Origin of the sequence: Leptospira weilii serovar Ranarum str. ICFT (genome assembly GCF_000332415.1) — a bacterium.
Taxonomy (GTDB): Bacteria; Spirochaetota; Leptospiria; order Leptospirales; family Leptospiraceae; genus Leptospira; species Leptospira weilii_A.
This window is the reverse complement of sequence record NZ_AOHC02000038.1, coordinates 57,672-113,963: the sequence shown is the minus strand read 5'-3', so window position 1 is coordinate 113,963 and position 56,292 is coordinate 57,672. Positions and strand designations below refer to the sequence as shown.

The following is a 56,292-nucleotide window of genomic DNA, read 5'->3' as shown; positions in this document are numbered from 1 at the left end:
CGATAAGGGAAAGTTCATACGTCGCCTTTAAGTCGGGTTGATCGAAACACGGAAACATTCGGTGCGCTTCGAAAGGTTCGAAGTCCGTATGAAGATATTCGGAACCGTCGGAAGGATCTTGGAACTGATGAAATCCGGAACCGCTGTGATTGTAGTCGTTCGTATAACGAATTTCGATTTCATTCTTTCCGTGTTTTAAGGAATCGCCGGGAATATCCAAGGAAGAATCGGTTTTCGTATAATCGGAAAATTCTTTTCCGTTTAACAAAAACACTTCGATCTTCTTCGTTACGAAATCGATTTTAAGTTTTCCTGTTCCGTTCCCCGTATAAAAAAATAGGATTTTGGTTTCTCCGCGATACGTGGAAGATCCCGCCTTAAGATCCAGACGAATTTCATAACCGACTTGATTGACCAGTTCCGCCCTTTTGACGGCCTCTGTTTGCGTAAGTATGTTGGGAGCGTCCATTGGTTCCTTCTTTTATATTCGAAAATAAGAATATTAAAATATATAGTTTGTCTCTAAACTCGCGCTAAATGATATCCTTCAACTCCATCTTTCGAAGACGGGGAGCGATCGCTCCCACAAAGGCGACGGTCAAAAGAGTTAAGGCCCCGCCCGCAACGATGGATCTTCGGATTCCGAGCCACTCCGCGGTAACGCCGGACTCGAATTCTCCGATCTCGTTCGAAGAACCGATAAAAATATGATTCACTGCGGAAACTCTTCCTCTCATGTGATCGGGCGTGTGCATCTGGACGATGGTGTGACGGATCACGACGCTGACCATATCGAACGCACCCGCAGCCGCAAGACAAAGAAACGAAATCCTATAATCTTTTGAAAATCCGAAAAGTATGATACAAATTCCGAAGCCGAACACACAAGAAAGAAGAATCCAACCCGAATGTTTTTTAGGAGGTCGTGCGGCGATCAAAAGAGCGCAAAGGACCGCGCCGATTCCCTGCGCCGAACGAAGTATTCCGAAAATTTCGGGACTTTGCCCCAGTATTTTTTCGGTAAAAGAAGGAAGGAGCGCGACGGCTCCGCCGAAAAGTACCGCAAACAAATCCAAGGAAATCGCGCCTAGAATGATTTGGTGCGAGGAAACAAATTTCCAACCTCCGCTTAAACTTTCCCAGATACTTTCGTTCGATTCCGGTTTTGACGGAACCGGTTTTCCTTTTACGAATAACATCAAAATCAAACCGAAACTCATCAGGAGAAGATCGATCGAATACGCGAAATAAAGACCGGCGACGATCAACATTCCGCCCGTAAGAGGTCCTAGGACTAAGGAAGTCTGCCAGGCGATTCCGCTCCAAGTCGCCGCGTTCGGAAATGTTTCCTTGTCCACGAGCTGAGTTTGAAACGCCGCGGTCGCCGGATTTAAAAAACCTCTCGCGATCCCGGAAAGAAAAATCACGCAGTAAATCGGATATACGCCGAAATTTCGGAGGATCCAACTCATATTAGGAATTACTAATACGAGTAAGAGTAGGGAGCAGATCGATAAAAGACCGAGAGCCGAAGCGATGATTTTTTTTCTCGGGAACGAATCGATGATAAGACCGGAGAACAAAGCCATCGCGATGGAAGGAATCGCTTCCGTAAGTCCGATAAAACCCACGTGCAGGTTGCTTCCTGTGAGATGATACATCTGCCAGCCTACGACTGTGGTTTGAATGCTGATGGAAAGAGTCACCATAAACTTACCGAAAAGAAAGGAACGATAGTCGGCGATTTTCAGGGCTTGGAAGGGATCGTGTTTTGTTCGTGTTGAAGTCATTTTAATGTTGGATTGGGTTCTTGATAAAATACATTCCGAGAGCGGCGACCATCATCCCGTGATGAAGAATGTGATCGGAGATCAATTGAGGAATGTTTTGGATGGGCGTTTCAAAAATTTCGATTTGTTCGCTGTCGTCCAGATCTTGATCGTGAAGTTTACGAACGTTTCTCGCAACGAAGGTATGACACCAGTTGTTTAAGATCGCCGGATTTCCAGTGACCTTTCCTAAGTATTCCCAATCTTGCGACGTGTAACCCGTCTCTTCCACGAGTTCGGCCTGCGCGGATTCAAGAAGAGTTTTTTTCTCTGCGATTCCTCCCGGAATCTCCAAACTGAAACGATGAACTCCGTGTCTGTATTGATCGATGAGAAGAATTTTATTTTCCGGAGTGATCGCGATTACGTTCACCCAATCCAAGGATTCCAGATGAAAAAAATCTTTGGAAACGCGTTTGTCGGGAGAAGTGGTATGCCAGGATACGAGTTTGAAAATCGGAGTGGCGATTAAATCTTTTCGATGACTCTTGGACCAAAGATTCGAGTGGGGATCGTATTTTTCAGGATGAAATGGTTTCATTGTATCTTCCTTTGAATGAAAGGAGCGGGTCGTTCGTTTTGGTCGGAATTCCGACAAAATTTCCGATGGTAGGAAAGGGTTTCATTCTCATCTCCATGGTTTCAAAATAGGTTTTTTTCTCCAAGAGAGAATCCTATCACCTCGACATCCTAAAACGTATTCACTGAACCGAAAGCTCAGACGTTCTAAAACGTATCACCTAACTTGCAAGTTCTGCAAAATGTGGGAACTCCCACTGAGATTTCGGACGATCGCGAAACGATAACTTACGGGTTGATTCCGGGTGTACAGGATTGACAGAATCTTTCCCGCTCCGATTATGTCACGTGACTTATGAAACTCAGTCCTGAACAGGAAAAAGCGGTCCGACACGAAGACGGGCCGATTCTCATCTTTGCCGGCGCCGGTTCCGGAAAAACCCGGGTCATCTCCAATCGAATCGTACATCTGATCGAAACTGCGGGAGTTTCCGCGGGAAAAATCGTAGCCCTTTCTTTTACCAATAAGAGCGCGAGGGAAATGGAAGAACGCGTTCGAAAAATGATTCCGAGGCAAAAGCTCAAAGGAATCGTCCTCTCGACGTTTCACTCGTTGGGTTTAAACATACTCAAAAAACATATCGGACTTTTGGGATACAAACATCCCTTCCTATTGATGAATCAAAACGACCAGGAAGGATTCTTAACTACATTATTAATCGCTAATAAAGTGGAGTTAAAAAAAGCGAAGGTTTCCGAAGTCCTCGGAAAAATTTCCCGCATCAAAAACTCGGGTCCCGCATACAGGGAATATCTGGATTCTTCCCTTGTGGAGTCGGACCAAATCGCCAATCTCGTCTTCGACGGTTATCAAACATCCCTCAAAGAACAGAACTCGCTCGACTTTGACGATCTCATCCTTTTACCCGGAATTTTGCTGCGAGACTTTCCGGAAGTTCGGGAAGAATATCATAAAAAGTTTCAGTACTTCATGGTCGACGAGTTTCAAGACACGAACCAAACTCAATATGTATTTTTAAGGGCGCTCATGGGAGAGAATCGAAATCTCTGCGTGGTTGGAGACGACGACCAATCCATCTACGCTTTCCGAGGATCGGATCTCGGTCTGATTTTAAACTTCGAGAAGGATTTTCCCGAAGCCAACGTTGTGCGTCTATTGGAGAATTACAGATCCACATCGGTGATCATCCAAGGCGCCAATTCTCTGATCAAAAACAATTTATCCCGAAGGTCCAAGGAATTGTTCTCTTCCATTTCCGGAGGAAGGAAGATCCGTTACTTGGAAAGAATGGACGAAAAGGACGAGGCGGCCTACGTCGTGGATTGTATCCGGGAAGAAATCATTAAGGACGCCAGGGTCGGAAGTCAGATCGCGATTTTATTCAGGACCAATTTTCAAACCCGACCTTTCGAGGAGGAACTCCGAAGCCGATCCGTTCCTTATAAACTCGTGGGAGGATATAACTTCTTCGATCGAAAGGAAATTCGGGATATGATTTCGTATATTAGGCTTATTGCAAATACGAGAGACGACGCGTCGTTACTCCGAGTTTTGAATTATCCCAAACGAGGAATCGGACCCGGAAGTATTTCGCTCATTCACGAAAAGGCTTCCGAGATGAAAGAATCCTTATACGAAATTTTATTTCGAGTCTGCGAGTCTCCCGATTTCATACCGAGCCTACAAAAAAAAATTCAATCCGAAGTTTACAATTTCGTAAACCTCATCGAAAGGACAAAAAAGAAATTTTCCACGGCGCCTAAGATGTATTATGCGTTCCGGGAATTTATCCAGGAAGTGGGAATCGAAAAAGAGATTTTACTCGAAGAAAAAGACGAAAAGGTCGCCAAGGCCCGAACCTTCAATCTTTCCGAACTTGTCAACATGATGTCTTATTTCGAGGAGAATCACGATTCCGCCGAAAAACCTACGTTATTCGACTTTATCAATCGACTGAATTTACTCATGGAAGACGAGAATCCTTCCGATGAGGATAAGGAAGACAATCGGGTGCAACTCCTTACGATCCATCAATCGAAGGGTTTGGAGTTCGAGTCGGTTTATGTCGCGGGTATGGAAGAGGGAATTCTTCCCAACTCCAGAGTCTTGACGGAAGAATCTTCGGTGGACGAGGAGAGACGTTTGCTCTACGTGGCTATGACCCGTGCAAGGAAGCATTTATGCTTGACAGGGGCCGCAAATCGACGCAAATTTGGGGAGCAAATGGCTACCCAAGCCTCCCGATTTCTTACGGAAATCGATCCGGAGACTATGGACTGGGTTTCCAATGATGAGGTTCGTCAGCAGGAGACGGAAGACTTCTTCGCCGAACTTGAAAAATTGAAAACAGGATCGTAGACAATGACGTTCAATACAAAAATAATCACCTTAACGACAACAATTTTCCTCCTTTTATCCGCCTGCACAAGCGGTCAAAAATCCCTGGATTCCGCTCTTTCTCAAGAGTCCGCAATTCGTTCTAAAATTCAAACGATCGATTCTCAACTTTCATCCTCTCAGTCGGATGAAAAAAAACGTTCGTCCTTGCTCATGGAAAAGGCGAAGTTACTGATTCAAATCGAATCTTACAAGGAAGCGACCGTCGTTTTAAAGGAAATCCAAAATTCTAAAGAAGGAAAAGGTCTGGAGCACTTGGACCATTATCTTGGGACCGCGTATTTGGGAATCAACGACACGGAAAACGCGATCGTTCATTTTAGAAAGTCCGAGTCCGTCGATAAAAATTACGAGTCCACAACTCGTAGAAAGATGTACGCAAAGGCTCTTTATCAAGAGGAAAAATACGGCCTCGCGCTCGGCATTTTAGGACGCGCATCCAGAGAAAAGGATTTTGAAAAAGACATTCTCTTTTATGAAACCGTTACCAATAGTTTTATGCGGATCAAGGAATTCAAAAGATGTCAGATGGTTTTGGAAGAGGGACTTCAGAAATTTCCGGAAAGTCCGGTTCTGAAAGAAATCCAAGAACAACTCTCTCAGGTTCTCCCCAGATAACTTCCCACAATCGAACATTCGATCGATGGCGCCGAGTCAGACAAAAGCTCGGCGTTTTTGCTTCCGGCGATCTCGTTCGTTTTTTCGGGTCCTTTTTCGTTTTTTTAAAAGAAAATCGAAGAACCAAAATCATACTGATTCTTTTTCTTTCGGCGGTTTCGATTCACGCGATCGTTGTGGAATCCGTCGGTTATTACGTACGAACCCGTCTTTTGGACCTTCGAGGTTTAAAGGAACTTTCCAGAAATTTTATCAACAAAGAACTCGGTCGCGCCGTAACTCTGGGAGTTGTGGATTACGATTTTCCGAACTCGGTCGTGTTCGAAGACTTTCGGATTTCTTCCGACGAGGATTTCGCGCTCAATCATATTCTTTTTCGAACCAATAAGATCCAGTTTCGCCTCGGAGGTTTGTGGAAGGGACAACCTTTCGTTCGTGGGATCGTCGTAAAAGATTCTTCGATCAATATCGATCTGCAGGATCAAATTGCGGGAGAACTCATCGGTTATATTCAAAAGATCAATATTCCCGAAATCCGTTTGATGAATACTACGGTTACGGTTTCGCAAGGCGGGGAAGAGATTCTGAGCGCGTTGAAAGGAATCGACATTATCATCACCAAACGGCCCGAAGGTGTTATCGTCGCGGTCGGAGATTCCTTATTTCCTTTTCCGTATTCCAGATTTATCCAGGGAACTTTCGAAACCAAGTTCGATTCGAACGAATCTAAAAGTAGTTTCCGTTTTCAGAATGTAAAAGCGGAGAAGGTTCGCGGGATCTATTCCTTGTTCGGAAAAATCGCTCCTTCTTCCGGAAAGATTTCCGGAGAATACGAAATCGTTTTGAACGGAAAAAAAGTTTTCGTAAAAGGAAAAAATCAATTCACGAACGTGTCCGGAAAAATCCTTCAAGACCTGCCCTTGGGTCTGAAAATTCCGGATCTGAAAGACGCGGATCTTGTTCACGAGATGGATTTGACGTTAGACGAAACCGGAGAAAAACAGATTCATATCTTTACAAAAGAGGGCAATCTGTTTCGTCTAACGTACGGCCTGAATCCGAAAAAACTCGCAACCTGGGAAATTTTTGCGGATTGGAAGAATATTCAAGAATTAAAATCTATTTTTCAATTGCCGGGGGATCTGGAAACTCTCGAAGGTCGGTTGAACCTGAAAGGAAAATGGGAAGAATCCGGAAATTACGGGGATTGGATCAAAAGTAACGTTTCCCTGAATCTTCTGGGTTTTCATTGGAAGGATCCTTTTTTAGATCTCCGACTGGAAGAGGCGGATTTTAAGGTTCTTCCGGGAAATCTTTTGGAGTTCGACGCAAAAGGAAGTCTGTTTCAAGAATCGATTACAACCCGGATTACCGGTAAAACCGGTTGGAAAAAATCTCCTCGGGCCAACGGAGCCTTTTTTTATCCCTTATACAACGATTGGAAATGGGATCTCGAATTGGATCGAGTTTCGGTGAAGGATTTTCTGCCGGTTTATCATTCTTGGAAGAATTGGATTCGAACCGATATCAAAACCCGGCAGGAAAAATTGGTTCCCGAAATTCGTTGGACCAGAACTCCATTTTACAAATATCTAATGGAGTATTTTACGTTTACCGTTCAATGGAAATTGAAGTCCTTTCGACTTAAGGAAAAAGATCTGGGAAGATTCGCTCTGAGCGGAAAGGTGGTTCCTTTTTTTTCAAGACTGGATCTGAAAGGATTCCGAGATGAAAATCCATTCGTGGAAGCGTTTGCAAACTTTACCTTCGGCCAGGACAATCCGTATTTTGATTTGAGACTTAAGATTACCGAAATGCCTTGGGAAGAACCTGCGAACGGTTTCTGCGGATCTTGGATCGTTCCAGAAACGGTTACCTCGGATACTACGATTCGTTTTTTCGGGGACGACTTTTTAGCGCTCCATAATTCTTTGAACGTTTTGCATAACGTGAGTTTTAATCGTTCCCGTTTTCAGGATAAAAGATCTCTTCCTTTAAATCTTAGGGAACCTTTTGATTTCGGATACGAACACAACCTTTTACCGACCCTGTCCTATTACAGAAACGTCTTTTGGAAAAACGAAACGGCGGATTTAAAAGGTTATGGGGCCGTGGAAGGCAACCGAGTAAGAATCAGCGCCAACGGAAAGTTGAACGATACCTATATCAGTAGAAAATTTAAGGAGGAGGCCGGGGAATGCAAACTGGAATCAATCGGAGACAGATAATTCTGATTACGACCGGAGTTCTTTTGGCGATTCTGTCGGCGTTCGGCATTTATCTTTTTATTTTCAAAAATCCTAATATACCCGTCGGTAAAAGCGCCGAATCGAAAACCGATTTGATCGGAACCTGGAGGGTTTCGCCGATCGTTCCTGCGATTCAAATCCGATTTATCAGCGATAGGGAAGCGGTTCTTTTGGAAGAACGTTCCGAAACCAAGTTGTATCTTATGGAAGACGGCGAAGGTCTTCAGCTTAGAAGAAGAGGGGAGGAAACTCCCAGCGGTTATTTTTTGTTTCGCGAGTTGAAAGTCGATACTTGGCAAGGGCTTTGGGGCGACGATCTTGTGGTTTTAAAAAGAATTTCTTCGGATTAAAATTTGATTTTTTAAGAGGAATTGGTATGGATTTAAAATTTACGGTGCGGACTAAAATTCAAAAACCGTTGGAAGAGGTTTTCCAAGCCGTCTACGATCCCAAACATTTGAGCGGTTATTTTACGACCGGGGGCGCGAGCGGTCCTTTGACGGCGGGAGCCGAGGTAATTTGGAAATTCGCCGACTTCCCTTCCGAAAATGACGAAGGAGTTCGCGTATTCGTAAAGGAAGTGATCCCGAATTCAAAAATCGTTTTGGAATGGGACGCGCACGAAGGAAGTTACGAGGGTGAAAACGAACTGCTTGCGACCGGAGGTTACAAAACTCGCACGGAGATACTTTTTGAAACCTTGGACTCGAACAATACTCTTTTGAAAATCACCGAATCGGGTTGGAAAGAATCCCAGGCTGCGTTAGACGGTTCTTACATGAATTGCCAAGGTTGGATGAATATGAGCTGCTGTCTCAAAGCGTATTTAGAATACGGGATCAACTTGAGAAAGGGATTTTTTTAGATTGGTTGTGTTCGTTTTAAACCTATATTAACGTTATTTTAAGGATTTTATTTTTGCGTTTCTTAAAATATAATACTATTGAAATATACTAAAACTCTAAATTTATATCTGCTGTTCCGGGTTTCCGGATTCCTGTCCCGTTTTTTTCGCAATTCCTTTGATCAGCTTCGTGATTTCTCTCGAAGCGTGTCTGGATGAGTTTTCGCTGCCTAAGGCTTCTTTCACTTTACGAACGTCTTCGATCGTTTGGGTGCGGTATTTTTTGTTATCCAAAAGTGAAATCGATTCCTCCACGATATGCGGCGGAGTGCATTCCGCCTGAACGAGTTCTCTGCAGATTTCCTTGCCGGAAAGAATGTTCACAAGTCCGATATGAGGAGTCCGGATAAAAAGAGAACCGATCACGTAAGTGAACATGCTGACTTTGTAAAGTATCACCATGGGTTTTTCGAAATAAGCCACTTCCAAGGTGGCGGTTCCGGACGTAACCAAAACCAGATCTGCGGCTTCGATTGCACGAAGAGATCGATCGAACAAATATTCGATTTTTAGATTGGGATATTTCGTTTTTACGAGTTCGATCCGTTCGAGGATGTAAACTTCTTCTTTTTGATTGATGTTCGGTAAAAGAAAGCGGATTTTCTTTTTCTCCGTTTCATAATGATCGGAAAGTCGGCCTGCGGTTTCCAAAAGATCGCTTAAGATTCTTCTAATTTCTCCGCTCCTGGAACCGGGCATAAGCGTAATCGTGGAATGAAAATGAGTTTTGTCTTCCGGGTCGGGAATGAGAGTTTCCTTTCGGATTTTTTCCCTCAAACGAACCGCAAGAGGATGACCCACAAACTCGCAGGGGACTCCGTAACGATCATAGATTTCTTTTTCAAAAGGGAAAAGCACGAGCATTAAATCGACGTTATCTCGGATCGTATAAATCCGATCGAACTTCCAGGCCCAGAGTTGAGGAGAAACATAAAAGACCACGGTGATTCCAAGTTTTTTAAGTTCTTTGGCAAGACGAAGATTAAAACCGGGATAGTCGATTAGGATCGCGTGAGTGCAATTTCTTTCGACGGCGACGTCGATCAATCTTCCGATCAAGGATTTTAAAAATCTATACTTGAAAAGAATCGCGGAAAAACCGATGATCGAAAGTTCTTCCATGGATTCGATCGAAGTAAAACCTTCTTCGATCATTCTTTCTCCGCCGACTCCGAACGTTTCCAGATCGGAAAAGTTTTTTCCCAGTTCTCGGATCAATTCCCCGCCCAAAAGGTCGCCCGAATGTTCGCCTGCCAACATCAGGATTTTCGGATCGTCCTTTTTGTTCGAAACAACGGGAGCGCGTTTGGGTTGGCTACCGGATTTTTTTGATTGTAGAGTTGATTTTCGTAAGGTTGCCATTGCCGATACTCAAGATGTGGATTTTTAGTTTTTCCGCAAGGTTAATAAATTCTTTTGGATGTACGATGATCGTCTCTCCGGTGCGAAGAGCCAAGGTCGTGCAGTTGTTTTCATACATCGTTTTCAGAGTGTTTTCTCCGACCGTGGGAAGATCGAAACGGTGATCCTGATGTAGTTTAGAACTTTTGCATACGGTTGCTTTGCCTTTTTTGGCGTAAGAACCTCCCCGTTGAATCGCAAGATCCGTGCCCTCCACGGCTTCCACCGCAAGAACGGATTTATCCAGAACGACCACAGTTTGACCGATGTCCAGTCCCGCCATCTTTTCCGCGTATTCCATACCGAAAGCCACGTCTTCCAGTTCTTTTTTGTTCAAGGTTTTTTTGGTAAACCTTCCTTCTGGAAGAAATAGGGATTGTAGATAGGTTTTTTGGGAGATGATCTCGATTTTTTCTTTTGCAAATTCGTCCGAAACCGTTTTGAAAATCGAATAATCGTGTTTGTTGATCATTCTGGCGAGAAGAACGATCGCTTTCAGATCGAATTTCAAATTTTTGAATATGATTTCTTTTTTTACCTTTCCGAGCAGAAGAAGCCGATCTATATTATGTTTTTTGCATAACTTTATGAGAGCTCCGATTTTGACGATATGAATCGGAAGGTTGCGGTCTCCGTAGTTACCCGCATGAAAATCGGATTCGATGATGGAAAGAAAAATAGGATCTTCGCCCGCGGAGAGAGCCTCTTTCATTCCGATATGGGGCAGTTCTCCCGCTCCGGCAAGAATTCCTAATCTTCCCAAAGGAAAACCTTATTCCGAGGAAGAACCGGAAGGCGTCGCAGATCCGGAGGATTCTCCGGAGGGAGCGCTTTTTTTGTAGTCGGTCACGTAAAAACCGGTTCCTTTGAAGATGATTCCGGAACCGTTGGAGATCATTCTTTCCACGTCTCCTTTTTTACCGCAAAGATGACAATCTTTGACGGGTTCGTCCTTCATGGAATGGAATTGTTCGAACGTTTGTCCGCAGGCTTTGCATTTATAGTCGTATGTCGGCATGGATTTTCTCTATTCGTATATTCTAATTTACTATTTCTTATGGAACGAATTTGAACTGAAAAACGCTCAAACTCGAGTCCGAATTTTCTCTCGCCATCGGAAGGCAAAGTTTCCATCGTATTCCCGAATTAGTATCGATCGTTTCCAGGGAATCGATTCCGGATAAAACGTTTTTTTCGGAAACGATCAGACCGCCCTGAAATCCGGAACCGCCGTTTTGAATACGGATGCGAAATCTTTTTTTGGCAAAATTGTCTCCGGTGATGTATCGATTCCGGTTGATGGAAATACTTTCCTTGTCCATTTCGATCTCGAAGGCCTTATACAAATCGCCGGGAGAACCGGCTAACAAAGTAAAGACGGGAATCGTTTCGTCTCCTCCTAAAAAGGACGCGTAAAATTCCAAATCCCGAAACGGTTCTTCCACCGAACGACAAACGGAATCGTACTTGTTTTTGGAAGAATGTAGAACGATTCCCGTATCGCCGTCGAGAGCGATTTTTTCAGTCGGATGGTATTCTCCCTGAAATCCGTTCGGCGCGGAAATTTCTTTCCAGGATTCAAAATCCCAAACCGGAGATCTGTCCAACGCACGGAAATATTCTTCCATCGTCTGTGAGATCGAAAGATCGGAAGAAACGTTTTTTAAAAAACCGGAAAAGATCCAACCCACGTTTCCGTTTTTTAAATCCAATACTTGATTCCAGTTTCCTTTTTTACCCGCGATGGTTTCGGTTCGTAAATCTCGATCGAGTATGAACACGGTTTCCCCGCCTGTAAATTGAAAGGCGATCGGGTTTTCGGTTCCGGGCCCGGTTCTTACGTTTAAATTTTTCCCTTCGATCTCCGCCTTACCGCCGTTAAACGGAGAGTCCTCTCTTCCCGAAAAGTATTCGAGCAGTTTGGAAAGTTTGGATCTTCCGTTTTCATCCAGCTCGCGTGCGGAGCCCGCCGAAAGCGATTTGAGCAGAGCTTGGTTGTATTCGTTATAAAGAGGAAGAGGATTGGATGAAATTAATTTCAAAAGATATCTGGAAAGAATGTCCTGCGTTTCGTATTCCGCGGCTAGGGTCAGCTTTTTACAAAGCGCTCTCGTTTTGAGAAAGGAGCCGTCCGGTAAAAAGGAAAAAAATCTGTCTTCGAACGTGAAGATCGTTCTTCCTCCGACTTCTCTTTTAAAAAATTTGAGCCCGGATTTTTCGGCAAACTTGGAGACGACCTTTTCTTTTTTTTCGGAGGTTAAGGCTAAAAGTCCGAAGTTGTATTCCGCCAGAGACATGGACGCGTAAGAATAATCTTCCAAGTCGGGATCTTTTTTTCCCAGAACTTCTAAAACCACGTCTTCCCAATTTCCTTTGGAGAAATTTTTATAAACGGAATCGGTTTTGCGAGTTAGGATTTTCCAAACCAGAAAACCGAGTAGAATAGAGGCGAAAAAAAGGCCGAGGGCTACAAAAAAACTCTTTCTCAAGTTTTACCCCGGCCTCCGGTCAATCTAAGTGCGGAAGAAGTTTGTCCCGATCCACTTGAAAACGTTCGAGTAATGCGTTTTTAGCAAGATGGTAACGCAGCAGATCGATGTTGAAATTCACTCTTGCTTGTGTCAGTCGGAGCTGGTCTTGAACGTGTGTGTCTAACGCGTTCTTTACCGAAACCGCATCCGCTCTTCCCTGACGGAAACTTCTTAAAACTCCGTTGTAGTAGTTTTGAGTTTCCCTTTCGGTGGTGATGTTGTTCTTATAAATTCTGTGACTGGCTTCGAGGGCTTCGATGCGGGTTTTTACGTCGTCCCTCACTTCGTTTTTGAGTTCTTCCTCTTTCAGTGTCGCCTGACGCATACCGATATTTGCGTCCCGAACGCCTGCGTAAATCCCCTTGTCGGCGAGAGGGTAAACAAAATTCATTTGCCCGGTCCATTCTTTATACTTCGTGGTTGTGATCCCTTGGTTGGAATCGGAATAGTTATCCTGAGGGGAAATGACGTTCTGTGACTGACTGGCGCCGGTGCCGGAAAGCGTCAGAGTGGGAAGACGATCGTTGTTTGCATTTTTCAACGCCGCTTCGGCGATTTCCTTTTGTTTGAGAGCGTTTAAAAAGTCGGCTCTGTGTTTATAAGCATATTCTAAATCTTTTGTATAGTCCGGCTTTTCGACCAGTTCTTCCAAAAGATTGGTTTCTTCGGAAAGGGAAGTTCCGTCCGGAATCTTAAGAGAACGTACTAGTTTACGTTTCGATTCTTCCTTTTGAACTTGGGCGGTTTCCAATTGGTTTTGGGCCTGAGCCAAAAGAGCGTTCCACTGGTTGACTTCGAAACTTTCGGAAAGTCCGAGACCTTGTTTACGAGCGGTAAGATTGCGGATGTTCTTCGTGTTTTCCACGAGTTGTGTGTATGTTTTGACGGCTTGCGTTTTGATGGAATAGTCCCAGAAGTCAACGAGTGAATCTACGATAACCGCTGAAATTTGCTGAGAAACTTGGTTTTTCATCATTTCCGCTTGGGATTCTAAAATTTTAACTTCGTTTCTTCCCTTATAACCGAATGAATTTTTGAGCAAGTCTTGGCTGATGGTCGCTCTTACAAATCCCGTATAAAGAGGAGGAATTCCCAAAGCGGAAAATCCGGACGGAGTTGTCGCCGGGTTTTCGAACGCGTTCGAGTCGAATCTTCTATTTCCGGCTTCCACTTTGAAGTAGGTTCCGGTGGTTTGGAAAATCTTTTCGATCCCACCTTTGATGGTATCGTCTGAGATTTTCGTTCCTGTGAAAAAGTTCGCTTGGTTAAAAGGAAGAATGGACTGGCTGGATTTTCCGTCCGCTACCAATCTCCAAGAATACTTGGAATCGTTTTTTAAAAAGTTCGTATCCGATTTTGCGAGTTCGTAACGAAGATTTTGCAGGTTGTAATTGCTCTCTAACGCGCGTTTGACGGTTTCCTCGGTGGTCAATTTAAGAACGGCGGAACCGTCCGCAAAAAGAGCCGTAAACGGAAGAAGAACGAAACTGCTCAAAAGAATTCCGACGCCCGTTCTTTTTAGAATCCACAGTTTAGAATTTTTGTTTTGAATGTTCATTCCGTTCTCCTTCTTGGCTTTTGAACTTGAGATACAAATACAGTAGGCCCCTGATTAACCCAGAGCCTTCTTCATTTTTTCTCCGACTTCCGCGATGGACTGGCAAACTTGAATGCCCGCTTCCTGCATCGCTTTCATCTTAGAAGTGGCGGTTCCGAGACCACCGCTGATGATCGCTCCCGCGTGACCCATTCTTTTGCCCGGAGGCGCCGTTTGACCAGCGATAAAACCCACGACCGGCTTTTTTACGTAATTCTTGATGTATTCCGCGGCTTCTTCCTCGGAAGTTCCGCCGATTTCTCCAATCATCACGATTCCTTTGGTCTCAGGATCTTCGTTTAACAATTTGATCGCTTCCGTGTGATTCATTCCGGGAACCGGATCTCCTCCGATTCCGATACAAGTGGATTGTCCCAGACCTTGTTTCGTAATCTGAGCCACGGATTCATACGTCAGGGTTCCGGAACGGGAAACGATTCCCACGGAGCCGGGGCTGTGGATAAAACCGGGCATGATCCCGAGTTTTTGTTTGGCCCGAGGAGTGATCACTCCGGGGCAGTTCGGTCCCACGAGTTTTGTTTTAGAATTTCGTAATACACTGTAAACCTTCAGCATATCGTGTGTGGGAATTCCTTCCGTGATACAAATCACGAGAGGGAGTTCTGCGAAAATTCCTTCGATGATCGCGTCCGCCGCAAATGCGGGGGGAACGAAAATGACGGCGGCGTTTACGCCTTCGTTTTTTATGGAATCGTGGATTGTGTTGAATACGGGAACCTTATCTTCCCACTTGCTTCCGCCTTTTCCGGGAGTGACCCCGGCGACAACTTTCGTGCCGTAAGCCAGCATCTGTGTCGCGTGAAAAGAACCTTCCTTACCGGTGATTCCCTGAACTACGACTTTTGTATTTTCGTCTACTAATACTGCCATGTGTGTTCTCTCTTACCCAATCAGTTTGGCAATGGTGTTTGCCGCTTCGCGGAGGTCGTCGACTCCGGTAATTTTCAGTCCGCTTTTATTGAGGACTTCTCTTCCAAGTTCCGAGTTGGTTCCTTGGAGACGAACCACGAGTGGAACCTTGAGATCGACCGCTTTAGCCGCTTCGATGATTCCTTCCGCGACCATATCACAACGAACGATTCCGCCGAAGATGTTTACGAAGATTCCTTTTACATGCGGATCACCTAGGATGATTTTAAATCCGTTGGTTACTGTGGTTTTGCTGGCCCCACCTCCCACGTCGAGGAAGTTGGCAGGCTCGGCGCCTGCGAGTTTTACGATGTCCATAGTTGCCATCGCGAGCCCCGCGCCGTTTACCATACAACCGATGTTTCCGTCTAACTTCACGTAGTTGAGGTTGAACTCAGAGGCTTGTACTTCGAGAGGATCTTCTTCGGAGATGTCGCGAAAAGCGGCGTTGTCCGCGTGGCGGAAGAGGGCGTTTTCGTCCAGGTCCATCTTACAGTCGCCCGCGATGATTTCATTTTGTTTGGTAAGGATGAGAGGATTGATTTCCAAAAGGGAAGCGTCTTCTTGGATGTAGGCGTTGTAGATCGCAGACAGAAGGTTCTGGAAAGACTTGTGGGATTCGGCGGGAAGTCCGAGTTCGAATGCAAGTTGTCTGGCTTGGTTGACTTGGAGTCCGATTCCCGGATCGATCGCGATTTTCAGGATTTTTTCCGGATGAGTTTCCGCGACTTCTTCGATTTCCATCCCACCTTCCGTGGAAGCCATAACGATGGTTTTGCGGATGGAACGATCGAGTAGAATGCTTAAATAGTATTCCTTTGCGATATCGATTCCCTGTTCCAGATACACTTTCAGGACTTTTTTTCCTTCGGGTCCGGTTTGGGGAGTGATGAGTTGCATGCCGAGGATTTTGTCTACGGCTGCGATTGCGTCTTCTTTGGTTTTGGTTACTTTAACACCGCCGCCTTTTCCACGTCCGCCGGCGTGAATCTGAGCTTTTACTACTACGACAGAACCGCCGGTTTTGGAGGTAACTTCGTCATGGGCTTTGGATGCGTTTTCTTTTTTATCGATAACGACTCCAAAAGGTACGTTGGCTTTGTGCCTTCTCAGGATTTCTTTTGCCTGATACTCGTGAATTTTCATGAATTAACCTTCATTGAACTTAGTTCAGTGCTTTTTAGGAGGTACAAGTTTTCTCAAAATTTATAATGTTTTCGGTAGGAACTTTGGTGTCAGTAAAAAATTGAAAAGACGGGCGCTTCGAGTGACGAGAGGTTAGATGGATAGGGGTTGTTCAGATTTTTCCGATTGAATCGGGGTGACACGGAAAAGATCCGTCGGTCGTTGCATTCAAAAATTTCTAGGAGTTCCTAGATTTTACGAATCCCGCAAAGTTTTGCTCATAACTGTAAAAGGTAGCGCGGGAACGTGCAAAAGGATCGTTTGATCGTCGCGGCAGGGGATCGAAGCGAAAATACTGCAATGCGACATGCATTCAAAAAAAATTTACGATAACAACACTACTCCATGTTGCTTTGCAGATTGAAGCGAAGAGCCCGGTCCGACTCTCTCGCTTATAAGCGAGAGAGTCGGAGCCGCCCATAACATCTCACCGCTCGCCACTAAAATCTGCCGGCTAATATTTGATTTTCAGAGCGCGACTTGGAAAAAATACTGGCAATCGATGGAAAAAGACGCCGTCTCCCTACAAGACGCCCTGGAACACGGGCTTACCGCAGAAGAGTTTCAGAAAATTCAAGAAATCTTGGGAAGAATTCCGAACTCCACCGAACTCGGAATTTTTTCGGCGATGTGGTCGGAACATTGTTCTTATAAAAACTCGATTCTAAAATTAAAAACTCTTCCGACATCCTCGGATAAACTGCTCGCCAAAGCGGGTGAAGAGAATGCGGGCGCGATGGACATCGGCGACGGGCTGGCCGTGGTTTTCAAAATCGAAAGTCACAATCACCCGACGGCGGTTGAACCTTACCAAGGAGCCGCGACCGGTGTCGGTGGAATTATGAGAGATATTTTTACGATGGGCGCCCGTCCGATCGTATCGCTGAACTCTCTCCGATTTGGAAATCCGGACGAACCCAGAAATAAATATCTTCTTTCTCGCGCGGTAAAAGGAATCGGCGACTACGGAAACTCGCTCGGGATCGCGGTGTCGGGCGGTGAACTTTTTATCGATGAATGTTTTTCTAAAAATCCTCTCGTGAACGCGATGACCGTCGGAATTGTTCGGCACGATCAGATGGCGAGCGCGACCACGGGCGGCCAGATCGGAAACGCGGTTTATATCGTCGGAGCTACGACCGGAAGAGACGGAATTCACGGGGCTTCCTTTGCGTCCAAAGATCTTTCTAAAGAATCCGAATCCAAACGTTCCGCCGTGCAAGTGGGCGATCCGTTTATGGAAAAACTTCTCATGGAAGCGAGTCTCGAAGCGATTCAAAAAGGGCTTTTGATCGGAATTCAAGACATGGGAGCGGCGGGAATTTCTTGTGCGACTTCCGAGATGAGCGCCAAAGGCAAAACGGGAATGAAGATCAATCTGGATCTCGTTCCGTTTCGCGAAACGGGAATGAACGCTTACGAAGCGATGCTTTCGGAATCTCAGGAAAGAATGCTCGTCGTTCCGAAAAAAGGAAAAGAATCCGAACTCGTATCTATATTCGAAAAATGGAATCTAAATGCCGTGAAAATCGGAGAGATCACCGGAGACGGTATGATCGAGATTTATAGGGACGGAAAACTCAAAGCGAAAATTCCCGCCGAATCGCTCGTGTTAGGCGGGGGCGCCCCGCGTTACGAAAGAGAAACGAAACGTCCTTCTTATTTGGATGCGGTAAAAACTTGGAAGGCGGATTCGATTGCGGATATCGGTTCCGGCAAGAATACAACCGAAGTTCTCATTAAAATTCTTTCTTCTTGGAATGTATGTTCCCGAAAACCGATCACGGAACAATACGATAGCGAAGTCGGCCTTGTGAAACTCATCGGCCCCGGATTGGACGGAGGATTGTCCTCGATCCCCGATACGGAAAAGGCGCTTGCGACCGCAACCGATTGTAATTCCAGATATACTTATTTGGATCCGTATAAAGGAGCGGAGTTTGCCGTCTGCGAATCGGCTCGAAACGTATACGTAACGGGTGCGACTCCTTACGGAGTGACGAACAATCTCAATTTCGCAAATCCTTATATTCCGGAAAACTATTACATGTTTTCGGAATGTATTCGCGGGATGGGGGACGCTTGCCGTTTTCTCGAACTTCCCGTGACCGGAGGGAACGTATCTTTTTACAACGAATCTCCCGAAGGACCGATTTTTCCGACGCCTACGATCGGAATGGTGGGGATTTTACAGGATAAGAAAAAACTTCTTTCTAACTTTCCGAAAGAAGAAGGAATTGAACTCGCGGTTCTCGGAAATTTTCGTCCTTCTTTAGGAGGAAGCGAATACTTGAAAAAAATCCACGGCCAAGTCAACGGAACCATACCGGAACTCGATATCCAAGAAGAATTAGAACTTTGTAAACTGATTCTTTCTTTGAACGAAAAAGGAATCTTAAAATCCGCGAGAGACCTTTCCCTCGGAGGAATCGGGATCGCTCTTTCCAAAACGGTTCTTTTTTCAGGACTCGGAATTGCGGCGGACTTAAGCTCGCTCAAACAAAATCGTTTGGATCTGACTCTTTTTGGAGAATCGTCCACTACAGTTTTAGTCGGATTCAACCCCGCTTTGAAAGAAGAAATTCGTAAACAAACGGAAGCGCAGGGACTTAAGTTTTATTCCGTAGGAAAAACGACTACCACCGGAGTTTTGGAAATCAAGGACTTCGGAGTGAACGTTTCGTTTTCCGAGTTGAGCGAACCTTATGAGAAAGGTTTAGAGGCGATCTTCGCTTTATAAAAAAAGGAACAGAAGAATGAGTTTTCCAGTATTAAAGAAACGTATTGCGATCCATAACCAACACTTGGATCTTAAGACAGATCCGTCGGAATTACGACAATCTTCTGTGAAAAGGTCCGCCCCACCCTTGATTTTGGGTGGTGGGCGAAACTCAATTTCGCTCTCTATGAGTCGCGAAATAGGCGGCGGGAAGACTCGGAGGTTTTTCTTTATCAGAAAATCATACTTTTTGCAAGTAAAAAGTATGATTCTTGTCGGAACACTTGAAAAATTCGCGTTTTTGATCCTTTTTATTCCAAAAACCTTTCAACTTGTAGGTAAGGTTATGATTGCGATCGGGTGGCTTTTTTTTGCTTCGATTTTTTGGATCGATTGTAAAAAGACTGCGGAAGAAATTTTAGGAGAAGCCAAGGCAAGTCCTTCCTCCGTTCTCCTCTTGGATCTTGGAATGCAGAAATTGTCTTCGATCCCCGAAGGAATATGCAGTTTTCCTAATTTGACAAAGTTGGATCTTAGGCTCAATAGTTTGACTTCTCTTCCCGAATCCGTCGGAGAATGTAAGAATCTGGAACAGCTGAATCTTTTCGGAAACGATCTTACGACGTTTCCCGCATCTTTTTCTAAATTAAAGAATTTGAAAGTGTTGCTCGCGGGAAACAACGACCTTACCGTTCTTCCTTCCGAGCTTTTGTTTTTACCTCGGATCAAAACTCTCTATTTGGATCAAAACAAGATCACACTTACGGAAACGGACGTGGAAATTCTCGCTTCTCTTTCCGAATTGGAAGAATTGGATCTGAATCTAAACACGGGTATCAAAACATTACCTTCCAATTATGGGAAGTTAAAGAGTCTGGCTCGTTTAAAAAAATTGAATATTAAAAAAACATCATTGAAAGGCGAGGACGCCGAAAAATTACAAGCGATTCTTCCGAATACAAAAATCGACTATTGATACGACTATGAGCGAAACCCAAAAAGAAAATCCGTATTCTTCCACAGTAATTCTTCCTAAGACAGACTTTCCGATGAAAGCCGATCTTGCCAAAAGAGAACCGGCTCAAATTCGATCCTGGAAAGACGGTCAGATCTTTCGGAAGATGCGAGAAAACCGAAAGGGAAAGAAAGAATTCATTCTTCACGACGGCCCTCCGTATGCGAACGGAAATTTTCACTTGGGTCACTCTCTCAATAAAATCTTAAAAGACACGATCGTTAAGTCCAAGGCGCTCGCCGGTTTTTATACGGACATGATTCCGGGTTGGGACTGTCACGGACTGCCGATCGAAGTTCAGGTTTTGAAGAATTTAGGAAAAAAAGCCCGCGAAACCGGACCCGAAGAACTCAGACAACTCTGTAGAAATTACGCGGAAGAATTTGTCGGGAAACAAAGCGAGGATCTAAGTCGTTTTCTATGTTTCTGGGAAGAAGGACGAATCTACAAAACGATGTCTCCCGATTTCGAGGCGAGAATCGTAGAAGTATTCGGCGAACTTTTTCAAAAAGGTTACGTGTATCGAGGTAAAAAACCGGTTTATTGGTCGATCGACTTAGCAACCGCACACGCCGAGGCCGAAATCGAATACTATCCGCACGTTTCCCCTTCGATCTACGTGAAGTTTCCCGTTGTCGGAGAACAAAATCGTTTTTGTCTGATCTGGACGACCACACCCTGGACTCTTCCCGCAAATCTCGCGATTTGCTTTAACAAGAAAATTGAATATTCCATTTTTAAAACGGAATCCGGAGACGAGCTCATTCTTGCGGACGGTCTCGCGGAGAATGTTACCAATACGACGGGTGTGTCGCTTAACAAAGTGAAGCCGATTTCCTCGGACGAGTTGGCGGTTCTTAAATTTCAACATCCTTTTATCGATCGTGTTTCCGTTCCTTTGTTTGGGGATCACGTAACTCTCGAAGCGGGAACCGGATGTGTTCACACGGCTCCGGGACACGGACAAGACGACTACAGGGTCGGATTGGCGGCGGGTCTCGAACCGTTCTCACCCGTGGATGATTACGGAAAATACACGGACGAATTTCCATTGATGCAAGGGAAAAAAGTTTTTGATGCAAATCCGGAGATCATTCAGCTCTTGAAAGACAAGGGTTTACTTTTGTATCACAGCGAGTTTGAACATTCTTATCCTCATAGTTGGAGAAGTAAAAAACCTCTGATTTTCCGCGCGACTCCACAATGGTTTTTTAAAATGGATTTTAACGAATTGCGTGAAAAATCCTTATCTGCGATCGACGGGGTTCAATGGATTCCTTCTTGGGGAATTACAAGAATTCGTTCCATGGTGGAAACGAGACCGGATTGGTGTTTATCTCGTCAGAGAAACTGGGGAGTTCCGATTCCCGCTTTTACCTGCGAATCCTGCGGCCAAACTCATATCGATAGCGCTTCGATTCAATTTTTTACGAAGATGGTTCGTGAAAAAGGAATCGAAATCTGGTATTCCGAAAAAGCAAAGGATCTTCTTCCGCCTAACGTTCGATGCGATCAGTGCGGGTGCGATTCTTTCAAAAAAGGAAACGATATTCTCGACGTATGGTTTGACTCCGGAGTTTCCAACTTTGCGGTGTTAGACGAAAGAAACGGAGAACCTCCTGCGGATTTGTATCTCGAAGGATCGGACCAACACAGGGGTTGGTTTCAATCCTCTCTTTGGCCTTCTATGGCTCTGAGAGGAATTCCACCTTACAAAGCGGTGTTGACACACGGTTATGTTTTGGATGAAAAAGGTCACGCGATGTCCAAGTCTCTCGGAAACGGAATCGATCCGACGACGGACGTCATCCAAGTATATGGGGCCGACATTCTAAGATTGTGGGTCAGTTCTTTGGATTTTAGAGACGATATCAAAGTAGGGAAGGAATCATTAAAGATCGTATCCGAACAGTATCGTAAAATCAGAAACACGTTCCGTTATCTTTTGGGAAATTTGGACGGTCATACTTCCGAACAAAATCTTCCTTTTGAGGAATTGGAAGAACTCGATCGATTTTATCTTTCCAAACTCGCACAGTTTGTGGAAGACGCGGCCGCGAGTTACGAAACGTATCAGTTCCATCAGATCTATCAAAAGTTGATTTTATTCTGCACCGTTACCTTGTCACAGGATTACTTTGATATGATCCGGGATAGGATGTACTGCGACGCGAGAGATTCCAAAACGAGAAGATCGTCCGCGACCGCTCTTCAGTATATTCTGGAAACGTTATGTATTCTTACGGCTCCTATTTTGAGTTTTACCGCCGAAGAAGTCTGGGCTTCCAACGGAAAAAAAGATTCCGTCTTTTTACAAACATTCCCCGATTTAAAATCTTGGAAGAATCAAACTCTCGAAGATAAATTCGAATCCGCGCTTTCCGCGCGAGAAGCCGTTCAAAAGGCTTTGGAGCTTGCGAGACAGGAAGGCAAACTCGGGAAGTCCCTCGAGGCGGGACTTGAAATCGTATCTAAAAACGGAGTGAACTTGAGCAAACTACTTCCTAAGGAAACGCTCGAATTGCTCTTTGTGGTTTCTCAGATTCATGAAAAAAATCCGGGAATGGAAATTCTTTCTTCGCACGAGAATGAAAAATTTTCCGTGAAAGTTTTGAAACCGCTTCAAGGCGAATGCCCTCGTTGTTGGAGACACACGGAAGATATTTTCACGTCGGGAGATCTCTGCGGTCGTTGTAAATCCGTCGTAGGTTGAGTTTTTAGAGGGGGAAGTTTCCCCCTCGCTGCAAACGCATTCGCGTTTTCCGCTACCCCCTCTCCGGGGAATTTTTTTGTTAAAACCCCGGACCCAATCTCGCGATCCATAGAGAGCGAGATTGCCAACGAGCAGCGGAGCGTTGCGAGTGGCTCCCAACGAAGTTGGGAAATCTTTGTTGAAACACAAGGAAACCTGCATATTCAGAAAATCTCCTAATGCCTAACTCCTAGCCCCTAATCCCTAACCTGTATATTCAGAAAAACTTCTAATCCCTAGCCCCTAGTCTCTAATCCCTATAACCTGCATATTCAGAAAATCTCCTAATGCCTAACTCCTAGCCACTAATCCCTAACCTGTATATTCAGAAAAACTCCTAATCCCTAGCCCCTAGCCACTAATCCCTAGCCACTATAACCTGCATATTCGGAAAAACTCCTAATACCTAACCCCTAACATCTAAACCCTAACCCTCTTGTGCGACGAAATTCATCGACTATTTTGAAAATAAATAAAGAATATCTTCCTGCATTTCCGAAAAGAAAACTTCGGTTGTACTTTGCAGTTTGACTTTTAGAATATTCTTGAATTCGAAATTACTTTCCATAACGTTATCATACCAGTGTAATAACAGACCGAACTCTTTCGAAGAATTGGAAGTGAATACTTCGGAAATTAAATTGTACCAAAATCTTTCTTCCGTCAAGTTTAGATTTTTTATATATTCCACTTTTGTATCAATTTTAGATTGATACGAATCTTTTTCCTTTATCCATCTGTTGATTTTAGTCTTACTCCAACCTCGTTTCTGCAATTTACCGATTTCGGCGTTCGTGGAAGGATGAATGTTTTTCTTAGGCCGATTTAACTTTCCTAACGCGGTTTCGCAATCGCAGATGCAGGTAGTAGGTTTAAAGTAAAAATACCGATCGGATAATCGTTTTTGAATATAAGGATTGTTGATTTTACCGATATCCAATCGATGGTTTTGAAGTACGGTTTGTAAGATTTTGATATTCGTAGAATTTGGGACTACGGAAGTGATATAATAACACATTACAATTTCGTTTTATACAATTCAAAAAAACCGTTTCGCCTTTGTTTAAAACGTAAGACTTCCGTCCGCGCTCGAATTGGAAGAACCTTATTTTCTTTCTATAGAAACCGAACTTTATGAAAACCGTTCAAGTAAAAATAAGATCGTTAAGATCAACCGCCGGGGCGATCGTTTTCGTCGGTTAGTTTGCGGATCTCGTTTCGTTTTCTAGGTTTAAATTTATACTGATCCAATTGTTCCGGATTGAAAATCACCCATTTTCGATTCGGAATGTTTCGAACCGATTGAAATTGAACGGTCCCGTTATCGCTAATTTCGGTCCCGTCTGAAACGTGGGCGAGGGTGATCGCTTTGATATCCGTCCAAAGAGAAAATTCCAGTCCGACCTTTTTCTCTACGATTTCCCTTTTGATTTTTCCGAAAACGACGTTGATTTTATCTTTTTCGCCCCAGATAAGAGCGCTAGTCGATTCTTCCAGAGAAACGACCGATTGAATATCGTCGTATTTTGAAATCAAAACTAAAATCTTATTTTCGGGAAGAGACTTGATGACGAGGGGAAGATCTCTCGCGATGATTTCCAATTCTCCGTCGGAAAAAACGTGATCGGTAAAAAAACCGAGAGATGATTTTTTGATATATTTCAGATTTCCTAAAAGATCCTTCCACTGCTCGGAAGTGAGTTGAGAAGGATGAGCGAACGGACCCGGTGTAATCAGCTCCTCGAACAGATCGACCTTGGAAGGATGGATCTGAAAATAAGCCACTTCTTCGGAATTGTAGATCAGGTTCGAATTGGTGGGCCAAAAGAAAATATTTCTTTCCTGAACCCAAGAACACTGAACGAACCAAAAGATAAAAAATAAAAAGGGGAATTTGAATGTATGTTTCATTTGGAATTTTTATCCACAAACTCTTGAAAAATCGGATACTTGTTTAGAAACTCCTCGCTGCTATAAAGGTTCACGATTTTGTCCAGTCCCGATAACCGAAACACGGAATTTAGAGATTTATTAAGGCCGAAAATATTCACGGTTCCGTTTTTTTCGCGGATTTGATTTCTTACTTTGATGATAATACCGATTCCGGAGGAGTCGATGAATTTGACTTTTCCTAGAAAAAAACTGACTATTTCCGGGCTTCCCGTTTTCACGGATTCTTCGAATTCGGAATGAAAGTCCCTCGAATTATCCATGAGAATATCCTCAAGAACGCTAAGAACGATATGTTTCTCTCGTATCTCGCTTCGGATGATCATCAAATCGAAAAAACACCCGGAAGAAAGGTCTGTCAAGAAGTAAAATGAAACAGTATCTTTCTTGATTTATTTCCTAGAACTGCAAATTTGAACTGAGACGTGGGATTCCAAAGGTTGCATTATGGCTGAGTTTGATAAAACGAAACGCTCTATCGGAGTAAACAATCTGGATGATAAAGCCAGAAAAGAAATGTTTAATAAATTCCAGTCCGCCGGCGGAAAAGTCGTCAGCGAAAAGGATAAAAAGAAAGAGGAAGCCGCATCCGGTAAACAACCTAATATTCGTCAAGGCCAGAGAAGTCAGGCCGGTGGATCTTCTCGCGGAGCCTCCTCCCGTTCGGGAGCGGGGAAAGAGGGAGGACCGAAAGGACCGAGCCCGAGGGACAGAAAGGCTCTCGAAGACGAAATGGGAAATTTCATCAATCGTTTTTCCGTCCGCGTTAAATGTTGGTTGGGAAGAGTGACCGGATTTTCCTCATCCGACTTATTGCCCTCTTTTTTATCCGAGTTCAATCTCTCCGGAAAAAAATCCCTGTTGGAATTGAACTTTGTAGGGAACGATATCCTTGGAAATCCGGCATACGCGAAAAAAATCGCAAAAGAACTCGACGCTCAGAACCCGATTTACATCGAACTTTTGGGTAGAATGCATAAGATTTACGATAACGAAGAAGTGAGCCAGGTGATCGAGCCGCATAACGCAGCCCCGGATCTGCCGGTATCGATTTCGAGAGTTAAGGATCCTTTATATTCCATTTTTAGAAAATTATACTATGTTTATCCGTTTCAGGGAAGTTACGTAAAGGCCATCAGCCTAGGATACGCTTCCTTGGAAAAATTCGAAGGGAAACCCGCAACTATCTACAATACGAAGAAAAAACGCGCCCTCCAGGAATTCGATTATCTGTTCGGAACCTTATTCGAAAAACTTTATCTCGTCGTCCTTAGGAACGAAAACAAAAACATTCCTCTCTTAAGCAATTCCATGGAAGCCGTACTCGGAATACTTCCCGAAGAAAAACCGGGTCATAGGGAACAGGGGGAAGAATTAGATGAAATTTCCGGAGGCGCCGCGCCGGAAGAGGACGCACCCGCGGAGGAAAAAAAAGAGGAAACCAATCCGGAAGATTCTCTCAGCAAAGAACTCAAATACGGTTTGAAATTGATGAGAATGCTTCCTCTGGACCAGCTTCGTAAAAAACACGATCCGAGAGGAGAATACGAAACGATTCCTTCCGCGGATAAGGCGTTTTTAACCTGGCTTTTCTTTAAGGAGTTCGACGCCGAATATTCTTTCGTGATGACCACCAAAAAGATCGATATAAAACCCACCATCGTAAACGGCGCCAAGGTGGACTATCGGGAAAAAATGATCGATCACTACGAGACAACTCGGGCTTCGATCGAACAATTTAGGATTTACGATCAATATTATAAAGAACTAAACAATCATCTTAAAAATCCGGGCGCCAATTACATAGAGGCTTCTAAAAAAACCACCGCTCTGGAAACGAAAAGAAGTCAACAATCCAGAAACGTTCGTGTGACCGTTAAGGAATTTGTGGAAAAAACGGCCGAGATTTTGGAAAAACTCATCGCAGACATGAAATCCAAAAAAGAGATCGTTACCAACATGGACGAAATTATGACCTTGGACATGATGGAATCGAAAAGAAGGCTGAATAAAAAACCCATCAAACAGTGTATTATGGAAGCGTATTGTTTTGCGATCGCGTTTGCGGGCCGACTTGAAAACGGGGATCTATTCGGCGGAGTGACCGAACTGACTTCCGAAGATATGGAAAAAGAATTCGGCATCAAAACGGAACAATCCTCTTCCGCAGAACCCGATCTGGGAGTTCCGGGAGCCGGCGGGTCGTCCGGTTCCGGCGAAACTTCCGAAAACCTAGATGCGGATTCTTTAGGCGTGGATCCTTCGATCTTAGGCGACTAAAAGGCGAATTCGATTTTGGCATCCGCAAAGGTTACGCTTTTTCAAAAGCATATCAACAAACCGATTTCGAAAGATCAGAAATCGAAACTTTCGAAGGAAAAATCCGACTTTTTACTTTTACCGGAGTATTTTCCGTTTTACGATTTATCCTCCTCACCGGACAAACTTTCCGAAAAATCAAAGTTACTTTCCGACGAACTCTTGCAGATTTCTGAATATTATAAAGGTGTAATTATCGGCGGTTCCCTATTCAGAAAGGACGACTCAGGCAAACTAAAAATCAGCGTTCCGATCATTCAGGACGTGGTAATCGTGGATTGGTACGATAAACGGGAACTTTTCCCCGAAGAAAACGCCGCCGTTCCGGGCGACGCGGAAACGATCTTTATCATGGGCGGTTTTCGTTTCGGAATTGTGGCGGGAAGGGAAATCGCAAATTCCGAACGTTTAAAAGAATTAAAATCTCAGAATGTAAATCTTCTTTTTCATATCGATTCCGTTTTGGAATCCGATTCCACTCACGCACAGGATTTGGAACGTTATGTGAAATTGTCTTCTACATACGGAATTTTTATCGCGAGAGTCGGGGGAGTGGGCGCCGCGCTCGGTCGGATCGGCATCGGTAGAAGCCTTTTATCCACTTCTTCCGGTGTGAATTGGAAGGTTGCGGAATCGGAAAAGGACAAGGAAGTCGTCAAAACCGTAATGATCAACGGAGTGAACGGGTTATTTTGACGGTTGAAAATCAAATTTAAAATCTTTCTTGACGACGCACAATTTGTGCGTCTAAATTAAGATATGAAAGAAGCCAATATCAGAGATATCCAGCATAACTTTTCGAAAATATTGGAATGGATTGAAGACGGGGAAGAGGTATATGTTCTGCGAAGAAAAAAAGTAGTCGCAAAAATAACTTCGTTTGGTCTTCTTTCAAAACAAAAAGTTTCCTTACCCGAATTTTATAAACGTGCGAAAACTAGGATCGGCTCCGCAAAGGGAAAATCCATCAGTGATTTGATTCGGTCCGATCGAGAGAGTGGAATTTCGTGACGTACGTGGACACGAGCGTTTTGGTAAAACTTTATTATCCCGAAACCGATTCCAAAAAAGTCTCCACATTCTTTGAAAAACGCGGGAAACCGATTTCGATCACGAATTTGCACGTATTAGAATTGGAAAACGCTTTTAACTTAAAACTGTTTCGTAAAGAAATTCAAATTCAAGAAATCAAACTATTAAGAACGGATTTTGAGTCCGATCTTACAAACGGAATTTTGGAACTCAAAAACGTCTCCGGATCCGAATCTTTTCAAATCGCAAAGGATCTTTCCGGGAAATTTACTTTCAAGTTAGGCGCTCGTTCTTTAGATATTTTGCATATAGCTCAGGCGATTTTTTTAAAAACCGAAGAATTTTATTCTTTAGACATAAAACAGATCGCGCTAGCGAAAACGGCCGGATTGAAGGTAATAAAACCCTTGGCCTAACGTTTTTATCAAAAAATTAAGAACTTGTCCCACGTTTCAAGTCGCTAGGGGTTAGGAGTTAGGAGTTCCGGCGTTTACATACATTACAATTTCTCCGATTTTATTCATAACGGCAAGAAAGAGAGGCGAGTTTTACCGTTCGTTTAAAAACATAGGAGTTCCGGCGTTTATAGGTTTAGGCGGGTTTTAATTTTAAGATACGTTTTAGGGAAACCTTATAAAATGAATCTTTAATTCGATGACGACCACCTAACAGTAATTTTACGAACAATCCGATCCTTAAGATCTTTATATTAGGATTTTATAGAAGTTCTCTTAGAGCTACTGTTGAATTTTTTCGTTGGTTCCGCTTTTTTTCAGGATCAAAACTTCCAAGTCGGTCAATTTTTGTTTTCTTACTTCTTCTAATGGAGTTCTTCCTTGTATGTCCGCGACGTTCGGGTCCGCGCCCAATTCCAATAATTTTTCCGCTAAGGAGACTCTCTTTTTGAGGATTGCCTGCAAAAGAGGTGTGATCCCTTCCGCGTTTCTATGATTTACGTTCGTTCCGGCTTTTACGAGAAGTTCGGGGATTCGCGGATCGATATCGGATTCTTCCGAAAGAAAATGGAACGCGTTGTCTACTCCGGTTTGAATCTGTTTTCCATCTTGATTCTTATCCTGCAAACGGCTGGTGTAATCCGGTTTTGTGCCGTTCTTTAGAAGAAATTCCAAAATGGAAAAATTTGCGGGAGAAGAACCGGCTCCACATGCGAGGAAGAGTGGAAATTCTTCCGGACTTCCCTTATCAAAGTTCACGTCGGCGTGATTCTCGACGAGAAACTGTACAAGTACAAGATTCCCGTGACGGATCGCCACGTTTAATATGGAAACGGAAACCGTTTTGGTTTCGTTGATCTTGGAAGGATATTCCAACTTGGCTCCGGATTCGATCAACCGTTTCGGAACGGCGAGGTCGTCTATGTCCAAAACCTTTACATCCAAAAGTCCGGATAAACTTTCCAGCAATACGGAACTTCCGTCCTTGTCCTGAGCGTTTACGTTTGCTCCCGCACGAATCAAAACTTCGGCGACTTCGGGCCTATGATCCGCGAGCATCAAAGCCGTTTTACCTCTCGAATCGGTCGCGTCCACGGCGGCCCCCGCTTGGATTAAGAGCTGTGTTTTTTTAGGATCTCCTTCCTGAACGGACCTTAAAAACTCGCTGTCGAGTACCGGATCGGCCAATAAAAATACCGGAAAGATTAAAAGGAAACAAGGGATTTTATGAATTCTTGAAATCATCGTTTACCAAAAACCATCTATAGTTATTCATTCGGATTTTTTGCTGCGTGTATATCCACATTTTTGGAATTCCTTTTTTGCAGGAATCTTAAAAACGCCTTTTTATCTTGACCCTTTTTTCTTTCCGAGGTTCCTATTTGTTTTCGGAGTTCGTACATGCCAAAATCCTTTAAAGAATACACGTATTATGACGCCGTGGGACTTGCGGATTTGGTCCGGAAAAAATCCGTTCATCCGAGCGAACTCGTGGAATCGGCGATCGAAAGAATCGAATCTACGAACTCGGAACTCAATGCGGTGATTTCCCGCTTTTACGAGGAAGCAAGGAAAACCGCAAAGTCCAAACTTCCGGACGGTCCGTTTCGGGGCGTTCCGACTCTCGTCAAAAATATCGTTCATTCCATCGCAGGCGCTCCTTTGACGAACGGTTCCAAGGCGTTTCGAAATCATATCTCCCCTGTAGATTCCGAATTTATAAAAAGGCTCCGAAAAGCGGGAACGATTTTTTTGGGACAAACGAACGTTCCCGAATTGGCGCTGATGGGAATCACCGAACCGGAGTTATATGGTCCGACCCGCAATCCTTGGAACTTGGAAAGAACCCCCGGCGGTTCCTCGGGCGGTTCGGCGGCCGCGGTCGCCTCGGGAATGGTTCCGGTTGCGACGGCTTCCGACGGAGGAGGATCGATTCGAATTCCCGCCGCCTATTGCGGGTTGTTCGGTTTGAAGCCGACTCGGGGAAGAACTCCCGTAGGTCCGACCTTCGGAAGATATTGGCAAGGGGCTTCGGTCGATCACGTTCTTTCCAGAACCGTTCGAGATAGCGCGGTTTTTCTCGACGCGTTATGCGGAATCGAAAAGTCCGGGGCTTTTTCTTTCGAAGAACCGAAGACGAGTTTTCTTTCCGAGATCAAAAAATCTCCCGGCAAACTTAAGGTGGCTTTTTCGACGCAGTCTCCGATCGGAACTCCGGTGCATCCGGATTGTGTGGAGTCCGTGATCCATACCGCAAAACTATTACATTCTCTCGGTCACAAGGTGGAAGAAAAGGACGCGCCCGTGGACGGCAAGGCGATCGGTCGCGCGTTTATCATGATGTATTTCGGAGAAGTGGCGGCTCAGTTGAAAAACTTAGAGCCGATCCTCGGAAGAAAGGCGAGGATGGGAGACGTGGAATCCGTAACTTGGATTTTAGGTTTGTTGGGAAGAACCGTTTCCGCCGGTGAGTTCGTTCGTAACTTGCAGGAATGGGACAAGGCCGCGTTCGCGATGGAAACCTTTCACGAAACCTACGACGTTTATCTCACTCCGACAACCGCGATGCCTCCGGCAAAGATCGGCGAACTCGAACCGAAGATCGGTGAAAAGATCGCGATGCAAGTGGTAGGTCGTCTCGGCCTGGGAAGAATGTTACTCGCTTCGGGACTCGTGGACGAACTCGTGGAAAAAAGTCTTTCCAGAACTCCGTTTACGCAACTTGCAAATCTTACGGGACAACCTTCCGTTTCGATTCCTCTCGGCCGGACGAGCGATGAACTTCCTTTGGGTTTGCAGTTTACCGCCGCGAAAAGAAGAGAGGACATTTTGTTTCGTCTCAGCGCTCAACTGGAAAAGGCCGCGTCTTGGGCGAATCATAGGTAGGAATATGCATCTCATCTCGTTAGAATAAAATCCATTCATAAAGCTTCTGCATGAAGTGATGCCCATCTCCCCTATAGTTTAGTTCATCGATTTGTTTTTGTTGTTTGAACAATTCCTATATATCATTATCCAAGAGTTGAATGAATCCGATTGGTTAGAATTATCCAATGAAGGATTGATCGTTCATCAAAGTGAGTCGTCCATTTTACCGACTCGGAAACAATATATCCAAAGTTAAGTTCAGCCCGTTCAGGAATTTGGATTCGGCTCCCGATGGGGAAAGATCCGTCGAAGAATGAATTTGATAGCGCCCGTTTTCCCAGGAAAATATTTCGAGACATTGTAATTCCGGAAATACGAGCCAGAGTTCGGGGACCCCGTATTTTTCATAGATCGCTTTTTTTTCCACTGTATCTCTCGTAACGGTTCCTTTAGAAACGATTTCTACGACGATATCGGGAATACCTCGAACCCAATCTTGGATAATGGATTTTTTTTTGTTTCCTACGAATAAAAGATCCGGCTGAAGTCGATTCACTCCTTCTTCGAAAATTACATCCATAGGGGAAAGAATCACTTCGCCAACGGGATGTTTTTCTAAATATTTTTGAATGATGATAAATAGTTTCGCGACTAATCTTTGATGCGGCGCTAATGGAGCCGGGGTCATACGTTCCTCTCCGTGGATCATTTCCGTCAGATCAAAATCGTTCTTAGAACCAGAAGGAATTTCCGTTTCCAAAGCCATGATCCAAAGAATCACTCGTCAATCCGACCGGGTCAAGCCAAAATAACTCTTGATTCTAAGTAGGAGTTCCCACAAGCTTTGCTCCATTCCATGATTCCAGTTTTACTCATCGGTCTCGGAAGAATCGCGTCCCTCTTAGAAAAAGATCCGCTCCGAAATCATCCCTGCACACACGCGGGAACGATCTTCTCGTCTTGGGGAAGGAAAAAATTCTTCCTACTCGGTGCGATCGATCCGTCGGAAGAAAGAAGGAATCGATTTTGCAAAGATTGGAATATTCCAAAAGAAGAATGTTTTTCCGATTTTAAAAGTTGGACTTCTTCGTTTCGATCCGAATTGAAAAGAGAATTCCATTCGTCCATTACCGACTTTAAAAATACGGATTTTCAACGGGAAAAAGAGGGTCGGAACTCCGCGGGATCCGGCGAAAATCGGGGAAAATTAAAAATAGAATCCGAGACATTCAATTTTTCTCATACACAAATCGACATTACTTCCTGTCTCGTAGTCATCGCAACTCCTTCCGAAACTCACTACGAACTTGCAAAGGCCGCGATCGACTTCGGATTTCGTCGTCTATTGGTGGAAAAACCCGTTTGCCATTCTCTGGCGCTCGCTCGTAAACTCGCAAAACTCTGTCGTAAAACCGGAACCGATCTTCGGGTCAATCACGAGAGACGCTATCATCCCCTTTATATCCGAGTGCGCCAATGGATCCGGGAAGAAACCTACGGTCCGGTCCGAACCATCCGCGCTTCCGTTCTGACTTCCGCTCGTAGTCCCGGTCGTGCGATCTTGGATAAAACCGGGCCGCTCTTTCATGACGGAACTCACGCGGTCGATCTTTTGACCTGGTATCTGGGAATTCCGGATCGTGTGTTTTCCGTTTTGCGATCCTACCCCGATTCTCCCGTGGAAGAACAGGCCCTGGCGCTTATGACTTATCCCAAGGGTGAGACCGTTTTTTTGGAAGCGGGAGGAATGAGGAATTACTTTCAATTTGAGTTGGATATCCAAACGGAGAACGCCCGTTTTCTTGTGGGAAACGACGAGGTTCGTTTTTGGAAATCCAAACCCTCCCGCAAATACAAAGGATTTAAAAGTTTGACTCCGGTTTCAATTTCCGAAAAATCTTCCGCAGGCACGAATCCGTTTCTCAATCTTTACGATTCTCTTTTTCGTCATATCTCGGGAAAACCTTCCGACATCACGGGGGATATGGAGGAGAATCTGCAAATTCTCACCTTACTGGATACGATTCGGAGAAGAGCCGAAAAAAGAATCCTAGAGGTTTAGAAGTTTCATCTATGCTCGTAACCGGAACAACCGAACCTCAGGAAATTCAGTCGTACAAACGACGTCCCGGCGCCAGGAGATTTTGGAACGCGAGTTCTTTCGTCTGGAAAAAAATCTGGGTTATATTCTGGTTTTTTAAATTAGGAAAAATCTTTTTTCCTTCTTATAGAGAGGCGGCCGCCCAGGAAAAATTCTTTCGCACGTTAGGCGAGGATTGCCGCAATTTCTTTTTATCCATGGGCGGGGTTTATATCAAACTCGGTCAGTATCTCGGAAATCTTTCCCATATTTTTCCGGATTCGTTTACGGAATCCTTACAGGATCTTCAAGACAGGGTTCCTCCTCATCCTTTTCCGGAAATCCAAGAACGGTTCCGCGGAGAATTCGGAAAGGAAATCACGAAAGTTTTTCCGGACATTCAAAACGTTCCCGAAGCGAGCGCGTCCACGGCGCAGGTTCACGTCGCTTCCATCGGAGGTCAAAAGGTCGCCGTAAAAGTTTTGTATCCCGGAATCGAAACCCTCATCGCCAAAGATCTTAAAAACATCCGATCCTTTTTAAAAAGAATCAATCGGTATCTTTTTCGTTTTGAATACAAGAAGATTCACGAAGAGATCACATATCTCGTTACGAGAGAAACGGATCTCAAACTCGAAGCCGATTCCTACGATAGGATGCGACAACTTTTTGCGGAAGAACCCGATTATGTGTTTCCGAAAGTCATCCGTCAATTTTCAGGCAAAAGCGTTTTGGTTACGGAGTTTATCGAAGGAGTCAAAATCACAAGAGCGACTCCCGTGTTCAAAGGACAGGCCAAGTCGAGACCCGTGGAACTTCTCGTTCGGGCTTATGTGTTGATGATTTTTCAGTATCGTTTTTATCACGCGGACCCTCATCCCGGAAATCTGATCTATACGCCGGATGAAAAACTTTGTTTTATCGATTTCGGAGCCGTGGGAGAAATGGACTCGAGCCAAGTGTTCGCGCTCAAAAAAATTTTTCTCTGCGCGATCGTCAAAGATTACTTTGGGGTTGTGGACGGCCTGGAGGACATAGGCGCGTTGTCGGCTTCCGCGGATCCGGGTAAACTCGAAGAGGTCGTTCGTTATTCTTTGGAAAAATTGGGAAGGTTCGTCGCGGATACGGATTATTTTCGAAATCTTTCTTTGGACAAAATTCATACTCGGGAAGATCGACTTTTTTTGAAGGAGATCAATTCGAGTTTGAAGGAAATTTTTAGAATGATTCAGATTCCGGAAAATTTTATTTTCCTGGAACGTGTCCTGGGTTTACTGGTCGGGATTACCGCGATTTTGGATCCTTATAGAACCGTTTTGGATTACGGAGAAAAACCGTTCCGGACCGTCGCCTCCGGAAAAGAAGGCGGACTGGAGTTTCTTTTGTTAAACGAAGACAAGAATCTTTTGGGAAATACCCTTTCCATTCCGGGAGAATTTTATAAAGTACTCCAGAACATCAATCGAGGAAGACAGGGAATTCAACTCCGGGAAGTCGAACGACATACTCGGAAGATGTACGTTCTCGGACATCAGCTTTTGTACGGAGGATTCTTAATTGCGGGAATTCATTTCGGAAATTACTATCTCGAAAAAGGAATGGAAATTTTAAGCTGGGGATGTTTTGCCACCTCTTGTATTTTCGGACTTGTACTGATCTATTCATTTTGGAAAAACAAACTTAAAAAGAAAGGAACCCCCTCGTGAAATATTTTGGAAAACGATTTTTAGACGTCTATCGCCCTCTGTACTTAAGCGTCATCTTTCTCGGAATCGTATTGGATCTTGTGACTAAGTTTTTAGTCATCCTCTACTTTGAACCGCACCGTTATTTGGAAGTGTTCGGGAGTTTGTTTAGAATGACTCTGACATTCAATACCGGTTTCGTATTCGGAGCGTTTCAAGACAACGCGATCCCGTCTCTTGTGGCGACCGGAATCGCGATCGTGTTTCTCATCGGATACAGATGGAAAAATCACGATCTCGGAAATCCTTGGGGATGGAACCTCGTAATGGCCGGAGCTTTCGGAAATTTCTTGGATAAATTTTTCGTAAAAATTCCGGGTACGGGATTTCGTTTCGGATTTCAACCCAACTTGGGAGAATATATCGGAGTCGTGGACTTTTTGGATTTCGACTGGCCGGACTTTCTTCTTTTTTCCAGATGGCCCGCGTTCAACGTGGCGGATTCCTGCGTAACGATCGGCCTTACGATTTTAATTTTCACGATGAAACTCGAAGAGGAGAAATAATTTCTTGAAAGCTCTCGATCTTCCCATCTGGAGAAAATTATTCAATCGAAAGGAAGCGAATAATCAGGAAATCATTCGGTTTCTCAGAGAGACTTCCGTTTTTGGGAGAATGAAAAAGAGAACCCTGATCGAAATCGCCAGGATGGTACACGTTCGAGAGTATCAGGAAGGGGAAACGATTTTTCGTCAGGGAGAAGTCGGAGCCGGATTTTATTTCGTCTACGAAGGTTCGGTCGTGATCCGTTCCGTTCGGGACGGAATCGAACTCGATCTCGCGCATCTCGATCAACACGCTTTTTTCGGAGAACTTTCTCTTTTTACGGAGGAAAGAAGAACGGCGAGTGCGATCGCTCTCGAACACACCACGTTGCTCGGTTTTTTCCAACCCGATCTTAAGGAGATCATAGAAACAAAACCGAGAATCGGTATCGAAATTCTCATGAGCCTTTCCACCGTGATCGTGGAAAGACTTCATAGAACCAACGGACTTTTGGAAAAGGCTTACTTCCGGGGAAAACAAAAGAATGCGTGATGGAGAAAGAAGAGAACTTTCCGAATATTTCATTCGGACGAGTTTTTTTCTCATCGTTACTTTTACGATCGTCGTTTCGCTTTGGGGATTTCAATTGCTTGCGGTTCCGATCGTGATGGCTCTTTTGGTTTTTTACGCGTTTAACGGAACGATCAACAATCTGGAAAGTTTAGGAGTTCCTAGAATTTTTTCCATCGCGATTTTGATGCTCGTAATCAGCGTTCCGATTTATTTATTCATCAACTCGGTCGCACCTCCGATCGTTTCCACCTTAAATCCGCTTTTGAAAAATTGGAAACAGGATTTGGACGAAGCAAAGTTCAAATATTTAACCGTAACGGTCAATCTTCAGTTCAACGAATTTCCCGCCGGTTGGAACGAGACGATCCGTCCGGACGAACTGATCAAAAAAGTCGCGGAACTGATGCACGAACAAGTGAAAGGATTCGTTTCCTATATTCCGACTTTGATCGGTTATATGATCGTCACACCTTTGTTCGCTTTTTTGTTTTTGTTAAACGGAAACGGGATGTATAAAAGTCTGATTTCTTTGATTCCAAATCGGTATTTTGAAATGGCTCTTATGGTCACGTATAAGATCAACGAACAACTTACCAATTATCTCAAGAGTTTGATGATTCAAGGTGCGATCATCGGCGCGGTCTCCACTCTGGGATTTTATTTCATCGGACTGCCTTACTTTTATATCTTCGGTCTTTTTTTGGGAGTCGCCAATTCGGTTCCTTATCTAGGTCCGATCATGGGAGCGATTCCTCCCTTGTTCTTTGCTCTTGTAATCGGAGGAACCGGAACGACGGAACTCATGACTTCGATTTTGATCGTGGTAGCGATCGCACAAATCATCGATAACTTTCTCATTCAGCCGATCGTTATTTCGGGTTCCGTTTCTTTGCATCCGATCGTCATTGTCGGTGCGGTTACGGTGGGTGGCGCCGCGCTTGGTCTTGTGGGTATGCTCATTGCGGTTCCGATTGCGGCGATCTTAAAAGTGACGATTCAAACCCTTTACAGTGGTATGAAGGATCACAATCTGCTTTGATCTTACGCCTGAATTTTAAGGCAGGTTTCCGACATATCGATATTGAGAGTTAGGCGGGATTCACGTATTTTTTAGTTCAAACTCGAAAGAGGATATTTACATTCAACTCGGCACGTCCTTAAAGGAGAAAAATGATAGGGCGTTATCAGCCATCCTGTGTAAATACCATTTCTTAAAACGAGTCCAGCTTCAGTCGGTCCGGCGTTATCAGCAATCTTGTGTAAATGACATTTCTTTAAAACGAATCTAATTTCAATCGATCTCCGAAAATAATCGAAAACTGGTTCATAGCTTTTCCTCGCTTGAAAGGAACAAAGTCCCTGTCAATTTCCGTTTGACAAGCCTTACGATTTGTTATACATTGTTATACATGAGAGCCCTTCTGACTGTCAGCGTAGAACCCGCCTTGAAAAAGAGGATTGATGCTTTTTCAAAGGAAACAGGCGTTTCCCGTAGTGACGTGGTTAAGTCTGCATTGCGCAAGTATTTGCAAAAAGAGGAATTCGAAACTCTCCGCAAACGCCTCATTCCAAAAGCTCAAAAAACCGGATACTTTACCGACGAGGATGTATTTAGAGACATTTCGTGAGGATAGTTCTCGATGCTAACGTCATCATCTCGGCACTCATCAGCAACGGTCTATCTCATCAAGTCGTGGACATTTGTATTGACGACCACGAAATATTTATGTCCAAGGCTTTGAATATTGAGGTCTTGAATTTTTTCGCCCGTAAAGTAAAAACCACAGCCGACGAAAAACATCGAATCGTAAAATTCTTGGATGAACTCGGTCCTGAAATAGTTCCGAAAGGCAAACCTCCCGTCCTATGTCGCGACAAGAATGATAATCATGTGCTTCATCTTGTGCAAACTTGCTCCGCGCGTATTCTTATTTCCGGAGATCAAGATTTGCTCGTTCTGAAAAAGCACGAGCGCGCTCATGTTCTGACTCCACGTCAATTTCTCGAAGTTTTGAACTCCGGAAAACTCGACGGAGAAAACTTCGCATAATCACAGTTTAGCCGCTGCTTCCCCGCTCACTCTGCTCGCCTTTTTTCGCTCGTCCCGAATCTGGCGCAAGTTCGGAAGTTAAGCAAACATTTAGAGCCCGTCTCAAAACCTACTTGTAAATCATTCTAAATAGAATGATGGCCCACACGAGTTAAAAGAAAGCGGAATCATTTTCGATTTAAAATTCCCAGCGTGTTTAACAGCTCGAAAAGCATTGAACCATGCGAAAGTCCTTTCAACGATCCATCGAAATGGTTTTAACTTAGGAATGAATACAGGATTTTTTGCATTCGTTTTGTTTGGAATCCTGTATTGAATATTCTTCTTTTTTAAATTGCTTTTAATTGTTTTACTAGCGTAAGCCTTATCTAAAGAAAGAATATCGGGTTTAAGCAATTTCTTGTTTCTAAATACTTTAAATTTCTTTAAAGTAGGAAAAATTAATTTAGAGTCATGAATTTCTGCGGAAGCCAATACAAAAGCTACAATTGTGCTCCGCGCCGAGCGACGAGAATATGCCTTTAAATGCCTCTTTTGCCGCGATCCGTTGGATGGCGTCCCGTGAAAGCCCCCTTTTGGAGTTTTTGCGAAGTTCCCGTCTGCGGCCATTCTTTTCGTTCTAATCTTGATAGATCGTTCGTAAAGTTTTAACGCTTCTTTTTCAATCTTGCCAAAACTCCGGCATCTACCCATTCTTGAAATCTTCTATGCAACGTTGATTTCGAACCAAACATATAATGAGTGGATAGTCTTTAGGAATCAGTGGATAGTTAATTTACAGAGTAGAAAAATCAACCTTTGTTAGAGTCTGATTCCTTTTGTACTAAAATGTAACTAATTCCTAAAGCGGGGACGACCTCCTTTACTCGGATCTTTCTTGTTTTTGGGAAGTAATGGCTCTAATTTTTTCCAAATTGTTTCAGGTATTAAGACCACCTAATTCCGTTTTCATAGGTCACATTTTAAAATCAGGCGGTTATGTACAAGTAGGTTGGCGGACAGGCTCAAAATAAAATTTGACAATATGCATATAGATCAGATATTTTATGCATATTGTGAGAACAACAGTGGATATTCCCGAAGAATTGTTTTTAGAGGCGATGAGATTAACTCATCTTAAGACTAAAACTGATGTAATAAAAGAAGGACTTGCTTCTTTAATCAGAAGAGAAAAGTTGAAAGATCTGAAAAAATACAAAGGATCCGTTAATCTCGGAATTAATTTAGATGATTTGCGGAAACGATGAGTCGCATTTTATTGGACTCGTCCGTTTGGATTGATTATTTCAGGAATATTAACTCATCAATTTCGTTAAAAGTCGATGAGTTAATTGATACGGAGAATATCTATACAAACGATCTTATTTTGTCGGAATTAGTTCCTTTTCTTAAATTACGAAAACAATCTAAGATAATCGCTTCCTTAGAAGCTATAGAACGATTTCCATTAGAAATCGATTGGGGACAAATCATTGAGTATCAAATCTCGAATCTTAGAAATGGGATCAACAAAGTAGGCATTCCCGATTTGATAATTGCTCAGAATGTAATTCAAAATAAAGCGATGCTTTTTACTCTGGATAAACATTTTAAACAAATGAGCAAGAACATTAAACTAAAAGTTTATTAGAGTTGTTGAAAAATTAATTCTCCATTTGTTTCTGTTTCATTGAAATGGACAATTGAAGCAGTTTTGTGAATCGCGACTATTGAATTTTTCAACAACTCTATTGATGTAGCCATTTCGACTTGCAAGACGTTCGTTCTGGCTCGCTCAAACCTCGTGCCAACCGCTTCGCACACAAGCGCTCGGGCTCGCAACGTCGAGGCGACTCTTTCGTTAGACGGCATGTCCGTGCGGAGCAAGGGAAGACGGGAATAAGAAAAATACGAGTGACAAACATACAATCTTTGTATATAATTTAAACTATGAATCAGACTGTTAATATTTCCTTCGAAAAGGCGCTTTTAAAAGAAATCGATAAAATTGCAAAGAGGGAACACAGGTCTAGGTCAGAATTGATTCGTGAAGCCGCGCGAGCATATATCGGGAAAAAAACTAGATGGCAAGCTATTTTCGACTTCGCTTCAAAAACCGATGATCGAAGTGATATTTCTGAAAAGGATGTTTTTAATCAAATTAAATCCGTTAGAAATAAAAGAAACGCTTCTTAATGTTGAAGGTATTATTAGATACTAATATTTACATTTCAGCTATTTTATTTAAAGGAAAACCGAGGCTTGTTTTCCAAGATTTAATCAATGAGGTTTTTACAGGATATATTTCGAAAGAAATATTCGATGAGATAGAATCTACACTCTCTAAACCAAAATTCAAACTTGATGATAACTTTATTCAGATTGTTTTATCTGAAATCAGGGATATTACTGCGCTTGTTAAAAATAACCCTATTCAAGATTATTTAGAGTTAAGAGATAGAGATGATTATCACATTCTGGAATCTGCCTTTGCGGCAAAAGTAGACTATTTAATCACTGGAGACAAAGATTTATTAACTCTTCGGGAAATTAAGAACTTTAACATCATTACTCCGGATGAGTATTTAAGTATTAAAGAAAGAAACGAAACTTAAAAAATTCGGGGACAATCCGTGTCGCGAAATTCCGCAACTGCGACTAGCTTCATCTCCTCGCTTTGTTTGCGACTCCCGGTTCCCGCTCGCCCTTACCGGCCTTCGCACATTGTTTTGTCATTTCGACTTGCAAGACGTTCGTTCTGGCTCGCTCAAACCTCGTGCCAACCGCTTCGCACACAGGCGCTCGGGCTCGCAACGTCGAGGCGACTCTTTCGTTAGACACCGGCGTCGAAAATGATCACGGAATCGAAAATTTCAGAGAAATCTTGAAATACGTATGGAATACAATATTCTATACGTAGGATTATTTATGACTACTAAATTAACTTTGTCTATTGAAAAGACCGTTATTGAGAAAGCTAAAAAATATGCGCAGAAAATACATAAAAGTTTATCTAACATTATTGAAGATTACTTGGCTGAATTAACAAAAGAACCCGAGCGTGGACAAAAAGTAGAAACGAAGGCTCAGGATTTAGCTCCAATTACAAAAAGTCTGGCAGGACTTTTAAAAGGCAAAGAATACATGGATATTAAAGAGGATAAAGTTTCCTATTTGAGAAAGAAGCATGGCCTCTAAAAAGAAAGTATTCATAGATTCAGATGTTATAATTGATTTCTTATATAGTCGCCCCGGAGGTTTTGAATATTCAGCCCAAGTGTTTAATTGGATCGAATTAGGTAAAATACAAGGTTATATTTCATCATTGATTATATGGAATATTTTCTATTTATTGAAGAAATTTCTCGGACATAAAGAAGCTTTGAATAAAGTAAAGTCTCTTCGAATATTACTCAACATATTAAGCGTTGATGATAAGATTATTGATTTGGCGCTCGGATCGGATATCAAAGACTTTGAAGATTCAATACAATATCATGTAGCAAAAAGAGAAGGTATTGGAATTTTTCTAACTAGAAATAAAAAAGATTACCCGAAACATGATCTTTCAATCTTAAACTGTAAAGAGTTTATAAAATCACTTCGGTAATTTGTATCAACGCCGTCGCCTAACTTCGATTTCTCGCTTCGTTCGCTATTCGCGGTCCGCTCTGGCTCACTGCGGGTTTCGTCGCATGGCTCGACTTCCGTTCGCTTTGACGTTCGGCTTGCGGGACCGGGGCTAACGCTCGTTCGACCCTCCGTCAATCCCTGTGTGCAAGCGCTTGCGGGAAGACTCTGATTTCTATTTTTTTATCCGTTTAATTCCACTTGACATTGTATCTCGAATGGGGAACAATTCGTAAAGGGGTCCGATATGGCAAAAACAGCAATGATTCGTGCAAGGGTCGAGGATAATCTTAAAAAGGATGTAGAAAATATATTGAATCACTTAGGGCTTTCTGCGTCTGAAGCTATAAATATTTTTTATCACCAGATTAAACTTAGCAAGGGTTTACCATTCCCGGTAAAAATACCAAATAAGATCACTAGTAAGACTTTCGAGGCAACAGATAAGAAAAAAGGATTAAAATCATTCAACTCTAAAGAAGAAATATTTAAAAAATTGAAACTATGATTTTTCTACCCAGTTATACAACTCAGTTCCAAAAAGATTTAAAGTTACAGAAAAAACGTAAGAAAGATTTGAACAAACTGAAGGAAGTAATGTCCCGATTGATTGACGGAGTTCAATTGGTATCAAAATATAAAGATCATAAACTGACTGGAAATTATAAAAATAGACGTGAATGCCATATCGAGCCTGATTGGCTTCTTATCTATAAATTAGATGGGAATACAATCCTATTTGAAAGGACCGGAACGCATTCGGATTTATTTGACTAGTATTTTAAGTTTTCAATCAGTGCGAGGTGTCGCCTAACTTCGACTTGCCGCTTCGCTTCGTTCGCTATTTGCGGTCTGCTCTGACTCACTGCGGGTTTCGCCGCATTACTCGACTTCAGTTCGCTTTGACGTTCGGCTTGCGGGACCGGGGCTGAGGCTCGCTCAAACCTTGCACCAACCGTGTTGCGGATAAGCGCTTCGAGAACCCGAACGTCGAGAAGTCTCTTTCGTTAGGCGTCATTCCCCGCTAGAATATTCGGTAATCAAAAAATTACGATCAATCTGTGCTTGAACTTTTCAGTGAACGCCCTATAACTAAGCTTATGAGAAAAATTATTTTTGCGATCAATATGACCGCCGATGGGTATTGCAGTCACACGGATATGATCGCCGACGAGGAACTGCATAAGTATTTTACAAACCTCTTGCGTACTGCGGGGCTCGTCCTTTATGGCCGGATCACGTATCAACTCATGGTGCCTTTTTGGCCCGAAGTCGCGCAAAACCAATCGATGTCCGAAGTGGGAAATGAGTTTGCTCGCGTGTTTGACTCGCTTGATAAGGTCTTATTCTCTACTACATTGAAATTCGTTGAGGGAAAAAATACCAGACTTGTACACGGAAACATGATAGAAGAAGCGCTGGCATTGAAGCAGCAACCTGGAAAAGATATTTTTGTAGGCAGTTTGAGCATTGCTTCCCAACTTTCGGAACTCCATTTGATTGACGAGTATCGTTTTGTGGTTCATCCCGTTCTTGCCGGAAAAGGACCGCGGTTATTCGATACCGTGAGTATGCAAAAGAGTCTTCGGCTTGACTTTCTTGGTTCGGAAACTTTTCAATCCGGCGCCTTAGCCCTTCACTACAAAAAACATACATGAAGAGCAATGTCTTTTGGCGGCGGGGCAGGAACGCCTAACTACGGTTAATCGCTTCAAAAAAAGATTACAAGATTACTAAAAAATATTGTTCGGATGTTTATTCCATCCGAGAAGAATTCGTACAATGATACGAACGCACATTCCGTTATACATTTCTTATGGAGAAATTTTTATGAAAACAATCAATACTATACTCATGATTTTCCTTATTTTCAACAACGGCATATTCGCCGAGGAATTCAGCACCGACGCAAGCCCTTCCAATTTGAAAAAAACAATCGAAGACCTAACCTCAATTCCAAATAAAAACTTTCAAAACATAAATTCCTTAAATAAAGCGGCAAACTATATTCAAACCCAATTTTCTAAATTTGGTTTAAAGCCCTATCGACAAATTTTCAGGGTCGATTCTCTAAAATATAAAAACATAATCGTAGAATTAGGTCCTGAAAATCAGGACACGATCGTAATCGGGGCTCATTATGATACGGCGGAAGACACCGTCGGTGCCGATGACAATGCTTCCGGGGTTGCAGGAACTACTGGCAGTTCGGCTACAATGCGATTATGATTACGGCTACGTCCTTCCTCAGAAATAAAAATTATCACGAGATCACGGACACGATTGATACTTTAGATTTTAATAAAATAGCAAAAGTCGTCCAAGGGCCGGCGTTCTTTTTATTGGAAGCATAGGAAACGGCTTCTTACTCCCTCGCAACTTAGAGTCCTCGCTTGAATACAAATCCTTGATAGAGAAATCTATTTTATAAAAGCATAATTGAATGAAAATGATTCCGGAGCAACGAGTTAGACGGCGTTGATCAGTTCCGCAAAACGTTTTCCTACAAATGTAGTCTTCCAAAAGTTTACTTTCATACGGTTTAAGAAAATCATCCAGTTCTGAAACCTTTGCTTAAAGTCGAGATTTTGGGTTTTCATCTAACTCGCCACTATGGAAAGAGTAATTTATTGATTCTTTAAGACCCTTACCATAGAGACTTCGAAAATTTACGAAATTAAAATATTCAGATAAACATTCAGGAATTTCTAATCGGGAGTCTATTCTAAATCCGTAACACTTAATTCTCGAGAGAAAGCGTAATACCGATCATACGAATATAATTCCCAAGGCTCATTGAATACAATTTCGCGATATCTCGTGGCAGAATCTCTAAATATTTCAACCCGATTCTTGAATAACAATACGTGATTCCAGCGTTCAAATTCCGCATTATTATCGCCGTTATTCGTAAGATCCAAGTGTGCAATAGAGTAATTTTCATTTTTAATCTGAAACTTACTTACAAGCGAAACATGAGCTTCCTTTAATACATTGCCTTGAGATGAAAAATTATATATAGAGTTTCTAAAACCTTTTTCAAGGCTTTTCTTCATCGTTCTTGCAATGAATAAGAGCGATTGAACAAACTATCAAGAAGATCAAATTTTTCTTTGGTATAACCGTATTGAATGTCACCTAACTTGAATTATATGAAATATCATAGTATAAAGCCGTACGGTTGAAAGTAAGTTGATAACTCTCGGGTCTGGCTTATTTTCAACCGTCGAACTCACGTTATTTAAGCGTCTCCAAGTATTTACCAAGATTGCCGACATGTTGTTTACCGCCTTCAATCGCACCGTATTTTTGATTCACTCTTTCCAGTTCTTCTCGGCTCGGGAAAATCTGTTCCATGGTTAGGTTTACACCTTCACCGGCTTCTTCGAATATAATTTTCGATTGAAAATCAACGTCCTTAGCGCCTTCACCGTCTCCAAGATGTTTGTAGAAAATGGAATGAGGTTTTTTAATTTCTATAAATTGAATCCTGTTTTTATAGTCGTGTCCATCGGGACCGTGCATGATGAAGTCCCAAATCCCACCGTTTGAAAAATCCATACTTTGAATTGTCAATGTAAAACCGTCCGGTCCCCACCATTGCGAAAGATGTTCTTGGGACGACCATATTTCAAAAAGAAGATCAATGGATACGTCAAAGTATCTTTTATAAACGACCTTGTTGCCTTCGATGATTGTTTCAACGTTATTTTTTACCACGGGATTTCTCCTTTTTTATTTTTAAGATATATTTCTCCAAATTATCCAAGCGCTTATTCCATAAATTTTTAATATTGAGTAACCAATCCTCCATTTCATTAATTCCCGAGTTGTTAATACTATAAATACGTTTTTGCGCCTCCTTCTTCATGTGAAGAACCTTCGCCTCTTTTAATACTTTTAAATGTTGTGAAATAGCGGGCGGGCTCATCTTAAAATTTTGGCTTATCTCCGTCGAGGTAAGTTCGCCGTTCTTAGCCACCAATTTCACGATTTCTCTTCTTGTATCGTCTGCCATAGCGGCAAAGGCGTTCATACGGTCATATTAAATCATTTACTTAATTAAGTCAATACTTAAATATAAATTTAAAAAGAGGGCGTTGATCGCTTAGGGTAACAGTTCTGCATTCATTATAGAAAACCTAGTTGATTTTTTTTAGATTGAAACGGGGTTGAAATAGAAGACGAAGATGATTCATCGTATAACTCTGCTTGTCGTTCGGTTTGCGAGACGTTCGCTAAAGGTCACTCAAGTTTTCGTTCCAATTCCTTCACGCGTAAACGCAAACGTTGAGAAGTTTCTTTCGTTAAAGTTTTTTAAGAACGGAAGTAGGTTTCAAAATCAATTTTTTTGTTTTTTAAGAATCACTTTCGGTGATTGGCTCCGGTTTTTTTCCGATCCAAAGAACTCCCGTTAAAACGAGAAACGTTCCCGCAATTCCGGAGGAAGTGATCGGTTCTCCCAGAAAAATCCAAGCGAGTAAAATCGTAGACATCGGACCCACCGAACCCACGATCGCGGCTCTTCCGGAGCCGATCATTCGTATTCCTTCCGCGGTGAAATAAGCCGGAATTACGGTCGTTAAAACTCCGAGCGCCAATCCGTATAAATACACGTTAGGCGGTTGTATCAGCGAAACCGGATTGCGGGTAATGAAAAAATGAATCACTACGATCATACCGGACAACAGCATCAGATAAGAAGTGAATCGAACCGAACCGAGTTTCGGAATCAGTGATTCGCTTCCTACGAGATATAAGGAGTAGGCGATGGCGGATGCGAACACGAACAAAACGCCTTTCGTAGCGTTCGGCCCTTGGGCCTGAACGTCTCCCATGAATGCGACCGCGATTCCGGAGTATGTGAGAAAAATCGCAAGTACTTCCGCTCTTTTGATTTTTCTTTTGAAAAGAATCGAACCGATAATAAGAACGATCGTAGGATATACGAATAACGTGAGTCTTTCCAATCCCGCCGAGATATATTCCAAACCTATAAAGTCGAATAAACTTGCGAGATAGTAACCTAAAAACCCGAGAATAAAAATGAAACCCCAATCTTTTTTTGTGAGACTTACGAAGGTTTTCGTTTTTCCGGAACGGATTGCGATCCAACCGAAAAACGGAATCGCAAACAACATTCTAAGTGTGAGCGCCGTAACGGGATCGACATCGTATCGATAGACTAGTTTGACAAAGATCGCCTTTGCGGAAAAAAAAATCGCGCCCGCTAATACGAACGAGATTCCCCAAAAGGGTTTCCATTTGGATGTTTCCATGAATCCATCTCTTATTCCCAGGGGCTTTTTAGAAAGATCTTTCCTTCCTCGTCGACCGATGGAAAAAAAGGAGTTCCCGCTTCTCGATTTTTTCGTTTCCATTCTTTGACTTTTCGGATCTGAACGTAACAATCGCTCAAAAAGAAGGAATGTTTGCATCCCAGAAGATGATACCCTTCGTGTATGAGAGTTCCTTCGGCGCCTCCGGATAACCAGTGGGAAATCGTTCTGGTTTGTCCTAAAATATAACCCCTTGTTCCGGTTTTCGTTTCCACGGCTCCCAAAATCTGAAAACTCGGAATTCCAAAAAGAGCAAAGACGATCCCCACGAGTTCGAAAGCGGTGTCGCTTAGTTTTCCTCCGGCAACCGCAAGAAGTCGATCGCATCGAAGTGGAAGGTCCGCGTAGAAAACCTGATCCATGATCGCCGCTCCGGTCCAACCGGGCCGTTCCCAATCCTGAATATCGTTTAAGAAAATTTTTATTTTATAATATTCTAATTCTTTGTTCCAGGATTCGACGAGTTCGGTCAATTCCTTATCGGACACTTTTACGTCCTTCCATACGCAGAGTCGGAGAGTTTCTTCCTCTCCGAAATCGATTTCGTCTCGGATCTTATCCCTGTGAAATCCTATCGTCGTGCAGTAGATTTGAGTTATACAGAATAATAAAAGCAGGACTTTGACGGGCGACTTTTGGAACTTTCGATACATGGGTATTCTGCGGGAAGGGTTCATTGAAATTTGAAAAAGTCCGATCGCTTGTCCTAAAATCTGAAAATGTAGGAACTCCTGCAAGTTTCACGTTTTATTTCTGTGCATCCAAATCGAAAAAATCGCACCCGTGGCAAACATGATCAAACTGTAAATCGCCGACGGGATCGCCATCACCGGATTGTTCAGAATCGCGCTTGCGATCGTGATTCCTAAGGTTCCGTTTTGAATTCCCACTTCGATCGTGATGGAGGTTCTTTGGGAATGTGTGACCTTCATCAAAGTCGCGCCCAGATAACCCAATACCATTGTGATTAAGTTCAGCGCCAAAGACGCGGGACCCACTTGGATAAAAAACGGAACGATGTTTTGTCTTTCACGAACGATGGCGCCGACGATGATCAGAATCAAAAAAATGCCGGAAAGAATTTTCACCGTCTTTTCTAGCTTATGCGAGAGTTCCGGTTTTTTTGAGTTGAGTATCATTCCGATCGACACGGGTAATACGGTGATCAGAAAAATTTGGAGAACGGTCTGAGGAATATTGAGTTGGATCGTTTGCCCGGCTCCGAGAAAATGAAACATGGACAAGTTCAAAAGAAACGGAATCGAAAGAACGGTGACACAACTCGTGATTGCGGTTAACGTGATGGAAAGGGCCACGTCTCCTTTGGCGAGGTGAGTGATCAGGTTGGAAGTCGCTCCGCCGGGACAAATCGCCAAAAGCATAAGGCCCACGGCCAGTTCTCCCGGAAGTCCGGAGACGCTTGCGATCAACCATCCCGCGATCGGCAAAAGCAAAAGTTGTAACGTCAATCCCGTGATCACCGCTTTGGGAAGGACAAAAATTCGTTTGAAGTCGCCTACGGTAAGAGTCATCCCCATCCCCAGCATGATGATACCTAACGCGACCGGAAGAAACACCGTTGTCAGCAAATTGGATTCCATTGTTTAAGACCTATTTTTGTTTCGAACTTTGTACGGAAATCGGGATGTCAAGTCCACAGAATTTTTTAATTCTTTCGGAGTTTGTCGCGAAATTTAAAACAATCGCGGTCCTTCCAACACCGCGAATTTTGCGTTGAATGCGACGGAATCCGAATTCAAAAAAGAGATGATGGATTTCCAAATTTAAAAAAATCTCGTGCTTACATGGAAGAAAATTCTAATAAGAGCAAAAAACAATCGTTTAAGAGAAAGTTTTTAATCTGGTTCATTCCGTTTCTCGTGGTCAATCTACAAAGGTTGATCGGTTTTACTTCTCGAAGAATCAATCTCGGAAACGAAAGTATCGAGAAACTCCGCAAAGAAAAAAAACCTTATATTCTTTCGATCTGGCATACGAACGTTTTGTATTCTCCTTATCTCAATCGAAACGTGGGAGCCGCCGTTCTGATTTCCGAATCCAAGGACGGGGACTTTATCAATCAGGTCGTTCATCGGTTCGGTAACTACAGCGTTCGGGGAAGTTCTTCCAAGGGAGGTTCCAAGGCCCTCAAGGCATTGATCACTCATCTTAAAAAAAATCTTCCCGCCGCGGTTACACCCGACGGTCCCAGAGGTCCGGCGTTTATCGTTCAACCGGGTTTGATCGCTTCCGCGCAGGTTTCTCAGGTTCCCATCGTTCCGATGCACTATGAATGTACACGACAATGGATCGCCGAAAAAGCCTGGGACAAACATAGGATTCCGAAACCGTTCACCACTTTTGTCGTTTCGTACGGAGAACCGATTTATATACCGAGGACGTTGGATGACCAAGGTTTTGAGGAGGTCAGGTTGACGGTGGAAAATGCTATGCTCGAAAACCGCCGGAGGAGCATCGACAAGGCGGAAGAATTAAGAAAAAAGTAATATTCTAAAAATATATCGTTCAAGTCGTAAATGACGTCTAACGTGTATTTTTTGAATTTATCGCGGATGTCGTCCTCGCTTTCTGATATCGTAAGATCATTTGTATCGGATTACGCTCTGATTGACTAAAACCCAATAGAATCCTATTTCACTGGCTACGTCGCTGAACTTTTCGAATTCGAAAGGTTTTACGACGTAACTGTTCACTCCGAGTTTATAACTTTCCACGATGTCTTTTTCTTCGGCGGAGGAAGTCAGTATGACTACGGGGATCATTTTCGTACTTTCTTCGCTTCTTACCCTTCTCAGTACTTCGATTCCGTCCACCTTGGGCATTTTCAAATCCAAAAGAATGAGGGAAGGTAGATGTGTTTTGTCCCGATCCGCATAACGTCCGGTCGCATATAAATATTCCAAAGCCTCTTCTCCGTCTCTGACGAGTTTCACTTGGTTCGTGAGATTGCGTTTTTTCAGGCTTCTCAGCGCCAGTTCGGAATCCTGAGGATTGTCTTCGGCATAAAGGATTGTGATCAATTCGTCTTGATGATTATACATGGTTATCACCGACTCCTAACGTAAAATAAAAACAAGCGCCTTCGTTCAATTTTCCTTCCCCCCAAACCCTACCGTTGTGTCTTTCGGCCACCCTTTTGACGATGGCAAGTCCGACTCCGGTTCCTTCGAACTGATCGGAGTGGTGTAATCTCTGAAAGATGTTGAACAGTTTATGTTGGTATTTCATATCGAATCCGGCGCCGTTGTCTTTTACGAAGAATACGGTTTCTCCGTCGTTTTGATACGATCCGATTTCGATTTTCGGATTTTCCTTTTTTTTGGAATATTTGAAGGAATTGGAAATCAGATTGAATAAAAGTTGTTTGAGAAGGCCGGAGTCGGCTTTTGTATAAGGAAGATTTTTCACAGTCGCGTCCATTTTCATATTCGGATAACAATTGGCAACTTCCTCCAAAACGTTCTCCGCCATAATCTTCATATTCACATTGGAGTATATGGGTTCCCTTCTTCCCAGTTTTGAAAATTCCAAAAGATCGTCTATGAGTTCTCCCATATTTTCGGAGTTATGAATGATGATGTTCACGATCCTACGGCTTTCCTCTCCTAGTTCCTTTCCGTGGTCTTCCAATAAAATTTTAGAAAATCCTAATATACCTCGAACCGGAGAACGAAGGTCGTGCGAAACGGAATAAGAAAACGCCTCTAAGTCTCCGTTGGACCTTTTCAATTCTTCCGAATAAGTTTTGAGATTTTGATTGGATTCTTCCAAGACGTCCTCCGCTTTTTGACGTCGTTGACTTTCCTTGTAGATGAGCCAGTTCTGGAAGAGAATGAAGGAAAGATTCAATACAATTCCCGAAAAGAGTAGTGTGACGGAGATCGTCATGTTTATTTTCGAGTTGTTTTTTCGGATGTTTAAAAGTTTAAGTTCTTCCTCTTTTACGTCCTGAAAGAGTGTTTTGATTTTTTCCGATAAGATGTTTCCTTTCGGAGAACGAAACGCTCCCGCGTAACTTTGTGCGGATTTGTATTTTCTTATCAGAACCATCTCTTCCATGTAAGAAAATTTTTCGTTCAAATCGGATTCGATGACCGAAAGTTTTTGTTGTTGGGAGGGGTTGTCGATCGTTTTCTCCCGAAGCGTTCGAATTCGTTCTAAAACCAGATTTTTGTCTTTGAAATAAAGGTTGAGTTGTTCCGGAGCCCAATATAAAATATAAGCTCTTAAAACGGCGTGGGCTTCGCTAAAGGAAGAACGGGCCTCCTCTAAATTTAAAAGTATTTCCTGAGTGTGTGTTTCCCATTTTTTGAGTTCTAAGGATTGTTTCAATGCGTAATAGGCCGATGCGGTCATGATGAAATTGAGTAGGAAAATTCCGATCAATCCGTAGACGATATTCTTTTCGATTTTATTTTTCAAAACACGCACCTCAAACGTTCGGTATCGCGAATCGTTTTATTCGATGAGAGTCGAAACCGTAGGATACGGCTATGGGAACAGTTCGGTTTTTCGGGATACCGCCGGAGCTAAAATTAGAGATCACTTTTTACTTTATAATCCCGAAAATAGCAAGAAAAACTTAGTATTTTAGATTTTTCTGAAATAATTTGACGAATTTTATACGGAAAAATTTTCTTTTCCATCGGCTTTAATTTGGGAATTTTTTATAAAGTGGTCCAAAACTCCTCCCTTTGCGAAACACAAAAAGGGCAGGTTCTTATTTTCCGAAACATAGGGCCATCATATCGCCCTGGTCCAAGAATTTAACCGCGGGATCGGCGACGTACTTTAAGGTTTTGTAAAACAAGGATGCGTTTTTTTTTGTCGTAAGCCCGCTTCCGTAAGTGATATGTTTTTTCTTTTGAAATCCGATGGAATCGCAGAGTTTTATAATTCCGGGCAACGAATAATAGTAGAGATGTTCCGGAACGTTCAGGTATCTCCAGGACGGACCTTGAACTTTTGCGAGGATTCCCCATCTGCAAGTGGAGAGTATGATTCTCCCTCCGGGTTTGAGAAGTGTATAAATTTTTTCTAATGTTTCTTTCGGTTTGTGAAGGTGTTCGATGGAAGCCCAAAGAGTGATCAGGTCGAACGTTTCCGCGTTAGTCGGCTTCCAATCCAAAAAGTCGATTTGTTCCACTTTGAGTTTTAGTTTTTCGCGGGCGAATTTGACGGGCGTTTCGGCTATGTCCATCCCGTACGAATCCCATTCTCTTTGTTGCATGTAGTCCACGAAATAACCCGCGGCACAACCGACGTCAAGACAACGTTTGTCGGAAGGTAGGGATTTTTCCCAAGTCTGAAAATCAAGATCCTTCAAGTTGAGTCCGTACACTCTGGAGATCTCGTTTCTGATTCCGTCCGAAAAATAATCGTCATAACCTCGGTCGTTTCGTTTTAAAAAATATTCCTCCGAATAATAGGAAGCCACTTCTTCGGGAGAAGGTTGAGGATTTACTTGAACGAGCGCACAACGTTTGCATCGAACGATATGAAAGAGTTCGTTCTTATGATTGGATTTGGAAAAGAGAGATTTGAACTCGAAGGAGCCGCAGGTATTACAGGAAATTTTTTCCATTCTATGATTCTTATCGGGTAAGGCCGTAATTCTTTTGATAGAAATTCTGCTTTACGATTCGCTTCCTCCTGAAACTCATGAAAGGACATGAAACCAGCCGTAATTTTTTCCGTTTTATCCTTTTGTTTGATTTTTTCATCCGAGCTTTTTGCCGATCCCAAAACGAATATTAAAATCAAAGCCGTGGGAGATATGGTTCCGGGAACCAATTTTCCGCAACCGCTGAACATCCAGGACCCGAGATCGTTTTTGTTCGGTAAGGTGGAAAGTTATCTCAAAGGTGCGGACGTTCTTTTCGGAAATTTCGAAAGTACTCTTACGAATTATCCGAACACTTCCAAGGACACTTCCAGAAAAATGATCTTTGCTTTCAGAACGCCCCCTTCTTACGCGAAGGTTTTAAAGGACGTCGGGTTTGATATATTAAGTATCGCTAATAATCATTCCTTGGATTTTCACGAGCAGGGTTTTGAAGACACTCAGAAAAATCTTTCCGACGTCGGGATTCGTTATACGGGCAAAAAGAAAATGATTACGTACATGAACGTGAAGGACGTTTCCGTGGCTTGGATCGGATTCTCTCATTTGAAGTCGCATAACAACGTGAACGAAATTGACGAGGGTGTCGCTCTCGTAAAGGAAGCGAAGAAAAAGGCGCAGCTTGTTTTTATTTCCTTTCACGGCGGTGCGGAAGGTGGTCCGGCTCTTCACGTTAAAAATCAGATGGAACGTTTTTACGGGGAATACAGAGGGAACTTAGTGGAGTTCAGTCATTCTCTCATCGACGCCGGTGCGGATATGGTCATCGGTCACGGTCCTCATTTGGTGCGCGCGATGGAATTGTATAAGGGAAGATTGATCGCGTATTCTCTCGGTAACTTTATGGGTTATAGAGCCTTGTCTTCGAGAGGAATCGTCGGTTATTCTCTCGTGCTTGAGGCGGAAGTGGATTCTCAAGGAAAGTTTGTAAAAGGAAAAATCATTCCTTTGCAATTGGATTCCGCTTCGATTCCCGAATTCGATCCCGATAAAAAAACGATCGATCTCATGAGAAAACTGACCAAGGAAGATTTTCCGGGTAAGGGTCCGAAGATCGCGGACGACGGAACGATTTTACCCGGGGCTTGAGTCGAACTAAATAGAGTTGTTGAAAAATTCAACGGTCGCGATTAACAAAACTGCTTCAATCGTTCATTTCGATGAAACAGAAACAAATGGAGAATTAATTTTTCAACAACTCTAATTCTCATAGAAAGTCGTAGGACTTGAAGAAGTTTCCGTTCCTTCTAAAAACATTTTACGGAAGAATCAAGAACCTCGTTTTACAACCGCAATTTTGTTTTTGAAGTTTATGCTTTTGTAATATAACTTCAACGTCCGATTCTAATGTGAATGAATCGTTGCGGGGTTTATCCGGGATCTGCTTTCTATTCAGAGTTGTTTTCAATCATGGAACCCGATTCTCAAAAAAAGTTGGGAAGCGAGATGTCGAATTCCGACGGAAGAAATTTCTTTTGTAAAAACTACTTTGTAGTAAAAGACCAAATATGAATTCAAATCCATCCCGCATCAACTTACGAAAAGTCATAACGGGTTCGCTTTTTTCTCTCCTTTTGTGCGTATGTATATTCACGGAAATTGGAGCGGAGGGTTACTACGATAACTTAACGGAGGCCCTTCGCGATTCCAGAAAGGTCCGTAGCTTGGACTTGAGTGGAAATCAACTTACAACTCTTCCGAAAGAGATCGGACAACTTCAAAATCTGCGCGAATTAGATTTAAGTGGGAATCAACTTACGGCTCTTCCTAAAGAGATCGGCCAACTTCGGAATTTGGGAAAATTATCTTTAAACAATAATAGGCTTACAACTCTTCCGAAAGAAACAGGTCAACTTCAAAATCTCGAAAGTTTATATTTACGTGGAAATCAATTGACAACTCTTCCAAAAGAGATCGGTCAACTTCAGAATCTCGAAAGTCTAGATTTAGGTTCTAATCAACTTACAACTCTTCCTAATGAGATTGGACAATTTAAGAATCTGAAGTATTTAAGTTTATATGATAATCAACTTACAACTCTTCCCAATGAGATCGGGCAACTTCAGGAACTGCAAACGTTATATTTACGTGGAAATCAACTTACAACTCTTCCAAAAGAGATCGGTCAACTTCAGAATTTGAGAGATTTAGATTTAGGTGGAAATCAACTTACAACTCTTCCGAAAGAAATCGGTCAACTCGCAAAATTGAAAGTTTTAATTTTGAATAATAATCAACTTACTACACTGCCTAAAGAGATTGAACAACTTAAGAATTTGGAATATTTAGGGTTGAAAGGAAATCATTTTTCGTCTCGAGAGCGGGAAAAGGTTCAGAGGCTACTTCCGAAGTGTGATATCCGGTGGTAGATTTTTTTCGAAAAAACGAGTGATTCAAAGATATTTAAAGTTGAGTGATGTCATCGAATTGATTTAGGATAACATGACAAATTCCTCCTGTAATCTTTGAATGTTTCGTATTGAATCGATCTTACCTCCCAATTCGATTTCAAACACCCAATTCAAAAATTTCCTGAATAACCTTCTTGGCACAAACTTCCGTAAAACTTTCCAGCTTCACTCAGAAAATGACCGATTGATTCAACCTTTCAAACCAAATCTTTCTTCCTTTTTAGCAATAGAATTCTCTTGCTCCCTGGACCCGTCTTCGAAATCTTGGAGCACAAACTTGTTTATCCTCGTAAAGAGGAAGGGAATCCGGTTTAAGTCCGGAGCTGAACCCGCAGCTGTAATCGCCAAAAAAGATTTCGCAACAATACCACTGTGATTTTCACGGGAAGGGAGCGAAGTCGGCGAAAGCCAGAAGACCTAACCAGTGGAAACAAACTAATGGGACTTTCGGGATGTAAGGTCGGGTTTGAAAAATAGGCTTTCGTACGATCGATATCCGCCGGGGTTCCCCCGATTTTTCTCTCCCTTCTTGCGCCCGCGCGAAAAATGGGATCAATCCAATACATTCGAATTTTAGAATATTCTATAATCCTGTTTTTGCCTATTTTTGTTTCCGGGCTTATCGCTCAGAATCGTCCGCCTTCCCGACCCGATTCGACCGCTCAAAAGGCGGATTCGTCCATTCAAAAGGCCGAAACCGTCGAAGTGGTCGGAAAAGTAGCCGATTCCGGTTCCCAAAATTTCCGTTCCAATCCGAGCGGGTTCCAATCCGCGATCAAACTCGACGAAACTTCGGCACGTTATACGTCTTTGCCCGAGGTATTGGAAAGAGAGGCGGGACTCAGAGTTCGATCCTTCGGAGGACTCGGCTCTTATTCCACTCTTTCCATTCGAGGAACCAATCCGAATCAATCCAGGATTTACTTGGACGGAGTTCCTCTCAACAATTCCCAAGGCGGAGAAGTCAATCTCGCGGATCTTCCTTTTGACAGTTTGGAAAGTGTGGAAGTTTACCGATCCGGAAATCCGATCGGTTTTTCCGGTTCCGCGATCGGAGGATCGG

General features: G+C 43.1%; 58 protein-coding genes, 2 pseudogenes and 1 riboswitch (2 of these 61 running past the window's edge). Of the genes and pseudogenes, 34 read left to right on the top strand and 26 right to left on the bottom strand.

Annotated features, from left to right (window positions below):
• From LEP1GSC060_RS12970 to LEP1GSC060_RS12960, 3 genes are all read right to left on the bottom strand, one after another.
• A protein-coding gene (locus LEP1GSC060_RS12970; protein ID WP_003005467.1) for a M1 family aminopeptidase crosses the window boundary here: on the bottom strand, nt 1-469 show its start. 2,174 nt of this gene lie to the left of the window's left edge; the window shows 469 of its 2,643 coding nt (coding positions 1-469); the start codon lies at nt 467-469; its stop codon lies beyond the left edge, outside the window.
• A 64-nt stretch (nt 470-533) separates the two neighbouring features.
• Nucleotides 534-1,790, bottom strand: coding sequence for an MFS transporter (locus LEP1GSC060_RS12965; RefSeq protein WP_003005390.1), 1,257 nt, complete (start codon nt 1,788-1,790; stop codon nt 534-536).
• A gap of 1 nt (nt 1,791) precedes the next feature.
• Nucleotides 1,792-2,370, bottom strand: coding sequence for an NUDIX hydrolase (locus LEP1GSC060_RS12960; protein WP_003005150.1), 579 nt, complete (start codon nt 2,368-2,370; stop codon nt 1,792-1,794).
• 333 nt (nt 2,371-2,703) lie between these two features.
• Here LEP1GSC060_RS12960 and LEP1GSC060_RS12955 point away from each other — a divergent pair, with 333 nt between their 5' ends.
• From LEP1GSC060_RS12955 to LEP1GSC060_RS12935, 5 genes are read left to right on the top strand one after another with little or no spacing between them, the layout of a single operon-like run.
• Nucleotides 2,704-4,728, top strand: a complete 2,025-nt coding sequence (locus LEP1GSC060_RS12955; RefSeq protein WP_003005082.1) for an ATP-dependent helicase — start codon at nt 2,704-2,706, stop codon at nt 4,726-4,728.
• Nucleotides 4,729-4,731: 3 nt separating this feature from the next.
• Nucleotides 4,732-5,385 carry a tetratricopeptide repeat protein gene (locus tag LEP1GSC060_RS12950; protein WP_003005179.1) on the top strand — a complete coding sequence of 218 codons (654 nt, stop codon included), beginning with the start codon at nt 4,732-4,734 and terminating at the stop codon, nt 5,383-5,385.
• A complete protein-coding gene (locus tag LEP1GSC060_RS12945) occupies nt 5,289-7,613 on the top strand; it encodes an LIC_12586 family protein (RefSeq protein WP_230458331.1) in 2,325 nt (774 codons plus the stop codon). Before LEP1GSC060_RS12950 ends, LEP1GSC060_RS12945 begins: the two co-directional genes overlap by 97 nt.
• Nucleotides 7,583-7,984 carry a hypothetical protein gene (locus tag LEP1GSC060_RS12940; protein ID WP_003005458.1) on the top strand — a complete coding sequence of 134 codons (402 nt, stop codon included), beginning with the start codon at nt 7,583-7,585 and terminating at the stop codon, nt 7,982-7,984. The genes LEP1GSC060_RS12945 and LEP1GSC060_RS12940 overlap by 31 nt, the downstream gene beginning before the upstream one ends.
• Before the next feature lie 26 nt (nt 7,985-8,010).
• Nucleotides 8,011-8,499: an SRPBCC domain-containing protein gene (locus tag LEP1GSC060_RS12935; protein ID WP_003005304.1), complete on the top strand. Its 489-nt coding sequence runs from the start codon at nt 8,011-8,013 to the stop codon at nt 8,497-8,499.
• Nucleotides 8,500-8,601: 102 nt separating this feature from the next.
• On the opposite strand, the gene lpxB is transcribed toward LEP1GSC060_RS12935, so the two are convergent.
• The 7 genes from lpxB to sucC are packed head-to-tail and all read right to left on the bottom strand — an operon-like array spanning nt 8,602 to nt 16,143.
• The gene (lpxB, locus tag LEP1GSC060_RS12930; RefSeq protein ID WP_003005163.1) at nt 8,602-9,900 is read right to left on the bottom strand and encodes a lipid-A-disaccharide synthase; all 1,299 of its coding nucleotides are present in this window, start codon (nt 9,898-9,900) and stop codon (nt 8,602-8,604) included.
• On the bottom strand, nt 9,854-10,702 hold the full coding sequence (locus LEP1GSC060_RS12925) for an LpxI family protein (protein WP_003005394.1): 849 nt from the start codon (nt 10,700-10,702) through the stop codon (nt 9,854-9,856). The genes lpxB and LEP1GSC060_RS12925 overlap by 47 nt, the downstream gene beginning before the upstream one ends.
• 9 nt (nt 10,703-10,711) lie before the next feature.
• Nucleotides 10,712-10,957 (bottom strand): FmdB family zinc ribbon protein, encoded by a 246-nt coding sequence (locus LEP1GSC060_RS12920; RefSeq protein ID WP_003005223.1) that lies wholly within the window; start codon nt 10,955-10,957, stop codon nt 10,712-10,714.
• A gap of 37 nt (nt 10,958-10,994) precedes the next feature.
• Complete coding sequence (locus LEP1GSC060_RS12915) at nt 10,995-12,428, bottom strand: SH3 domain-containing protein (protein WP_003005415.1); 1,434 nt, start codon at nt 12,426-12,428, stop codon at nt 10,995-10,997.
• A gap of 19 nt (nt 12,429-12,447) precedes the next feature.
• The gene (locus LEP1GSC060_RS12910) at nt 12,448-14,028 is read right to left on the bottom strand and encodes a TolC family protein (RefSeq protein ID WP_003005166.1); all 1,581 of its coding nucleotides are present in this window, start codon (nt 14,026-14,028) and stop codon (nt 12,448-12,450) included.
• A gap of 54 nt (nt 14,029-14,082) precedes the next feature.
• A complete protein-coding gene (gene sucD, locus LEP1GSC060_RS12905) occupies nt 14,083-14,958 on the bottom strand; it encodes a succinate--CoA ligase subunit alpha (protein WP_003005385.1) in 876 nt (291 codons plus the stop codon).
• A 12-nt stretch (nt 14,959-14,970) separates the two neighbouring features.
• Nucleotides 14,971-16,143: an ADP-forming succinate--CoA ligase subunit beta gene (gene sucC, locus LEP1GSC060_RS12900; RefSeq protein WP_003005354.1), complete on the bottom strand. Its 1,173-nt coding sequence runs from the start codon at nt 16,141-16,143 to the stop codon at nt 14,971-14,973.
• Nucleotides 16,144-16,684: 541 nt separating this feature from the next.
• On the opposite strand from sucC, the gene purL reads away from it, so the two are divergent.
• Entirely contained in the window at nt 16,685-18,922 is a 2,238-nt protein-coding gene (gene purL, locus LEP1GSC060_RS12895) for a phosphoribosylformylglycinamidine synthase subunit PurL (RefSeq protein WP_003005204.1), read from the top strand.
• A 962-nt stretch (nt 18,923-19,884) separates the two neighbouring features.
• Nucleotides 19,885-22,629: an isoleucine--tRNA ligase gene (gene ileS, locus LEP1GSC060_RS12885; protein ID WP_003005419.1), complete on the top strand. Its 2,745-nt coding sequence runs from the start codon at nt 19,885-19,887 to the stop codon at nt 22,627-22,629.
• A gap of 496 nt (nt 22,630-23,125) precedes the next feature.
• Here the strand turns inward: ileS and LEP1GSC060_RS12880 are convergent, their stop codons facing one another.
• The 3 genes from LEP1GSC060_RS12880 to LEP1GSC060_RS12870 form a co-directional block, all read right to left on the bottom strand.
• Nucleotides 23,126-23,686, bottom strand: coding sequence for a hypothetical protein (locus tag LEP1GSC060_RS12880; protein ID WP_003005138.1), 561 nt, complete (start codon nt 23,684-23,686; stop codon nt 23,126-23,128).
• Between the two features lie 152 nt (nt 23,687-23,838).
• On the bottom strand, nt 23,839-24,579 hold the full coding sequence (locus tag LEP1GSC060_RS12875) for an LA_1326/LA_4305 family lipoprotein (RefSeq protein WP_003005426.1): 741 nt from the start codon (nt 24,577-24,579) through the stop codon (nt 23,839-23,841).
• Nucleotides 24,576-24,944 carry an STAS domain-containing protein gene (locus LEP1GSC060_RS12870; RefSeq protein WP_080634569.1) on the bottom strand — a complete coding sequence of 123 codons (369 nt, stop codon included), beginning with the start codon at nt 24,942-24,944 and terminating at the stop codon, nt 24,576-24,578. The genes LEP1GSC060_RS12875 and LEP1GSC060_RS12870 overlap by 4 nt, the downstream gene beginning before the upstream one ends.
• Nucleotides 24,945-25,065: 121 nt before the next feature.
• On the opposite strand from LEP1GSC060_RS12870, the gene LEP1GSC060_RS12865 reads away from it, so the two are divergent.
• The 4 genes from LEP1GSC060_RS12865 (at nt 25,066) to LEP1GSC060_RS12850 (ending at nt 28,385) form a co-directional block, all read left to right on the top strand.
• Nucleotides 25,066-26,898, top strand: a complete 1,833-nt coding sequence (locus tag LEP1GSC060_RS12865; RefSeq protein ID WP_003005129.1) for a hypothetical protein — start codon at nt 25,066-25,068, stop codon at nt 26,896-26,898.
• A gap of 15 nt (nt 26,899-26,913) precedes the next feature.
• Nucleotides 26,914-27,633 (top strand): carbon-nitrogen hydrolase family protein, encoded by a 720-nt coding sequence (locus LEP1GSC060_RS12860; RefSeq protein ID WP_003005444.1) that lies wholly within the window; start codon nt 26,914-26,916, stop codon nt 27,631-27,633.
• 63 nt (nt 27,634-27,696) lie between these two features.
• A complete protein-coding gene (locus LEP1GSC060_RS20600; protein WP_003005125.1) occupies nt 27,697-27,948 on the top strand; it encodes a type II toxin-antitoxin system Phd/YefM family antitoxin in 252 nt (83 codons plus the stop codon).
• Nucleotides 27,945-28,385, top strand: a complete 441-nt coding sequence (locus LEP1GSC060_RS12850; RefSeq protein WP_003005402.1) for a type II toxin-antitoxin system VapC family toxin — start codon at nt 27,945-27,947, stop codon at nt 28,383-28,385. The genes LEP1GSC060_RS20600 and LEP1GSC060_RS12850 overlap by 4 nt, the downstream gene beginning before the upstream one ends.
• A 321-nt stretch (nt 28,386-28,706) precedes the next feature.
• Here LEP1GSC060_RS12850 and LEP1GSC060_RS12845 read toward each other — a convergent pair whose 3' ends face one another.
• Nucleotides 28,707-29,669 (bottom strand): ankyrin repeat domain-containing protein, encoded by a 963-nt coding sequence (locus tag LEP1GSC060_RS12845; RefSeq protein WP_003005101.1) that lies wholly within the window; start codon nt 29,667-29,669, stop codon nt 28,707-28,709.
• 156 nt (nt 29,670-29,825) lie between these two features.
• Here LEP1GSC060_RS12845 and LEP1GSC060_RS12840 point away from each other — a divergent pair, with 156 nt between their 5' ends.
• Entirely contained in the window at nt 29,826-31,310 is a 1,485-nt protein-coding gene (locus tag LEP1GSC060_RS12840; protein ID WP_003005257.1) for an amidase, read from the top strand.
• 205 nt (nt 31,311-31,515) lie between these two features.
• On the opposite strand, the gene LEP1GSC060_RS12835 is transcribed toward LEP1GSC060_RS12840, so the two are convergent.
• Nucleotides 31,516-32,073 (bottom strand): Uma2 family endonuclease, encoded by a 558-nt coding sequence (locus tag LEP1GSC060_RS12835; RefSeq protein ID WP_003005244.1) that lies wholly within the window; start codon nt 32,071-32,073, stop codon nt 31,516-31,518.
• A gap of 75 nt (nt 32,074-32,148) precedes the next feature.
• On the opposite strand from LEP1GSC060_RS12835, the gene LEP1GSC060_RS12830 reads away from it, so the two are divergent.
• The 7 genes from LEP1GSC060_RS12830 (at nt 32,149) to LEP1GSC060_RS12800 (ending at nt 38,226) form a co-directional block, all read left to right on the top strand.
• Nucleotides 32,149-33,354, top strand: coding sequence for a Gfo/Idh/MocA family oxidoreductase (locus LEP1GSC060_RS12830; RefSeq protein ID WP_036096386.1), 1,206 nt, complete (start codon nt 32,149-32,151; stop codon nt 33,352-33,354).
• A gap of 11 nt (nt 33,355-33,365) precedes the next feature.
• Nucleotides 33,366-35,078, top strand: coding sequence for an ABC1 kinase family protein (locus LEP1GSC060_RS12825; RefSeq protein WP_003005335.1), 1,713 nt, complete (start codon nt 33,366-33,368; stop codon nt 35,076-35,078).
• Entirely contained in the window at nt 35,075-35,623 is a 549-nt protein-coding gene (locus tag LEP1GSC060_RS12820) for a lipoprotein signal peptidase (RefSeq protein WP_003005277.1), read from the top strand. Before LEP1GSC060_RS12825 ends, LEP1GSC060_RS12820 begins: the two co-directional genes overlap by 4 nt.
• A 4-nt stretch (nt 35,624-35,627) precedes the next feature.
• Nucleotides 35,628-36,155: a cyclic nucleotide-binding domain-containing protein gene (locus tag LEP1GSC060_RS12815; RefSeq protein ID WP_003005407.1), complete on the top strand. Its 528-nt coding sequence runs from the start codon at nt 35,628-35,630 to the stop codon at nt 36,153-36,155.
• Nucleotides 36,148-37,215: an AI-2E family transporter gene (locus tag LEP1GSC060_RS12810; protein ID WP_003005074.1), complete on the top strand. Its 1,068-nt coding sequence runs from the start codon at nt 36,148-36,150 to the stop codon at nt 37,213-37,215. Before LEP1GSC060_RS12815 ends, LEP1GSC060_RS12810 begins: the two co-directional genes overlap by 8 nt.
• 370 nt (nt 37,216-37,585) lie before the next feature.
• The gene (locus tag LEP1GSC060_RS12805) at nt 37,586-37,804 is read left to right on the top strand and encodes a ribbon-helix-helix domain-containing protein (RefSeq protein WP_036096384.1); all 219 of its coding nucleotides are present in this window, start codon (nt 37,586-37,588) and stop codon (nt 37,802-37,804) included.
• 38 nt (nt 37,805-37,842) lie between these two features.
• The gene (locus LEP1GSC060_RS12800) at nt 37,843-38,226 is read left to right on the top strand and encodes a putative toxin-antitoxin system toxin component, PIN family (protein WP_230458334.1); all 384 of its coding nucleotides are present in this window, start codon (nt 37,843-37,845) and stop codon (nt 38,224-38,226) included.
• 120 nt (nt 38,227-38,346) lie between these two features.
• On the opposite strand, the gene LEP1GSC060_RS20595 is transcribed toward LEP1GSC060_RS12800, so the two are convergent.
• A complete protein-coding gene (locus LEP1GSC060_RS20595; protein WP_230458330.1) occupies nt 38,347-38,835 on the bottom strand; it encodes a transposase in 489 nt (162 codons plus the stop codon).
• Nucleotides 38,836-39,068: 233 nt separating this feature from the next.
• Nucleotides 39,069-39,178 (bottom strand): annotated as a pseudogene (locus LEP1GSC060_RS21005) (IS5/IS1182 family transposase); the annotation flags it as partial.
• Nucleotides 39,179-39,272: 94 nt separating this feature from the next.
• Between LEP1GSC060_RS21005 and LEP1GSC060_RS12790 the strand changes: the two are divergent.
• The 11 genes and pseudogenes from LEP1GSC060_RS12790 to LEP1GSC060_RS21100 all read left to right on the top strand — a co-directional run.
• Nucleotides 39,273-39,473, top strand: coding sequence for a type II toxin-antitoxin system VapB family antitoxin (locus LEP1GSC060_RS12790; RefSeq protein WP_196221647.1), 201 nt, complete (start codon nt 39,273-39,275; stop codon nt 39,471-39,473).
• Nucleotides 39,470-39,856, top strand: coding sequence for a PIN domain-containing protein (locus tag LEP1GSC060_RS12785; RefSeq protein ID WP_036096381.1), 387 nt, complete (start codon nt 39,470-39,472; stop codon nt 39,854-39,856). Before LEP1GSC060_RS12790 ends, LEP1GSC060_RS12785 begins: the two co-directional genes overlap by 4 nt.
• Nucleotides 39,857-40,155: 299 nt before the next feature.
• Complete coding sequence (locus tag LEP1GSC060_RS12775) at nt 40,156-40,401, top strand: CopG family ribbon-helix-helix protein (RefSeq protein WP_003005440.1); 246 nt, start codon at nt 40,156-40,158, stop codon at nt 40,399-40,401.
• Nucleotides 40,401-40,820 carry a putative toxin-antitoxin system toxin component, PIN family gene (locus LEP1GSC060_RS12770; RefSeq protein WP_036096377.1) on the top strand — a complete coding sequence of 140 codons (420 nt, stop codon included), beginning with the start codon at nt 40,401-40,403 and terminating at the stop codon, nt 40,818-40,820. Before LEP1GSC060_RS12775 ends, LEP1GSC060_RS12770 begins: the two co-directional genes overlap by 1 nt.
• Nucleotides 40,821-41,133: 313 nt before the next feature.
• Nucleotides 41,134-41,403, top strand: a complete 270-nt coding sequence (locus tag LEP1GSC060_RS20590) for a DUF6364 family protein (RefSeq protein ID WP_036096411.1) — start codon at nt 41,134-41,136, stop codon at nt 41,401-41,403.
• Nucleotides 41,393-41,815, top strand: a complete 423-nt coding sequence (locus LEP1GSC060_RS12760) for a type II toxin-antitoxin system VapC family toxin (protein ID WP_036096375.1) — start codon at nt 41,393-41,395, stop codon at nt 41,813-41,815. Before LEP1GSC060_RS20590 ends, LEP1GSC060_RS12760 begins: the two co-directional genes overlap by 11 nt.
• A gap of 267 nt (nt 41,816-42,082) precedes the next feature.
• Nucleotides 42,083-42,343: a type II toxin-antitoxin system RelB/DinJ family antitoxin gene (locus tag LEP1GSC060_RS12755; protein ID WP_036096373.1), complete on the top strand. Its 261-nt coding sequence runs from the start codon at nt 42,083-42,085 to the stop codon at nt 42,341-42,343.
• Nucleotides 42,340-42,612, top strand: a complete 273-nt coding sequence (locus tag LEP1GSC060_RS12750; RefSeq protein WP_003005262.1) for a type II toxin-antitoxin system YafQ family toxin — start codon at nt 42,340-42,342, stop codon at nt 42,610-42,612. The genes LEP1GSC060_RS12755 and LEP1GSC060_RS12750 overlap by 4 nt, the downstream gene beginning before the upstream one ends.
• Before the next feature lie 323 nt (nt 42,613-42,935).
• A complete protein-coding gene (locus LEP1GSC060_RS12745; RefSeq protein WP_003005078.1) occupies nt 42,936-43,493 on the top strand; it encodes a dihydrofolate reductase family protein in 558 nt (185 codons plus the stop codon).
• A gap of 124 nt (nt 43,494-43,617) precedes the next feature.
• The gene (locus LEP1GSC060_RS12740; protein ID WP_476703307.1) at nt 43,618-44,064 is read left to right on the top strand and encodes a M28 family peptidase; all 447 of its coding nucleotides are present in this window, start codon (nt 43,618-43,620) and stop codon (nt 44,062-44,064) included.
• Nucleotides 44,031-44,189 (top strand): annotated as a pseudogene (locus tag LEP1GSC060_RS21100) (M28 family peptidase); the annotation flags it as partial. The gene LEP1GSC060_RS12740 and the pseudogene LEP1GSC060_RS21100, both read left to right, overlap by 34 nt.
• Before the next feature lie 366 nt (nt 44,190-44,555).
• Here the strand turns inward: LEP1GSC060_RS21100 and LEP1GSC060_RS12735 are convergent.
• The 6 genes from LEP1GSC060_RS12735 to LEP1GSC060_RS12710 form a co-directional block, all read right to left on the bottom strand.
• Nucleotides 44,556-44,891 carry a hypothetical protein gene (locus tag LEP1GSC060_RS12735; protein ID WP_036096371.1) on the bottom strand — a complete coding sequence of 112 codons (336 nt, stop codon included), beginning with the start codon at nt 44,889-44,891 and terminating at the stop codon, nt 44,556-44,558.
• 181 nt (nt 44,892-45,072) lie between these two features.
• On the bottom strand, nt 45,073-45,555 hold the full coding sequence (locus tag LEP1GSC060_RS12730; protein WP_003005362.1) for an SRPBCC family protein: 483 nt from the start codon (nt 45,553-45,555) through the stop codon (nt 45,073-45,075).
• Entirely contained in the window at nt 45,542-45,871 is a 330-nt protein-coding gene (locus LEP1GSC060_RS12725; RefSeq protein ID WP_003005260.1) for an ArsR/SmtB family transcription factor, read from the bottom strand. The genes LEP1GSC060_RS12730 and LEP1GSC060_RS12725 overlap by 14 nt, the downstream gene beginning before the upstream one ends.
• A gap of 322 nt (nt 45,872-46,193) precedes the next feature.
• Nucleotides 46,194-47,114, bottom strand: coding sequence for a DMT family transporter (locus LEP1GSC060_RS12720; RefSeq protein WP_003005327.1), 921 nt, complete (start codon nt 47,112-47,114; stop codon nt 46,194-46,196).
• 11 nt (nt 47,115-47,125) lie between these two features.
• A complete protein-coding gene (locus tag LEP1GSC060_RS12715; RefSeq protein ID WP_003005464.1) occupies nt 47,126-47,911 on the bottom strand; it encodes a hypothetical protein in 786 nt (261 codons plus the stop codon).
• A gap of 3 nt (nt 47,912-47,914) precedes the next feature.
• On the bottom strand, nt 47,915-48,775 hold the full coding sequence (locus LEP1GSC060_RS12710; RefSeq protein WP_036096370.1) for a bile acid:sodium symporter family protein: 861 nt from the start codon (nt 48,773-48,775) through the stop codon (nt 47,915-47,917).
• Nucleotides 48,776-48,979: 204 nt separating this feature from the next.
• Between LEP1GSC060_RS12710 and LEP1GSC060_RS12705 the strand changes: the two genes are divergently transcribed.
• Nucleotides 48,980-49,681, top strand: coding sequence for a lysophospholipid acyltransferase family protein (locus LEP1GSC060_RS12705; protein ID WP_003005226.1), 702 nt, complete (start codon nt 48,980-48,982; stop codon nt 49,679-49,681).
• 96 nt (nt 49,682-49,777) lie between these two features.
• On the opposite strand, the gene LEP1GSC060_RS12700 is transcribed toward LEP1GSC060_RS12705, so the two are convergent.
• The 3 genes from LEP1GSC060_RS12700 to LEP1GSC060_RS12690 all read right to left on the bottom strand — a co-directional run bounded on the left by LEP1GSC060_RS12700 (nt 49,778) and on the right by LEP1GSC060_RS12690 (nt 52,779).
• Entirely contained in the window at nt 49,778-50,236 is a 459-nt protein-coding gene (locus tag LEP1GSC060_RS12700) for a response regulator (protein WP_003005062.1), read from the bottom strand.
• Complete coding sequence (locus tag LEP1GSC060_RS12695; protein ID WP_003005280.1) at nt 50,229-51,617, bottom strand: sensor histidine kinase; 1,389 nt, start codon at nt 51,615-51,617, stop codon at nt 50,229-50,231. The genes LEP1GSC060_RS12700 and LEP1GSC060_RS12695 overlap by 8 nt, the downstream gene beginning before the upstream one ends.
• 298 nt (nt 51,618-51,915) lie before the next feature.
• Nucleotides 51,916-52,779 (bottom strand): class I SAM-dependent methyltransferase, encoded by an 864-nt coding sequence (locus LEP1GSC060_RS12690; protein ID WP_003005294.1) that lies wholly within the window; start codon nt 52,777-52,779, stop codon nt 51,916-51,918.
• A gap of 87 nt (nt 52,780-52,866) precedes the next feature.
• Between LEP1GSC060_RS12690 and LEP1GSC060_RS12685 the strand changes: the two genes are divergently transcribed.
• The 3 genes from LEP1GSC060_RS12685 to LEP1GSC060_RS12675 all read left to right on the top strand — a co-directional run.
• Nucleotides 52,867-53,907 carry a CapA family protein gene (locus LEP1GSC060_RS12685; protein ID WP_003005446.1) on the top strand — a complete coding sequence of 347 codons (1,041 nt, stop codon included), beginning with the start codon at nt 52,867-52,869 and terminating at the stop codon, nt 53,905-53,907.
• 419 nt (nt 53,908-54,326) lie between these two features.
• A complete protein-coding gene (locus tag LEP1GSC060_RS12680; protein ID WP_036096369.1) occupies nt 54,327-55,187 on the top strand; it encodes a leucine-rich repeat domain-containing protein in 861 nt (286 codons plus the stop codon).
• Nucleotides 55,188-55,490: 303 nt separating this feature from the next.
• A riboswitch (cobalamin riboswitch) is annotated at nt 55,491-55,668 on the top strand.
• 107 nt (nt 55,669-55,775) lie between these two features.
• Nucleotides 55,776-56,292, top strand: the beginning of a protein-coding gene (locus tag LEP1GSC060_RS12675) for a TonB-dependent receptor plug domain-containing protein (protein WP_003005220.1). The gene runs 1,646 nt beyond the window's last position; only the first 517 of its 2,163 coding nucleotides appear in the window; it begins with the start codon at nt 55,776-55,778; its stop codon lies beyond the right edge, outside the window.

Coding starts and splice junctions, on each gene's coding strand:
- LEP1GSC060_RS12965 (WP_003005390.1), bottom strand. CDS start 1,790: ATGACTTCAACACGAACAAAACACGATCCCTTCCAAGCCCTGAAAATC.
- LEP1GSC060_RS12960 (WP_003005150.1), bottom strand. CDS start 2,370: ATGAAACCATTTCATCCTGAAAAATACGATCCCCACTCGAATCTTTGG.
- LEP1GSC060_RS12955 (WP_003005082.1), top strand. CDS start 2,704: ATGAAACTCAGTCCTGAACAGGAAAAAGCGGTCCGACACGAAGACGGG.
- LEP1GSC060_RS12950 (WP_003005179.1), top strand. CDS start 4,732: ATGACGTTCAATACAAAAATAATCACCTTAACGACAACAATTTTCCTC.
- LEP1GSC060_RS12945 (WP_230458331.1), top strand. CDS start 5,289: ATGTCAGATGGTTTTGGAAGAGGGACTTCAGAAATTTCCGGAAAGTCC.
- LEP1GSC060_RS12940 (WP_003005458.1), top strand. CDS start 7,583: ATGCAAACTGGAATCAATCGGAGACAGATAATTCTGATTACGACCGGA.
- LEP1GSC060_RS12935 (WP_003005304.1), top strand. CDS start 8,011: ATGGATTTAAAATTTACGGTGCGGACTAAAATTCAAAAACCGTTGGAA.
- lpxB (WP_003005163.1), bottom strand. CDS start 9,900: ATGGCAACCTTACGAAAATCAACTCTACAATCAAAAAAATCCGGTAGC.
- LEP1GSC060_RS12920 (WP_003005223.1), bottom strand. CDS start 10,957: ATGCCGACATACGACTATAAATGCAAAGCCTGCGGACAAACGTTCGAA.
- LEP1GSC060_RS12910 (WP_003005166.1), bottom strand. CDS start 14,028: ATGAACATTCAAAACAAAAATTCTAAACTGTGGATTCTAAAAAGAACG.
- sucD (WP_003005385.1), bottom strand. CDS start 14,958: ATGGCAGTATTAGTAGACGAAAATACAAAAGTCGTAGTTCAGGGAATC.
- sucC (WP_003005354.1), bottom strand. CDS start 16,143: ATGAAAATTCACGAGTATCAGGCAAAAGAAATCCTGAGAAGGCACAAA.
- purL (WP_003005204.1), top strand. CDS start 16,685: ATGGAAAAAGACGCCGTCTCCCTACAAGACGCCCTGGAACACGGGCTT.
- ileS (WP_003005419.1), top strand. CDS start 19,885: ATGAGCGAAACCCAAAAAGAAAATCCGTATTCTTCCACAGTAATTCTT.
- LEP1GSC060_RS12880 (WP_003005138.1), bottom strand. CDS start 23,686: ATGTGTTATTATATCACTTCCGTAGTCCCAAATTCTACGAATATCAAA.
- LEP1GSC060_RS12875 (WP_003005426.1), bottom strand. CDS start 24,579: ATGAAACATACATTCAAATTCCCCTTTTTATTTTTTATCTTTTGGTTC.
- LEP1GSC060_RS12870 (WP_080634569.1), bottom strand. CDS start 24,944: ATGATCATCCGAAGCGAGATACGAGAGAAACATATCGTTCTTAGCGTT.
- LEP1GSC060_RS12865 (WP_003005129.1), top strand. CDS start 25,066: ATGGCTGAGTTTGATAAAACGAAACGCTCTATCGGAGTAAACAATCTG.
- LEP1GSC060_RS20600 (WP_003005125.1), top strand. CDS start 27,697: ATGAAAGAAGCCAATATCAGAGATATCCAGCATAACTTTTCGAAAATA.
- LEP1GSC060_RS12845 (WP_003005101.1), bottom strand. CDS start 29,669: ATGATTTCAAGAATTCATAAAATCCCTTGTTTCCTTTTAATCTTTCCG.
- LEP1GSC060_RS12840 (WP_003005257.1), top strand. CDS start 29,826: ATGCCAAAATCCTTTAAAGAATACACGTATTATGACGCCGTGGGACTT.
- LEP1GSC060_RS12830 (WP_036096386.1), top strand. CDS start 32,149: ATGATTCCAGTTTTACTCATCGGTCTCGGAAGAATCGCGTCCCTCTTA.
- LEP1GSC060_RS12825 (WP_003005335.1), top strand. CDS start 33,366: ATGCTCGTAACCGGAACAACCGAACCTCAGGAAATTCAGTCGTACAAA.
- LEP1GSC060_RS12810 (WP_003005074.1), top strand. CDS start 36,148: ATGCGTGATGGAGAAAGAAGAGAACTTTCCGAATATTTCATTCGGACG.
- LEP1GSC060_RS12805 (WP_036096384.1), top strand. CDS start 37,586: ATGAGAGCCCTTCTGACTGTCAGCGTAGAACCCGCCTTGAAAAAGAGG.
- LEP1GSC060_RS20595 (WP_230458330.1), bottom strand. CDS start 38,835: ATGGCCGCAGACGGGAACTTCGCAAAAACTCCAAAAGGGGGCTTTCAC.
- LEP1GSC060_RS12790 (WP_196221647.1), top strand. CDS start 39,273: ATGCATATTGTGAGAACAACAGTGGATATTCCCGAAGAATTGTTTTTA.
- LEP1GSC060_RS12785 (WP_036096381.1), top strand. CDS start 39,470: ATGAGTCGCATTTTATTGGACTCGTCCGTTTGGATTGATTATTTCAGG.
- LEP1GSC060_RS12775 (WP_003005440.1), top strand. CDS start 40,156: ATGAATCAGACTGTTAATATTTCCTTCGAAAAGGCGCTTTTAAAAGAA.
- LEP1GSC060_RS12770 (WP_036096377.1), top strand. CDS start 40,401: ATGTTGAAGGTATTATTAGATACTAATATTTACATTTCAGCTATTTTA.
- LEP1GSC060_RS20590 (WP_036096411.1), top strand. CDS start 41,134: ATGACTACTAAATTAACTTTGTCTATTGAAAAGACCGTTATTGAGAAA.
- LEP1GSC060_RS12760 (WP_036096375.1), top strand. CDS start 41,393: ATGGCCTCTAAAAAGAAAGTATTCATAGATTCAGATGTTATAATTGAT.
- LEP1GSC060_RS12755 (WP_036096373.1), top strand. CDS start 42,083: ATGGCAAAAACAGCAATGATTCGTGCAAGGGTCGAGGATAATCTTAAA.
- LEP1GSC060_RS12750 (WP_003005262.1), top strand. CDS start 42,340: ATGATTTTTCTACCCAGTTATACAACTCAGTTCCAAAAAGATTTAAAG.
- LEP1GSC060_RS12745 (WP_003005078.1), top strand. CDS start 42,936: ATGAGAAAAATTATTTTTGCGATCAATATGACCGCCGATGGGTATTGC.
- LEP1GSC060_RS12740 (WP_476703307.1), top strand. CDS start 43,618: ATGATACGAACGCACATTCCGTTATACATTTCTTATGGAGAAATTTTT.
- LEP1GSC060_RS12735 (WP_036096371.1), bottom strand. CDS start 44,891: ATGAAGAAAAGCCTTGAAAAAGGTTTTAGAAACTCTATATATAATTTT.
- LEP1GSC060_RS12725 (WP_003005260.1), bottom strand. CDS start 45,871: ATGAACGCCTTTGCCGCTATGGCAGACGATACAAGAAGAGAAATCGTG.
- LEP1GSC060_RS12720 (WP_003005327.1), bottom strand. CDS start 47,114: ATGGAAACATCCAAATGGAAACCCTTTTGGGGAATCTCGTTCGTATTA.
- LEP1GSC060_RS12710 (WP_036096370.1), bottom strand. CDS start 48,775: ATGGAATCCAATTTGCTGACAACGGTGTTTCTTCCGGTCGCGTTAGGT.
- LEP1GSC060_RS12705 (WP_003005226.1), top strand. CDS start 48,980: ATGGAAGAAAATTCTAATAAGAGCAAAAAACAATCGTTTAAGAGAAAG.
- LEP1GSC060_RS12700 (WP_003005062.1), bottom strand. CDS start 50,236: ATGTATAATCATCAAGACGAATTGATCACAATCCTTTATGCCGAAGAC.
- LEP1GSC060_RS12690 (WP_003005294.1), bottom strand. CDS start 52,779: ATGGAAAAAATTTCCTGTAATACCTGCGGCTCCTTCGAGTTCAAATCT.
- LEP1GSC060_RS12685 (WP_003005446.1), top strand. CDS start 52,867: ATGAAACCAGCCGTAATTTTTTCCGTTTTATCCTTTTGTTTGATTTTT.
- LEP1GSC060_RS12680 (WP_036096369.1), top strand. CDS start 54,327: ATGAATTCAAATCCATCCCGCATCAACTTACGAAAAGTCATAACGGGT.